The organism is Streptococcus sp. 2579 (assembly GCF_013277195.1).
Lineage (GTDB): Bacteria > Bacillota > Bacilli > Lactobacillales > Streptococcaceae > Streptococcus.
In genome coordinates, this window is record NZ_VMMM01000001.1 from 1 (window position 1) to 57,671 (window position 57,671).

The 57,671-nt window shown below is 39.6% G+C and carries 51 protein-coding genes and 4 pseudogenes (1 of these 55 running past the window's edge); 19 read left to right on the forward strand and 36 right to left on the reverse strand.

From position 1 onward, the window contains the following. Positions 1 to 126: 126 nt before the first annotated feature. From HT725_RS00005 to HT725_RS00025, 5 genes are all read left to right on the forward strand, one after another. Positions 127 to 5,712, forward strand: a complete 5,586-nt coding sequence (locus HT725_RS00005; protein WP_240149598.1) for a ZmpA/ZmpB/ZmpC family metallo-endopeptidase — start codon at positions 127 to 129, stop codon at positions 5,710 to 5,712. A 144-nt stretch (positions 5,713 to 5,856) separates the two neighbouring features. Further along, on the forward strand, positions 5,857 to 6,549 hold the full coding sequence (locus HT725_RS00010; RefSeq protein WP_000240129.1) for a phosphoglycerate mutase: 693 nt from the start codon (positions 5,857 to 5,859) through the stop codon (positions 6,547 to 6,549). A gap of 52 nt (positions 6,550 to 6,601) precedes the next feature. After that, a complete protein-coding gene (locus tag HT725_RS00015) occupies positions 6,602 to 9,013 on the forward strand; it encodes a glycoside hydrolase family 95 protein (protein ID WP_173252836.1) in 2,412 nt (803 codons plus the stop codon). A gap of 216 nt (positions 9,014 to 9,229) precedes the next feature. Beyond that, positions 9,230 to 9,931 carry an ABC transporter ATP-binding protein gene (locus HT725_RS00020; protein WP_049494632.1) on the forward strand — a complete coding sequence of 234 codons (702 nt, stop codon included), beginning with the start codon at positions 9,230 to 9,232 and terminating at the stop codon, positions 9,929 to 9,931. 1 nt (position 9,932) lies between these two features. Further along, positions 9,933 to 12,641 (forward strand): ABC transporter permease, encoded by a 2,709-nt coding sequence (locus HT725_RS00025; protein ID WP_173219867.1) that lies wholly within the window; start codon positions 9,933 to 9,935, stop codon positions 12,639 to 12,641. Between the two features lie 209 nt (positions 12,642 to 12,850). On the opposite strand, the gene tpx is transcribed toward HT725_RS00025, so the two are convergent. From tpx to HT725_RS00045, 4 genes are all read right to left on the reverse strand, one after another. Further along, positions 12,851 to 13,342 (reverse strand): thiol peroxidase, encoded by a 492-nt coding sequence (tpx, locus tag HT725_RS00030; protein WP_000256026.1) that lies wholly within the window; start codon positions 13,340 to 13,342, stop codon positions 12,851 to 12,853. Between the two features lie 421 nt (positions 13,343 to 13,763). Next, positions 13,764 to 14,693, reverse strand: a complete 930-nt coding sequence (gene psaA, locus HT725_RS00035; RefSeq protein ID WP_023933209.1) for a metal ABC transporter substrate-binding lipoprotein/adhesin PsaA — start codon at positions 14,691 to 14,693, stop codon at positions 13,764 to 13,766. Positions 14,694 to 14,724: 31 nt separating this feature from the next. Beyond that, on the reverse strand, positions 14,725 to 15,573 hold the full coding sequence (locus HT725_RS00040) for a metal ABC transporter permease (RefSeq protein ID WP_101782552.1): 849 nt from the start codon (positions 15,571 to 15,573) through the stop codon (positions 14,725 to 14,727). Further along, positions 15,570 to 16,292 carry a metal ABC transporter ATP-binding protein gene (locus tag HT725_RS00045; RefSeq protein WP_101782551.1) on the reverse strand — a complete coding sequence of 241 codons (723 nt, stop codon included), beginning with the start codon at positions 16,290 to 16,292 and terminating at the stop codon, positions 15,570 to 15,572. Before HT725_RS00045 ends, HT725_RS00040 begins: the two co-directional genes overlap by 4 nt. 177 nt (positions 16,293 to 16,469) lie before the next feature. Here HT725_RS00045 and pepO point away from each other — a divergent pair, with 177 nt between their 5' ends. Beyond that, positions 16,470 to 18,362: an endopeptidase PepO gene (pepO, locus tag HT725_RS00050; protein WP_173252837.1), complete on the forward strand. Its 1,893-nt coding sequence runs from the start codon at positions 16,470 to 16,472 to the stop codon at positions 18,360 to 18,362. Between the two features lie 229 nt (positions 18,363 to 18,591). Here the strand turns inward: pepO and HT725_RS00055 are convergent, their stop codons facing one another. Both HT725_RS00055 and HT725_RS00060 read right to left on the reverse strand, forming a co-directional pair. Next, positions 18,592 to 19,221: an MBL fold metallo-hydrolase gene (locus HT725_RS00055; RefSeq protein WP_173252838.1), complete on the reverse strand. Its 630-nt coding sequence runs from the start codon at positions 19,219 to 19,221 to the stop codon at positions 18,592 to 18,594. 126 nt (positions 19,222 to 19,347) lie between these two features. Next, positions 19,348 to 19,572, reverse strand: coding sequence for a hypothetical protein (locus tag HT725_RS00060; RefSeq protein WP_345890538.1), 225 nt, complete (start codon positions 19,570 to 19,572; stop codon positions 19,348 to 19,350). Between the two features lie 379 nt (positions 19,573 to 19,951). Between HT725_RS00060 and HT725_RS00065 the strand changes: the two genes are divergently transcribed. Together HT725_RS00065 and dtd are read left to right on the forward strand one after the other, a co-directional pair. Next, positions 19,952 to 22,174 carry a bifunctional (p)ppGpp synthetase/guanosine-3',5'-bis(diphosphate) 3'-pyrophosphohydrolase gene (locus tag HT725_RS00065; protein WP_077804843.1) on the forward strand — a complete coding sequence of 741 codons (2,223 nt, stop codon included), beginning with the start codon at positions 19,952 to 19,954 and terminating at the stop codon, positions 22,172 to 22,174. A gap of 29 nt (positions 22,175 to 22,203) precedes the next feature. Continuing rightward, positions 22,204 to 22,647, forward strand: a complete 444-nt coding sequence (dtd, locus tag HT725_RS00070; protein WP_049512322.1) for a D-aminoacyl-tRNA deacylase — start codon at positions 22,204 to 22,206, stop codon at positions 22,645 to 22,647. A 37-nt stretch (positions 22,648 to 22,684) separates the two neighbouring features. Here the strand turns inward: dtd and HT725_RS00075 are convergent, their stop codons facing one another. The 3 genes from HT725_RS00075 to HT725_RS00085 form a co-directional block, all read right to left on the reverse strand. Next, entirely contained in the window at positions 22,685 to 23,098 is a 414-nt protein-coding gene (locus HT725_RS00075; protein ID WP_173252840.1) for a hypothetical protein, read from the reverse strand. Positions 23,099 to 23,374: 276 nt separating this feature from the next. Beyond that, positions 23,375 to 24,592 (reverse strand): tyrosine-type recombinase/integrase, encoded by a 1,218-nt coding sequence (locus HT725_RS00080; RefSeq protein WP_001291561.1) that lies wholly within the window; start codon positions 24,590 to 24,592, stop codon positions 23,375 to 23,377. An 81-nt stretch (positions 24,593 to 24,673) separates the two neighbouring features. After that, the gene (locus HT725_RS00085; RefSeq protein WP_000814511.1) at positions 24,674 to 24,877 is read right to left on the reverse strand and encodes an excisionase; all 204 of its coding nucleotides are present in this window, start codon (positions 24,875 to 24,877) and stop codon (positions 24,674 to 24,676) included. Here HT725_RS00085 and HT725_RS10125 point away from each other — a divergent pair. Then, on the forward strand, positions 24,861 to 25,112 hold the full coding sequence (locus tag HT725_RS10125) for a hypothetical protein (RefSeq protein WP_001845478.1): 252 nt from the start codon (positions 24,861 to 24,863) through the stop codon (positions 25,110 to 25,112). The genes HT725_RS00085 and HT725_RS10125 overlap by 17 nt on opposite strands. 225 nt (positions 25,113 to 25,337) lie before the next feature. Here the strand turns inward: HT725_RS10125 and HT725_RS00090 are convergent, their stop codons facing one another. Both HT725_RS00090 and HT725_RS00095 read right to left on the reverse strand, forming a co-directional pair. Continuing rightward, on the reverse strand, positions 25,338 to 25,568 hold the full coding sequence (locus HT725_RS00090; protein WP_000857133.1) for a helix-turn-helix domain-containing protein: 231 nt from the start codon (positions 25,566 to 25,568) through the stop codon (positions 25,338 to 25,340). Further along, complete coding sequence (locus tag HT725_RS00095) at positions 25,565 to 25,987, reverse strand: sigma-70 family RNA polymerase sigma factor (protein ID WP_000804885.1); 423 nt, start codon at positions 25,985 to 25,987, stop codon at positions 25,565 to 25,567. Before HT725_RS00095 ends, HT725_RS00090 begins: the two co-directional genes overlap by 4 nt. Before the next feature lie 504 nt (positions 25,988 to 26,491). Between HT725_RS00095 and HT725_RS00100 the strand changes: the two are divergent. Next, a pseudogene (locus tag HT725_RS00100) lies at positions 26,492 to 26,713 on the forward strand (helix-turn-helix transcriptional regulator); the annotation flags it as partial. Between the two features lie 73 nt (positions 26,714 to 26,786). Here the strand turns inward: HT725_RS00100 and HT725_RS00105 are convergent. The 5 genes and pseudogenes from HT725_RS00105 to HT725_RS10370 all read right to left on the reverse strand — a co-directional run. Then, positions 26,787 to 29,705, reverse strand: coding sequence for a Tn3 family transposase (locus tag HT725_RS00105; protein WP_001240982.1), 2,919 nt, complete (start codon positions 29,703 to 29,705; stop codon positions 26,787 to 26,789). A 3-nt stretch (positions 29,706 to 29,708) separates the two neighbouring features. Next, the gene (locus tag HT725_RS00110) at positions 29,709 to 30,263 is read right to left on the reverse strand and encodes a recombinase family protein (RefSeq protein ID WP_000576156.1); all 555 of its coding nucleotides are present in this window, start codon (positions 30,261 to 30,263) and stop codon (positions 29,709 to 29,711) included. Positions 30,264 to 30,617: 354 nt separating this feature from the next. Next, positions 30,618 to 31,355, reverse strand: coding sequence for a 23S rRNA (adenine(2058)-N(6))-methyltransferase Erm(B) (erm(B), locus tag HT725_RS00115; protein ID WP_001038790.1), 738 nt, complete (start codon positions 31,353 to 31,355; stop codon positions 30,618 to 30,620). Positions 31,356 to 31,479: 124 nt separating this feature from the next. Continuing rightward, on the reverse strand, positions 31,480 to 31,563 hold the full coding sequence (locus HT725_RS00120; protein ID WP_001814874.1) for a 23S rRNA methyltransferase attenuation leader peptide: 84 nt from the start codon (positions 31,561 to 31,563) through the stop codon (positions 31,480 to 31,482). A gap of 48 nt (positions 31,564 to 31,611) precedes the next feature. Beyond that, positions 31,612 to 31,695 (reverse strand): annotated as a pseudogene (locus HT725_RS10370) (MLS leader peptide); the annotation flags it as partial. 283 nt (positions 31,696 to 31,978) lie between these two features. On the opposite strand from HT725_RS10370, the pseudogene HT725_RS00125 reads away from it, so the two are divergent. Next, a pseudogene (locus tag HT725_RS00125) lies at positions 31,979 to 32,116 on the forward strand (XRE family transcriptional regulator); the annotation flags it as partial. A gap of 59 nt (positions 32,117 to 32,175) precedes the next feature. On the opposite strand, the gene HT725_RS00130 reads toward HT725_RS00125, so the two are convergent. From HT725_RS00130 to HT725_RS00205, 16 genes are all read right to left on the reverse strand, one after another. After that, positions 32,176 to 32,343, reverse strand: coding sequence for a cysteine-rich KTR domain-containing protein (locus HT725_RS00130; protein WP_000336323.1), 168 nt, complete (start codon positions 32,341 to 32,343; stop codon positions 32,176 to 32,178). A gap of 118 nt (positions 32,344 to 32,461) precedes the next feature. After that, positions 32,462 to 34,381, reverse strand: a complete 1,920-nt coding sequence (tet(M), locus tag HT725_RS00135) for a tetracycline resistance ribosomal protection protein Tet(M) (RefSeq protein ID WP_173252841.1) — start codon at positions 34,379 to 34,381, stop codon at positions 32,462 to 32,464. A 15-nt stretch (positions 34,382 to 34,396) separates the two neighbouring features. Next, positions 34,397 to 34,513 carry a tetracycline resistance determinant leader peptide gene (locus HT725_RS00140; protein ID WP_001814923.1) on the reverse strand — a complete coding sequence of 39 codons (117 nt, stop codon included), beginning with the start codon at positions 34,511 to 34,513 and terminating at the stop codon, positions 34,397 to 34,399. 244 nt (positions 34,514 to 34,757) lie between these two features. After that, positions 34,758 to 35,693 (reverse strand): conjugal transfer protein, encoded by a 936-nt coding sequence (locus HT725_RS00145; protein WP_001224320.1) that lies wholly within the window; start codon positions 35,691 to 35,693, stop codon positions 34,758 to 34,760. Beyond that, positions 35,690 to 36,691 carry a bifunctional lysozyme/C40 family peptidase gene (locus HT725_RS00150; RefSeq protein WP_000769868.1) on the reverse strand — a complete coding sequence of 334 codons (1,002 nt, stop codon included), beginning with the start codon at positions 36,689 to 36,691 and terminating at the stop codon, positions 35,690 to 35,692. Before HT725_RS00150 ends, HT725_RS00145 begins: the two co-directional genes overlap by 4 nt. Further along, a complete protein-coding gene (locus HT725_RS00155; protein WP_050199214.1) occupies positions 36,688 to 38,865 on the reverse strand; it encodes a hypothetical protein in 2,178 nt (725 codons plus the stop codon). The genes HT725_RS00150 and HT725_RS00155 overlap by 4 nt, the downstream gene beginning before the upstream one ends. A 2-nt stretch (positions 38,866 to 38,867) precedes the next feature. Continuing rightward, the gene (locus HT725_RS00160) at positions 38,868 to 41,315 is read right to left on the reverse strand and encodes an ATP-binding protein (RefSeq protein ID WP_000331160.1); all 2,448 of its coding nucleotides are present in this window, start codon (positions 41,313 to 41,315) and stop codon (positions 38,868 to 38,870) included. Further along, positions 41,299 to 41,691, reverse strand: a complete 393-nt coding sequence (locus HT725_RS00165) for a conjugal transfer protein (protein ID WP_000723888.1) — start codon at positions 41,689 to 41,691, stop codon at positions 41,299 to 41,301. Before HT725_RS00165 ends, HT725_RS00160 begins: the two co-directional genes overlap by 17 nt. 88 nt (positions 41,692 to 41,779) lie before the next feature. Further along, positions 41,780 to 42,277, reverse strand: coding sequence for an antirestriction protein ArdA (locus HT725_RS00170; RefSeq protein WP_000342539.1), 498 nt, complete (start codon positions 42,275 to 42,277; stop codon positions 41,780 to 41,782). A 116-nt stretch (positions 42,278 to 42,393) separates the two neighbouring features. Continuing rightward, a complete protein-coding gene (locus HT725_RS00175; protein ID WP_001009056.1) occupies positions 42,394 to 42,615 on the reverse strand; it encodes a hypothetical protein in 222 nt (73 codons plus the stop codon). Between the two features lie 42 nt (positions 42,616 to 42,657). Beyond that, complete coding sequence (gene mobT, locus HT725_RS00180) at positions 42,658 to 43,863, reverse strand: MobT family relaxase (RefSeq protein ID WP_000398284.1); 1,206 nt, start codon at positions 43,861 to 43,863, stop codon at positions 42,658 to 42,660. Between the two features lie 22 nt (positions 43,864 to 43,885). Then, positions 43,886 to 44,038: a conjugal transfer protein gene (locus tag HT725_RS00185; RefSeq protein WP_173252842.1), complete on the reverse strand. Its 153-nt coding sequence runs from the start codon at positions 44,036 to 44,038 to the stop codon at positions 43,886 to 43,888. Positions 44,039 to 44,040: 2 nt separating this feature from the next. Beyond that, positions 44,041 to 45,426: an FtsK/SpoIIIE domain-containing protein gene (locus tag HT725_RS00190; RefSeq protein WP_173252843.1), complete on the reverse strand. Its 1,386-nt coding sequence runs from the start codon at positions 45,424 to 45,426 to the stop codon at positions 44,041 to 44,043. Between the two features lie 28 nt (positions 45,427 to 45,454). Continuing rightward, a complete protein-coding gene (locus HT725_RS00195; RefSeq protein ID WP_000985015.1) occupies positions 45,455 to 45,841 on the reverse strand; it encodes a YdcP family protein in 387 nt (128 codons plus the stop codon). A gap of 15 nt (positions 45,842 to 45,856) precedes the next feature. Further along, a complete protein-coding gene (locus tag HT725_RS00200) occupies positions 45,857 to 46,171 on the reverse strand; it encodes a YdcP family protein (RefSeq protein WP_000420682.1) in 315 nt (104 codons plus the stop codon). A 402-nt stretch (positions 46,172 to 46,573) separates the two neighbouring features. Then, positions 46,574 to 47,224 (reverse strand): metal-dependent transcriptional regulator, encoded by a 651-nt coding sequence (locus HT725_RS00205; protein WP_054384446.1) that lies wholly within the window; start codon positions 47,222 to 47,224, stop codon positions 46,574 to 46,576. A 111-nt stretch (positions 47,225 to 47,335) separates the two neighbouring features. Between HT725_RS00205 and HT725_RS00210 the strand changes: the two genes are divergently transcribed. Further along, positions 47,336 to 48,178 carry a metallophosphoesterase family protein gene (locus HT725_RS00210; protein ID WP_164226489.1) on the forward strand — a complete coding sequence of 281 codons (843 nt, stop codon included), beginning with the start codon at positions 47,336 to 47,338 and terminating at the stop codon, positions 48,176 to 48,178. Positions 48,179 to 48,253: 75 nt separating this feature from the next. Continuing rightward, positions 48,254 to 48,691 carry an Rrf2 family transcriptional regulator gene (locus HT725_RS00215; protein ID WP_001166796.1) on the forward strand — a complete coding sequence of 146 codons (438 nt, stop codon included), beginning with the start codon at positions 48,254 to 48,256 and terminating at the stop codon, positions 48,689 to 48,691. 170 nt (positions 48,692 to 48,861) lie between these two features. Here the strand turns inward: HT725_RS00215 and HT725_RS00220 are convergent, their stop codons facing one another. Beyond that, positions 48,862 to 49,935, reverse strand: a complete 1,074-nt coding sequence (locus HT725_RS00220) for a DUF2974 domain-containing protein (RefSeq protein WP_001273811.1) — start codon at positions 49,933 to 49,935, stop codon at positions 48,862 to 48,864. A 154-nt stretch (positions 49,936 to 50,089) separates the two neighbouring features. On the opposite strand from HT725_RS00220, the gene HT725_RS00225 reads away from it, so the two are divergent. Next, entirely contained in the window at positions 50,090 to 50,767 is a 678-nt protein-coding gene (locus HT725_RS00225) for a response regulator transcription factor (protein ID WP_000548993.1), read from the forward strand. Then, the gene (locus HT725_RS00230) at positions 50,760 to 51,734 is read left to right on the forward strand and encodes a sensor histidine kinase (RefSeq protein WP_173252844.1); all 975 of its coding nucleotides are present in this window, start codon (positions 50,760 to 50,762) and stop codon (positions 51,732 to 51,734) included. Before HT725_RS00225 ends, HT725_RS00230 begins: the two co-directional genes overlap by 8 nt. Before the next feature lie 33 nt (positions 51,735 to 51,767). Here the strand turns inward: HT725_RS00230 and thrS are convergent, their stop codons facing one another. From thrS to HT725_RS00240, 3 genes and pseudogenes are all read right to left on the reverse strand, one after another. After that, positions 51,768 to 53,723: a threonine--tRNA ligase gene (gene thrS, locus HT725_RS00235; protein ID WP_173252845.1), complete on the reverse strand. Its 1,956-nt coding sequence runs from the start codon at positions 53,721 to 53,723 to the stop codon at positions 51,768 to 51,770. Positions 53,724 to 53,763: 40 nt separating this feature from the next. Further along, positions 53,764 to 53,972 (reverse strand): annotated as a pseudogene (locus HT725_RS10435) (hypothetical protein). A 73-nt stretch (positions 53,973 to 54,045) separates the two neighbouring features. Then, positions 54,046 to 54,420, reverse strand: coding sequence for a hypothetical protein (locus tag HT725_RS00240; protein ID WP_173252846.1), 375 nt, complete (start codon positions 54,418 to 54,420; stop codon positions 54,046 to 54,048). Between the two features lie 204 nt (positions 54,421 to 54,624). Between HT725_RS00240 and rpsO the strand changes: the two genes are divergently transcribed. From rpsO to HT725_RS00260, 4 genes are all read left to right on the forward strand, one after another. Beyond that, positions 54,625 to 54,894, forward strand: a complete 270-nt coding sequence (gene rpsO, locus HT725_RS00245; RefSeq protein WP_001018251.1) for a 30S ribosomal protein S15 — start codon at positions 54,625 to 54,627, stop codon at positions 54,892 to 54,894. A 786-nt stretch (positions 54,895 to 55,680) separates the two neighbouring features. Continuing rightward, positions 55,681 to 56,301 carry a CadD family cadmium resistance transporter gene (locus HT725_RS00250; protein WP_000531713.1) on the forward strand — a complete coding sequence of 207 codons (621 nt, stop codon included), beginning with the start codon at positions 55,681 to 55,683 and terminating at the stop codon, positions 56,299 to 56,301. A 235-nt stretch (positions 56,302 to 56,536) separates the two neighbouring features. After that, positions 56,537 to 57,583 (forward strand): iron ABC transporter permease, encoded by a 1,047-nt coding sequence (locus tag HT725_RS00255; RefSeq protein WP_173252847.1) that lies wholly within the window; start codon positions 56,537 to 56,539, stop codon positions 57,581 to 57,583. Position 57,584: 1 nt separating this feature from the next. After that, positions 57,585 to 57,671, forward strand: the 5' end (the start) of a protein-coding gene (locus HT725_RS00260) for an ABC transporter ATP-binding protein (RefSeq protein ID WP_173252848.1). Its footprint extends 669 nt past the window's final position; the window shows 87 of its 756 coding nt (coding positions 1-87); it begins with the start codon at positions 57,585 to 57,587; the stop codon falls past the right edge of the window.

The window sequence follows — 57,671 nt, forward strand, 5'->3', positions numbered from 1 at the left end:
AAGATTGTCATCAAAGAAAGTGGTGCAAGTGGCGAAGTTCGCACTTACGAAGTCTTGCTCAAGAAAGATCAGGAAACAAAAGCTGTTACCTTTGAATTAACAGATGTCACTGAGAAAGTTGAAAAAATGACTGTGAACTATAGCCTAGTTTATCAGCCTGTATCAGCACCAGTAGTGGAAAGAGCGGAAGAATCGGGTGAAGAACCTGCTTCAGAAGCACCAGCAGAGACAAGCCCAGAAGTTAAAGAAGAAACAGAAGCTCCAGTAGCACCAAAAGCAGAAGAGCCAACTGTAACAACGCCAAAAGCAGAAAAACCAGTGTCTCCAGCACCAACAGAATCAGCGCCAGAGGTAGAAAAACCAGCTGAGCCTAAAGAAGCAGAATCAACACCTGAAGGAACATTTACAGGAACAGCAGAATCAGCACCAGATTCAACAGAATTAGTGGCAAATGGAGCTTCAGGAAGAACAGAAGGGGCTTCAGAAGTAACTCCAGGAGTAACAGGAAAAGAAACTGAAGAATCAGGAACAGAAGCACCTACAACTCCAAAAGAAGATACACCTGAAGGAACAGTTTCAGAAGGAGAAACAGGAACAGAGTCAGCAGAATTGGCTGAACCAAAAACAGAAGCACCGGAACCAAAAGTAACAGAGTCCGAGGCAGCGAAACCAGCTCCAAAAGAAGCAGGAACAACAGCAGGAAATGAAGTAAAAGAAACTGAAGAAGCAGGAACAGGTTCAGAAGTAGCTACAACAGGTGCACCAGCAGCGGAAGGAAGTTCAGAAGCGACTCTAGGTTCAACAGAAGAAGCTTCAGGAACAACACCAAAAGCAGAAGTTTCAGAAGCACCAGTGGTAGAGGCTACAACTTCAGGAGAACAAAGCCAACCAGCAGAAGAAACTCCAGCACCATCAAAACCAGAAACCCCAGCTTCAACAGAAGCAGCTACAGAGGCTACAACTTCAAGTGAAGTAGGCAATGCAGAAGAAACCTCTGTTGAGGAGACAGGAAAACAAGATAGCGCAACAAATACACCGTCAGCTGAGTCTAAAGAAGAAGCGGTAACAACACCAGAAGCAACAGAAAAAGAAGCAAAAGCAGAAGAGTCAGCAGAACCAGGAACATCTGCAACTGTGGAATCAACACCAGCAGGAGAAGAAGGTAAAGCCGAAGCAACGGAAGAAGCTGAAGAACCAGGAATAATAGCAGAAGCAACCCCAGCACCAAAAGAATCAGGAGAAGAAGGTAAAGCGGAGGATTCAGTTTCTTCAACTGAATCTTCATCAACTGCTTCTGAAGGGGAGTCAACAGCTACGCAGCCAGCTGTAGAAGAAGAAACAGATTCAACATCGGAAGCTGAAGAACTTGCAACTACGGAAACAGCAACAGCACCAAAAGCGGAAGAGCCAGAGGCGGCAACCCCAGCTTCAGAAGTACCATCAGAATCAGAGTCGAAAGAAGAAGATTCATCTGCAGGGGATACAACAGTTACAGAAGAACAGCCGGCTTCAGAAACTGTCTCTGAAGGTGGGTTACCAGCTACACAACCAGCTGGAGAAGAAAATAAATCCGAACCAACGTCAGAAACTTCAACTATTCCATCTGTAGATGCTACAAATGATTCAGGTAATTCAGAGTCATCACCTTCAGTAACAGAAGGCAATAAAGAAGAAACAAATTCACAAAATACTGAAGCTTCGACTGTGAACGAAAACTCAGAATCATCTAATTCAGATTCAGAAAAACCACAGGGTGATGAACCAGCTGTACAAGTAGGATCAGACCCAACAGCGTCAACAGAAGGAACATCTACAGGAAAAGAAGAATCAGCACCAAAAGCAGAAGAAAAACAAGTCGACAAGAAACTAGAGCTTAGGAATATTTCAAATGTGGAATTATTTACAGTAGAAAATAATAAATATCGACATGTAACCTCATTTGATACGGTTCCAAATAATCCTAGTAACTACTTTATGAAAGTAAAATCAGAGAAGTTTAAAGATGTGATGTTACCTGTCTCAAGTATTACAAGTGTCAGAAGAGATAATCAAGAAGTATATAAAATTGTTGGTCGAGCAAATGATTTAATTCAACATGAAAATGATAGTACTGTAGAAAATTATACTTATTATTTACCAAAAACTATTAATAGTGAAAACGAAGTTTATACATCATTTAAAAATCTAGTAGAAGCAATGAATAGAAATTTACATGGTACGTTTCGTTTAGGAGCAACTATGGATGCTCGTGAAGTAGAACTTTCGGATGGTCAAGAAAGTTATATAAATCAAGAATTTAGTGGTACATTAATAGGTACAAACAATGATAAGAACTATGCTATATATAACTTGAAAAAACCGTTATTTAAAGTTTTAAATCATGCTGCTATTCAAGATCTTTCAATAAAAGAAGCTAATGTTTCTTTGAAAGAAGATGCTGCTACAATAGCGAAAGAGGCGAATAATGGTACTACAATTACAAATGTTCATTCATCAGGTGTAATTGCTGGTGAGCGTAGCATTGGTGGTTTGGTTTCAAAAGTAACTGACTCTACAATTTCTAATAGTAGTTTTACAGGTAGAATAACAAATACTTATAATACAAATGCTACTTATCAAATAGGTGGTTTAGTTGGCAAACTTTCAGGTGTTGGTGCTTTAATAGAAAACTCAATTTCATCTATCGATATGGCGACAAACGCTAATCAAGGGGACCAAACAGTTGGTGGTATAGCTGGGGTTGTTGATAGAAGTGCTAGAATTAGTAATAGTTACGTTGAAGGAAATCTTAACAATGTGAAGCCTTTTGGTAAAGTAGGAGGAGTTGTAGGTAATCTTTGGGATAATTCAGGTGAAGTTGAAAATTCAGGTCGACTATCTGATGTATTAAGCGATGTCAATGTTACTAACGGTAATGCTATTGCTGGTTATGATTTTAATGGTATAAAAGCAACTAACACTTATAGTAATAAAAATAATAAGGTGGTAAAAGTAGTTCAAGTAGATGACGAAGTACTTAGTAAAGATTCTGAAGAGCAAAGAGGAACTGTGCTAGAAGCGGATGAGATTAATGTGAAAAAAGCTCAACTTGTTCCTAAAAATAATATTAAAACTGAGGACTTTAATTTCTCTTCTAAATATGGAACGGATTATAGTAAATTAAAAGATGTTGATGTTTCTAGGTTAAGGGTATATAAAAATATAGAAAAATTACTGCCATTTTATAACAGAGAGACTATTGTTAAGTATGGTAATTTAGTGGATACTAATAATGCTTTATATACTAAGGATCTTGTGTCTGTAGTTTCAATGCATGACAAAGAAGTAATTTCTGATATTAATAAACATAAAGCTAGTATTAATAAGTTGTTACTACATTATTCAGATAATACTTCTCAAACATTAGATATAAAATATCTACAAGATTTCTCTAAAGTAGCAGAATACGAAATAACTAATACAAAATTAATATACACACCTAATACGTTATTACATAATTACAATAATATTGTAAAATCTGTTTTAAATGATCTGAAATCTGTTCAATATAATTCAGCTGATGTTAGAAAAGTATTAGATATTTCTAATGATATAAAATTAACAGAATTATATCTAGATGAACAGTTCGATAAAACAAAAGCAAATATTGAAGATACTTTATCAAAACTTCTTTCTGCAGATGCGGCAATAGCTGTAAATAATAATTCGATAATAGATAATTATGTAGTAGAAAAAATTAAGAATAATAAAGAGGCGTTGCTTTTAGGTTTAACATATCTTGAACGTTGGTATAATTTTAAATATGATAATGCAAGTGCAAAAGATTTAGTATTATATCATTTAGATTTCTTTGGTAAATCTAATAGTTCTGCATTAGATAATGTTATTGAGCTAGGTAAATCAGGATTTAACAATTTATTAGCTAAAAATAATGTAATTACTTATAATGTATTATTATCAAAAAATTATGGAACTAAGAGTTTATTTGAGGCATTGGAAAAATATAGAAAAGTTTTAGTGCCGAATAAAACAAATAACGAATGGTTTAAAGAACAATCTAAAGCTTATATAGTAGAAGAAAAATCTACAATTCCTGAAGTAAGCGAAAAACAATCTAAGGAAGGGACGAAGTATTCTATTGGAGTATATGATAGATTAACTAGCCCTTCTTGGAAATATCAAAGTATGGTGTTACCGTTATTAACACTACCTGAAAAATCAGTGTTTATGATAGCGAATATTTCAACTATAGGATTTGGAGCCTATGACAGATATAGAAGTTCAGAATATCCTAAGGGAGAAAAATTAAATAAATTTGTAGAAGATAATGCAAAAGAAGCGGCTAAACGCTTTAGAGATCATTATGATTATTGGTACAAAATACTAGATACGAAAAATAAAGACAAATTGTTTAGAAGTATTTTGGTATATGATTCTTTCAGATTTGGTAATGATAAAGATAAAAATACTAGTCAAGCAGATTTTGAAACTGATCATCCAGCAATAAAACATTTCTTCGGTCCTGCGGGGAATAATGTTGTTCATAATGGACACGGAGCATATGCTACGGGAGATGCGTTCTACTATATGGCTTATCGTATGCTTGATAAGGCTGGCGCAGTAACATATACTCATGAAATGACACATAACTCAGATAGAGAAATTTATCTTGGAGGATATGGAAGAAGAAATGGGCTTGGACCAGAGTTTTATGCAAAAGGATTATTACAAGCTCCCGATCATCCAGATGATGCAACAATCACGATAAACTCTGTATTGAAATATGATGAAGCGGAAAATGCTAATAGACTACAAGTGAAAAATCCAACTCAACGATTTAATAATGCAGAAGACTTGCGTAAATATATGCATAACTTATTCGATTTAGTTTATACACTTGAAAAATTAGAAGGAGAAGCAGTAGTTAACTTAGGTGCCAATGAGAAAGGTGAGCTATTAAGGAAAATAGAAAATGAGTATAAACCTGATCCTGATGGAAATGATGTTTATGCAACGAATGTAGTCCGTAGATTAAAACCTGATGAGCTTAATAAGTTAACCTCTTTCAATAGTTTAATAGAAAACGATATAATCACAAGAAGAGGGTATATTGATGAAGGTGAGTATAAACGAAATGGATACTACACAATCAATCTTTTCTCGCCAATATATTCTGCCTTAAGTAGTGATAAAGGGACTCCGGGTGATTTAATGGCTCGTCGTATGGCATTTGAACTATTAGCTGCAAAAGGATATAAAGAAGGTATGGTACCATATATTTCTAACCAATATGAAAATGAAGTGAAAGCTAATGGAAGTAAAATTAATTCATACGGTAAAGAAGTAGGATTGGTAACTGATAAATTAGTGCTTAATAAGATATTTAATAACCAGTATTCATCTTGGGCTGATTTTAAAAAAGCTATGTATAAAGAACGAGAAAATAAATTTAATAACTTAACAAATATTAGCTTTATAAATCCTAATAATTGGGGACGTCAAGAGACGATAACTATTGATAGTATTGCTAAGTTAAGAAATATAATTAAAGAAGCGGTTCAGGCGGATGCTACTAATTATGCTTCAATATTATATCCAAAAGAAAGTAGTAAAGTTTACAAACTTAAAAAAGCTATTTTCAAAGCTTATCTAGATAAAACTGATGATTTTAGAAGTTCAATTTTTGATGAGGAAAATAAATTTACTAATTAGGGTAGCACATGAAGATAGGTTTCGTTTCTTCATGTGTGAAACTCTTTCCTTTTTGGTTTTGACTAGCTTTTTTGTGAAAAATTGTGTAAAATAGAATAGATAAACGAGGGGAAACCTCGGAAAATTTAAAGGAGAATCCATCTAATGGTAAAATTGGTTTTTGCTCGCCACGGTGAGTCTGAATGGAACAAAGCTAACCTTTTCACTGGTTGGGCTGATGTTGATTTGTCTGAAAAAGGTACACAACAAGCGATTGACGCTGGTAAATTGATCAAAGAAGCTGGTATCGAATTTGACCAAGCTTACACTTCAGTATTGAAACGTGCGATCAAAACAACTAACTTGGCTCTTGAAGCTTCTGACCAATTGTGGGTTCCAGTTGAAAAATCATGGCGCTTGAACGAACGTCACTACGGTGGTTTGACTGGTAAAAACAAAGCTGAAGCTGCTGAACAATTTGGTGATGAGCAAGTTCACATCTGGCGTCGTTCATACGATGTATTGCCTCCAAACATGGACCGTGATGATGAGCACTCAGCTCACACTGACCGTCGTTACGCTTCACTTGACGACTCAGTTATCCCAGATGCTGAAAACTTGAAAGTGACTTTGGAACGTGCCCTTCCATTCTGGGAAGATAAAATCGCTCCAGCTCTTAAAGATGGTAAAAACGTATTCGTAGGAGCTCACGGTAACTCAATCCGTGCCCTTGTAAAACATATCAAAGGTTTGTCAGATGACGAAATCATGGACGTGGAAATCCCTAACTTCCCACCATTGGTATTCGAATTTGACGAAAAATTGAACGTAGTTTCTGAATACTACCTTGGAAAATAAAAAATTGTAAGTCTAGAATTGATTTCTAGGCTTTTTATGTTAGTATGGTAGTATGATAAGGAATAAAAAACAAGATTATGTACTGGCCTACAAGCAACCAGCGTCAACAACATATAAGGGCTGGGAAGAAGAGGCCTTACCGATAGGAAATGGTTCTTTAGGGGCAAAAGTATTTGGGCTTATAGGGGCTGAGCGGATTCAATTCAATGAAAAAAGTCTCTGGTCTGGATGTCCACTTCCTGATAGTTCAGATTATCAGGGTGGAAATCTTCAAGAACAGCATAACTTTTTAGCTGAGATTCGGCAGGCTTTGGAAAAGAGAGATTACAATCGGGCTAAGGAACTGGCTGAACAGCACCTGGTCGGGCCCAAAACGAGTCAATATGGGACCTATCTGTCCTTTGGGGATATTTTCATTGAGTTCAGCCAGCAAGGTACGACTTTGTCTCAGGTGACGAACTATCAGAGACAGCTGAATATTAGTAAGGCACTTGCGACGACTTCTTATGTCTATAAGGGAACGAAATTTGAACGTGAAGCCTTTGCCAGTTTTCCAGATGATCTCTTGGTTCAGCGCTTTACTCAGGAAGGGTTGGAAACTCTAGATTTTACTATAGAACTATCCTTGACCCGTGATTTGGCTTCTGATGGAAAGTATGAACAGGAAAAATCTGATTACAAGGAATGCAAGTTGGATATTACTGATTCTCATATTTTGATGAAGGGGAGGGTTAAGGACAATGACCTGCGGTTTGCTAGCTGTTTAGCTTGGGAAACGGATGGAGACATTAGAGTCTGGTCAGATAAGATTCAGATATCAGGAGCCAGTTATGCCAATCTCTTCTTGGCGGCTAAGACAGATTTTGCCCAAAATCCTGCTAGTAATTATCGCAAGAAACTAGATTTAGAGCAACAGGTGATAGACTTGGTGGACACAGCTAAAGAAAAGGGCTATGCCCAATTGAAATCAAGGCATATTGAGGACTACCAAGCATTATTCCAGCGTGTTCAATTGGATTTGGGAGCTGATGTAGACACATCCACTACAGATGATTTGTTAAAAAATTATAAGCCACAAGAGGGGCAGGCTTTGGAGGAGTTGTTCTTCCAGTATGGACGGTATTTATTGATTAGTTCTTCTAGAGACTGTCCGGATGCTCTACCAGCTAACCTACAGGGAGTCTGGAATGCGGTCGATAATCCTCCTTGGAATTCGGACTATCACCTGAATATCAACCTGCAGATGAATTATTGGCCAGCCTATGTTACCAATCTCCTAGAGACGGCCTTTCCGGTTATCAACTATATCGATGTTTTGCGTGTCTATGGTCGCATAGCGGCTGCAAGGTATGCAGGAATCGTCTCTCGGGAAGGAGAGGAGAATGGTTGGTTGGTTCATACTCAAGCGACTCCTTTTGGCTGGACGGCACCTGGTTGGGATTACTATTGGGGTTGGTCACCAGCTGCCAATGCGTGGATGATGCAAACTGTTTATGAAGCCTATTCATTTTATAGGGACCAAGACTATCTCAGGGAGAAAATTTATCCCATGTTGAGGGAAACGGTTCGTTTTTGGAATGCCTTTTTACATAAGGATCAGCAGGCGCAGCGTTGGGTGTCTTCTCCGTCTTATTCGCCAGAACATGGGCCGATTTCGATTGGCAATACCTATGACCAATCTCTGATTTGGCAGTTATTTCATGATTTTATTCAGGCTGCTCAAGAATTGGGACTGGATGGGGCTTTGTTGACTGAGGTCAAGCAGAAGTTTGACTTGCTTAATCCTCTTCAAATCAATCAATCTAGTCGAATCAGGGAGTGGTATGAGGAGGAAGAGCAGTATTTTCAAAATGAGAAAGTGGAGGCCCAACATCGGCATGCTTCCCATCTGGTGGGACTCTATCCTGGCAATCTCTTTAGCTATAAGGGGCAGGAGTATCTTGAAGCCGCGCGTGCTAGTCTCAATGATCGTGGAGATGGGGGCACAGGTTGGTCCAAGGCTAATAAGATCAATCTCTGGGCGCGTTTGGGAGATGGCAATCGAGCCCATAAATTATTAGCAGAGCAGTTAAAGTCATCCACCTTGCCAAATCTTTGGTGTAGCCATCCTCCTTTTCAGATAGATGGTAATTTTGGTGCTACTAGTGGCATGGCAGAAATGTTGCTCCAGTCTCATACAGCTTATCTGGTACCTCTAGCTGCCCTACCTGATGCATGGTCAACAGGTTCCGTTTCAGGCTTAATGGCACGTGGACATTTTGAAGTGAGCATGAGGTGGGAGGATAAAAAACTCTTACAGATGACCATTTTATCAAGAAGTGGAGGAGAATTGAGAGTCTCTTATCCAGGTATTGAGAAGAGTGTGATTAAATTGGATAAAGAAACAATAAAAGCGAAATGCATAGAGAAAGATTGTATTTCGGTAGCAACAGCAGAAGGCAATCTGGTTCAATTTTATTTTTAAGAAGATGTTAGAAGGCAGTGGTTTGAGACTGCCTTTTAATAAGGATTTGAGAATGTAAGCAGTTTCCAACTAGTTGAAAAAGCGTTATAATGGTAATAGGAAGTAATACTCAATGAAAATCAAAGAGCAAACTAGAAAGCTAACCGCAGGTTGCTCAAAACAGTGTTTTGAAGAGATTTTCGAGGAGTATAATTTGTTTAAGAGAGGGTGGGTCTGATGGCTTATATTGAGATGAAACACTGTTACAAGCGTTATCAGGTTGGGGACACGGAGATTGTGGCCAATCGTGATGTGAATTTTGAGATTGAGAAGGGTGAATTGGTTATTATCCTTGGTGCATCTGGTGCAGGTAAGTCAACAGTTCTCAATCTCCTAGGGGGAATGGATACCAATGATGAGGGGGAAATCTGGATTGATGGTGCCAATATTGCAGACTATAGTTCCCACCAGCGAACCAATTACCGCCGCAATGATGTCGGTTTTGTTTTTCAGTTTTATAACCTAGTTTCCAATTTGACTGCTAAGGAAAATGTGGAACTGGCTTCTGAAATCGTGACGGATGCCTTGGATCCTGAACAGGTCTTGACAGATGTAGGTCTGGCTCATCGTCTCAATAACTTTCCAGCTCAGCTTTCTGGAGGGGAGCAACAGCGAGTCTCCATTGCACGCGCGGTAGCCAAAAATCCTAAAATTCTCCTTTGTGACGAACCGACAGGTGCCTTGGATTATCAGACGGGCAAGCAGGTTTTGAAAATCCTCCAAGATATGTCTCGTCAAAAGGGAGCGACGGTGATTATCGTGACTCACAATGGAGCTTTGGCGCCCATTGCTGATCGCGTGATTCATATGCACGATGCCAGTGTCAAGGATGTGGTGATCAACCAGCATCCTCAGGATATCGATAGTTTGGAGTACTAGCATGATCAAGCGAAAAACCTATTGGAAGGACTTAATTCAGTCCTTCACAGGCTCCAAGGGGCGTTTTTTATCCATCTTGACCTTGATGATGTTGGGTTCTTTAGCCCTAGTAGGCCTCAAAGTGACTAGCCCCAACATGGAGGCGACAGCTAATGCTTATTTAAGAGCTGCTCAAACCTTGGATTTGGCAGTTATGTCTAATTATGGTTTGGATCAAGAAGATCAAGAAGAACTAAAACAGACGCAGGGCGCAGAGGTTGAGTTTGGCTATTTGACAGATGTGACTATGGATAATGGGCAGGATGCCATTCGGCTGTACTCCAAACCAGATCGAATTTCAACCTTTCAGCTAAGAAAGGGACGACTTCCGCAGTCAGATAAGGAAATCGCCTTGGCAAGTCATTTGCAAGGTCAATATCGTGTGGGACAGGAGATTAGCTTTAAAGAAAAAGAAGGTGGTCATTCCTCTTTAAAAAATCATACATATACCATTACTGGTTTTGTGGATTCAGCTGAAATCCTCTCCCAGCGAGATATGGGCTACGCAGCAAGTGGAAGTGGGACTCTGACAGCCTATGGAGTGATTTTACCTAGTCAGTTTGATCAGAAAGTTTACAATATAGCTCGTTTGAAATATCAAGATTTGGCAGGTTTAAATGTTTTTTCAGAAGCTTATGAAGAGAAATCCAAGCAACATCAGGAAGAGCTTGAACAAGCTTTGTCAGATAATGGCAAGGCACGTCTGCAAGTGTTGAAAAAAGAAGGGCAAGAGTCTCTCGATAAGGGGCAAGAGACCCTTGACAAGGCTGAGACTAATTTGCAGGAAGGCAAGCGTCGTTTAGCAGCTACTCAAGCTCGTATACAGGCTCAAGAAAGTCAACTAGCCTTGCTTCCTCAAGCCCAGAGAGAGCAGGCCAGTGCTCAACTTACCCAAGCCAAGCAGGAATTGAGCAAGGAAGAGGATAGGCTAAAGCAGGCTGAACAAAATCTAGACCAAGAAAAGGAAAAATTAGAAAAACATCAGCAAGTCTTGGATGATTTGGTGGAGCCAAGGTATCAGGTCTATAATCGTCAGACCATGCCAGGTGGTCAGGGCTATCTCATGTATAGCAATGCTTCATCCAGTATTCGAGCAGTGGGCAATATCTTTCCTGTGGTGCTTTATGCCGTAGCAGCCATGGTGACCTTTACGACCATGACTCGCTTTGTGGATGAAGAGCGAACACATGCTGGGATTTTTAAGGCCTTGGGTTATCGTAGCAAGGATATTATCGCCAAGTTTCTCCTCTACGGCCTAGTAGCTGGGACTGTCGGAACAGCTCTAGGTAGTATACTTGGCCATTATTTACTAGCCAGTGTGATTTCAAGTGTCATTACAAAAGGCATGGTGGTGGGAGAAACCCAGATTCAGTTCTATTGGACCTATAGCTTACTGGCTCTTGTCTTAAGTTGGTTGGCGAGTGTGTTACCAGCCTACTTGGTAGCTCGGAGGGAACTTCATGACGAAGCAGCCCAGCTTTTACTGCCTAAACCTCCTGTTAAAGGAGCTAAAATCTTACTGGAGCGCATCGGTTTTATCTGGCGCCGTCTCAGTTTTACTCATAAGGTAACAGCCCGCAATATCTTCCGTTATAAGCAGCGGATGTTGATGACGATCTTTGGTGTGGCAGGTTCTGTAGCCCTTCTCTTTGCAGGTTTGGGAATCCAATCCTCTGTGGCAGGAGTTCCGTCCAGACAGTTTCAACAAATCCAACAGTATCAGATGATTGTTTCTGAAAATCCTAGTGCGACCAATCAGGACAAGAAAGAGCTAGAAGGAGTGTTGAAAGGGCAGGACATCAAAGCCTATCAGAAAATCTATTCTAAAACGCTAGACAAGGATTTCAAAGGTAAGGCTGGTCTTCAAACCATTACGCTTATGATGACAGAGAAGGAGGATTTGACTCCCTTTATTCATCTGCAAGACCATCAGCAAGAGTTGACATTAAAAGATGGAGTTGTCATCACAGCTAAACTCGCCCAGTTGGCAGGTGTCAAGCTTGGACAAACTTTAGAAATTGAAGGTAAGGGGCTAAAGGTCGCTGCTATTACTGAGAACTACGTTGGTCACTTTATTTATATGAGTCAGGCTAGCTATGAGCAACTTTACGGACAGCTACCCCAAGCCAACACTTATTTGGTCTCGCTAAGGGATACCAGTGCTACTAGTATCGAAAGGCAGGCAGGCTTGCTTATGAATCAATCTGCGGTGTCCAGCGTTGTCCAAAATGCTTCAGCCATTCGACTCTTTGACTCGGTCGCAAGTTCACTCAATCAGACCATGACCATCTTGGTCATCGTATCGGTTCTGTTGGCTATTGTTATCCTCTACAATCTGACTAACATCAACGTAGCTGAGAGAATCCGTGAACTCTCTACTATCAAGGTTCTCGGTTTTCATAATAAAGAAGTCACTCTCTACATTTACCGTGAGACGATTGTGCTGTCCCTTGTGGGAATCGTACTTGGTCTGGTAGCTGGTTTCTATTTACACCAATTTTTGATTCAAATGATTTCGCCTGCGACTATTCTCTTTTATCCGCAGGTAGGTTGGGAAGTCTATGTAATTCCAGTGGCAGCAGTAAGCACCATTCTGACCTTGCTTGGTTTCTTTGTCAATCGCCATCTGAGAAAGATTGATATGCTTGAAGCCTTGAAATCTGTAGAGTAATACTCAATGAAAATCAAAGAGCAAACTAGGAAGCAAGCCGTAGGTTGCTCAAAGCACCGCTTTGAGGTTGCAGATAAAGCTGACATGGTTTGAAGAGATTTTCGAAGAGTATAAGGTAGTTGTTTTTAGCTGATTGATCTTGTATTTACTTGTAAACAAAAATCCTCCGCTTCAAAGAGCAGAAAACTCTTTGTGACAGAGGATTTTTTCTATAGGGCTTTAGCAGCTGCAATTGCGGCTTCGAAGTTTGGTTCAGAGTTGATATTGTCCACGTATTCAACGTAGCGAATTGTATTGTCAGTATCGAGGACAAAAACTGCGCGTGCCAATAGATGCCACTCATTGATTAAGAGGGCATAATCACGTCCAAAGGAATGGTCGAAATAGTCTGAGAGCATGATGGCATTTTCAATACCTTCAGCACCGCACCAACGTTTTTGGGCAAAAGGGAGGTCCATGGAAACAGTCAAGACAACCGTATTATCCAGTCCAGCCAGTTCTTCATTAAAACGACGTGTTTGAGTTGAGCAGATACCTGTATCGATAGAAGGCACGACACTCAAGACTTTTTTCTTGCCATCAAAATCAGCCAGAGATTTTTTAGAAAGGTCTGTTGTAGTGAGTGAAAAATCAAGCGCCTTGTCGCCGACTTGTAGTTGTTTACCTGTAAAGCTCACAGGATTTCCGAGAAAAGTTACCATAGGATACTCCAATCTTTTTTCTTCCATTGTAGCTGAAACAGTCGAAATTTTCCAATGATTTGACCGGAAATGTGGGCATAGAAAAAACGCCAGCTCATGTGAGAATGACGTTTTTCAGATTTTTTATCTATTTGATATTTCTCGAAGGTAGTGCGGACGGGAGCAACTTCCTTCGGAATTTCATCCCTAATTTTTGAGCCCTAGGTCTCAAAAATTCCGTCCTAGATAAGATCAAAGTTCTTATCTAGGATACCACTACAGTGAGAAATATCTGGTAAAAACTCACTTCGTTCGTACTGATTTAAGAAATCTTTATTCTTATAAACGCTGTTTTGTAGCTAGAGATAGAACTAACAAAGCTAATATTAGAAGTAATGTAAAGAGAGACAAGAACCTAGTAATAGATAAACTAATATCTAGATTATTTAGCCAATCCTTCAGCAATCTTGTCAAGGTTGTATTTCATCATGCTGTAGTAGCTGTCGCCTTCTTTACCTTGTTCTGCGATAGAGTCAGTAAAGATTTGTGCGTAGATTGGGATGTTTGTGTCTTGAGAAACAGTTTTCATTGGACGGTCATCCACACTTGATTCTACAAAGAGTGATGGAACTTTTGTTTGGCGAAGTTTTTCAACCAAGGTCTTGATTTGTTCAGGTGTTCCTTCTTCTTCAGTGTTGATTTCCCAGATGTAAGCACTTGGGACACCATAGGCTTTAGAGAAGTATTTGAATGCTCCTTCGCTGGTTACAATGAGTTTCTTTTCAGCAGGGATATTATTAAATTTATCCTTACTTTCTTTATCAAGTTTGTCTAACTTATCAGTATATTCTTTGAGATTTTTTTCATAGAATTCCTTGTTGTTAGGATCTTTAGCGCTCAATTGTTTGGCGATATTTTTAGCAAAGATAATTCCATTTTCAAGGTTAAGCCAAGCGTGTGGGTCTTCTTTACCTTTTTCATTTTTTCCTTCAAGGTAGATAACTTCAACACCTTCACTGACTGCAAAGTAGTCTTTGTTTTCAGTTTTCTTAGCATTTTCTACCAATTTGGTGAACCAAGCATTACCACCTGTTTCAAGGTTGATACCGTTATAGAAAATGAGGTCTGCCTCAGAAGTTTTCTTAACATCTTCAGGAAGTGGTTCGTATTCGTGTGGGTCTTGTCCAATCGGAACGATACTGTGAAGATCAATCTTGTCACCAGCAATATTTTTAGTAATATCAGCGATGATTGAGTTTGTAGCAACAACTTTTAGTTTTTGACCAGAAGCTGCATCTTTTTTTCCGCTAGCACATGCTACAAGAGCAATAACGGAAAGAAAGAGAACGAGTAATGTACCTAATTTTTTCATTAGATCCTCCAATTTATTAGGGCTTTGCCCCTTATTTTAACAAATGTTTATTTTTTAGTTTCAAATATCGTTGTTTTGGAGCGATAAAGAAGCTAATGAGAAAGAAACTAGCAGCTGTAAGCACGATACTAGAACCTGCCGCAACGTTAAAGCTATAACCGATAAAGAGTCCCAAAACTGAAGCTATCGCTCCAAAGGTTGAGGAAAGGAAAATCATACTTTTCAGGCTATTAGCATAAAGATAAGCAGTTGCAGCTGGGGTAATCAGCATGGCTACAATCAGGATAGTTCCGACACTTTGCATGGCTGTCACAGACACGAGAGTCAGGAGTACCATGAGAAGGTAGTGATAGAAATTGACAGGCATTCCCATGGCTTTAGCCAAGAGTTCATCAAAGGATGTTATCAAGAGTTGCTTGAAGAAAATCCAGATTAACAAGAGAATGGCTGCCCCTACCCCTATGGTAATAAACATATCCGTATCTTGGACGGCCAGGATATTACCAAAAAGGATATGGAAAAGGTCAGTTGAACTTTTAGCGACACTAATCAAGATGATACCGAGGGCTAAGAAAGAAGAAAAGGTAATGCCGATGGCGGTATCGCTTTTGATAATCGAGTTCCCCTTGATGTAGGTAATGATGATAGCAGCTAGCAATCCAAAGACAATGGCTCCGATAAAGAAGTCAACGCCCAAGATGAAGGAGAGGGCTACACCTGGCAAGACAGCATGTGAAATGGCATCTCCCATGAGTGACATCCCGCGTAGAATGATGAAACATCCTACAGCTCCAGCTACGACCCCGACGACAATGGCTGTTATCAAGGCATTTTGTAAGAAATGGAATTTTTGCAATCCATCGATAAATTCTGCAATCATAGGTCACCTCCATTGAAAAAGAGTCGATTACCGTAAGCTTCTTTGAGATTGGCTTCGGTAAAGGTTTCTTTGGTTGGACCAAAGGCAATCACTTCTCGATTGACAAGCAAGACTTGATCGAAGTAGTGGGGAACCTTGCTGAGGTCGTGGTGGACGATGAGAACCGTCTTCCCAGCTTTTTTCAGATCTCTCAGCGTATTCATGATGATTTCCTCACTGACAGAGTCAATCCCAACAAAGGGTTCATCCAAGAGGATATAGTCGGCTTCCTGTACCAAACATCTGGCAATCAAGACCCGCTGGAATTGACCTCCAGACAGTTGACTGATTTGCCGTTCAGCATAGTCAGCTAGACCGACGATTTCAAGGGCTTCTTGCACTTTCTTCCAATGTTTAGCCTTTAAACTTCGAAAGAGAGGGATAGAGGGAAAGAGTCCTAACGAGACACATTCCTTGACCTTGATGGGAAAGTTGTAGTCGATATTGATTTTTTGTTCGACATAGGCGATTCGGTGTAAGGATTTTTTAACTTCCTTGTCATCGAGAAATGCCTGACCTTGATGTGGGATAATTCCCAGCATCCCTTTTACTAGTGTTGATTTCCCAGCGCCGTTTGGGCCAATGATACCGGTAATTGTTGGTCCGTGGAGCACTAGTGAAATATCCTTAAGTGCCAACGTTTCTTTGTAGGAGACACTGAGGTTTTCGATACGTATCATAAACTTATATTCCTCCTGCCTCTTAATATACATTAAAAAAAAAATTAAGTCAAGTTAATTTTTAAAAAAATTAAAATAATAACTGAAAAATGATGGAAAGAGAAAGTTCATTTTTAATTGCATTCCCAGTTAATTTTTGTTAAGCTAAAAACAAGTACAAATGAAAGCGAGAACAAGATGACACGTTATCAAGATGATTTTTATGATGCAATCAATGGAGAATGGCAACAGACAGCTGAAATCCCAGCAGATAAGTCTCAAACGGGAGGTTTTGTTGATTTAGACCAGGAAATTGAAGACTTGATGTTGGCGACAACAGACAAGTGGTTGGCAGGAGAAGAGGTGCCTGAGGATGCTATCTTGGCGAACTTTGTCAAATACCACCGCCTAGTTCGTGATTTTGACAAGAGAGAAGCCGACGGTATCACACCTGTCTTACCACTTCTTAAAGAGTTCCAAGAATTGGAGACTTTTGCGGATTTTACAGCTAGACTAGCAGAGTTTGAACTTGCAGGAAAACCTAACTTCCTACCTTTTGGTGTATCGCCAGACTTTATGGATGCCAGAATCAACGTTTTATGGGCTAGCGCTCCAAGCACGATCCTGCCAGATACGACCTACTATGCAGAAGACCATCCTCAGCGCGAAGAGCTCTTGACTCTTTGGAAAGAAAGCAGCGTAAATCTTCTCAAGGCTTATGATTTTTCTGATGCAGAAATTGAAGACTTGCTTGAGAAAAGATTAGAATTGGATCGCCGAGTTGCGGCAGTAGTGCTTTCTAATGAAGAAAGTTCAGAATATGCCAAACTCTACCATCCATATGCTTATGAAGATTTCAAGAAATTTGCGCCTGCCCTACCTTTGGATGACTTCTTCCAAGCTGTTCTTGGACAAGTGCCAGACAAGGTTATCGTAGACGAGGAACGTTTCTGGCAAGCAGCAGACCAATTCTATAGTGAAGAAGCTTGGCCTCTCCTCAAGTCAACCTTAATTTTAAGTGTTGTCAATCTTTCAACCAGCTATTTAACAGAAGAAATCCGTGTCTTGTCTGGTGCCTATAGCCGTGCGCTTTCAGGAGTTCCAGAAGCCAAAGACAAGGTCAAGGCAGCCTATCAGCTAGCACAAGGTCCTTTCAAACAAGCCTTGGGTTTCTGGTATGCCCATGAAAAATTCTCTCCAGAGGCTAAGGCGGACGTGGAGAAAAAAGTGGCAACTATGATTGATGTCTATAAGGAACGCTTGGCCAAAAATGACTGGCTGACTCCAGAAACTCGTGACAAGGCCATCGTCAAACTCAATGTCATCAAGCCTTATATTGGTTACCCAGAAGAATTGCCAGAACGCTACAAGGACAAGGTAGTGGATGAAAATGCTAGTCTTTTTGACAATGCTTTAGCCTTTGCGTGTGTGGAAATCAAGCATAGTTGGAGCAAGTGGAACCAGCCTGTAGACTACAAGGAGTGGGGCATGCCTGCTCATATGGTTAATGCCTACTACAATCCTCAGAAGAACCTGATTGTCTTCCCAGCAGCTATCTTACAAGCGCCTTTCTATGACTTGCATCAGTCATCTTCTGCTAATTACGGTGGGATTGGGGCGGTTATTGCCCATGAAATTTCCCACGCTTTTGATACCAACGGGGCTTCCTTTGATGAAAATGGTAGTCTCAAGGATTGGTGGACAGAGAGCGACTACGCTGCCTTCAAGGAGAAAACACAAAAAGTTATCGACCAGTTTGATGGACAGGATTCTTATGGTGCAACCATCAACGGTAAATTGACGGTGTCAGAAAACGTAGCTGACTTGGGAGGAATCGCTGCAGCGCTAGAAGCAGCTAAGCGAGAACCAGACTTTTCGGCAGAAGAATTCTTCTACAACTTTGGTCGTATCTGGCGTATGAAAGGTCGCCCAGAATTTATGAAACTCTTGGCTAGCGTGGATGTGCACGCGCCAGCAAAACTCCGTGTCAATGTGCAAGTGCCAAACTTCGATGATTTCTTTACAACCTATGATGTCAAAGAAGGTGACGGCATGTGGCGTTCACCAGAAGAGCGCGTGATTATTTGGTAATGCAAAAAATCTAGTCATTAGAAAAAGGCATCCAATCAGGTGTGAAAACCTTGATAGGATGCCTTTTAGAATGGAAAGACTTGTCGAATAGTTTACTTAAATTGTGATATATAGTGGATTGAAATAAGATGTGAACAAACTGACTAGGAAAGTTAAATTAATTTCTAGAAATGTTTTAGCAACCATGGCGTACTATTCCAGTTTCAATCCACTATACATCATCATCTTGTTAGAAAAAGGGATTGAAGGTCTTTTCATGAGCAATAGTAGTAGCTGGACCATGCCCTGGATAGACATCGTAGTTTGGCAGGGTGAAGAGTTGGTTCTGGATACTGTGAAGGAGTTGCTCCATACTACCAGTTGGAAGGTCGGTCCGTCCGATTGTTTCACGGAATAGGGCATCACCTGTCAAGACTAGGTGAGCCTCAGGAAAGACGATAGAAACACCACCGATAGAGTGCCCTGGTGTTGGTAAGACTGTGAAACGAAATTCCTCCAGTTGATATTCCTTATGAAAGACAAAAGTGTGTTCTGCAGGTTTTGCGACCACATCTGCCATATCATCATGACGAGGGAGGCCAGAGAGATTATCGACAGGAGTGTAGAGCCAGCTAGCTTCGCTCTCTGCGATATAGACAGGAGGATTGCCAAAAGTTTCGCGAACCAAGTCCAGACTCATGATATGGTCATAATGGGCGTGGGTCAGGAGAATAGCGCAGATCGGTTTGTTGATGTTCTCTATTGTCTGACGAATAGCTTCCCAATGGCTGCCAGGATCGACAACGATGAGGTGCTTTTCGCCTTCTAGGTAATAGGTGTTTTCATAGGCAACAGGATTCACGGTTTTATGGATTTTCATATTAGCTCCAATCTCAAAGAATGTACTAAGATAAGTATAGCACAGTTAGGGAGAATAGGTAAGGATTTAGAATGAACTTAAAAACCAGCATGACTAGATGAAGACAGGCTGGTTATCAATTTATCACTATTGGAGAGGTATCAATTGCCCTTCATAGGTTGCATAAACTCCGTCATTAGCTTGTTTGATAGATGTGATGTTTAGAGTGCCACCGTAGTTGGCTTCTCGTTTATCGCTATATTCACTATAAGTTATCCTATTGGGCAGGTTCTGGTCCTTAGCATAGTATTGAACGACTGTTTTTTTATAGCTTTGCTGGCTGAATAGGAACAGGCAGCTAACTCCTAACACTAGGAGAGCAAAGATAGAAATAGCAGTTTTTTTCATAGGTGTTCTCCTTATAAACTAAAGGATAAAAGAAAGTATCTTGAGGATTTTAATTCTAAAATCCAGTCAAGATACCAGTGTATGTGACACGAGTTCCACCGTTTATCTTTCGTATCTTCAATGGAATTGGGGAAGTCAGAAAGTCTTTCGGTTACAATATGGTTTCCGTTCTTCTATCTCTCCTTCTATCACCTAAGTTTAAAATCTAACTTCGTAATATATTATAGACTAATAATTCAGAATTATCAAGCAATTCTGAATTATTTTTTTCTTATTCTGTTCCAATCTAGTTTTCATATTCTTAAAAAAGTGATAAAATGGTAGGAAGAATTGGAGAGTAGAGATGCCAAAAGAAGTGAATTTAACAGGCGAAGAAGTTGTCGCTTTAACCAAAGAATATTTAACAGAAGAGGATGTCCATTTTGTCCATAAGGCCTTGGTCTATGCGGTGGAATGCCATAGTGGTCAATACCGCAAATCAGGCGAGCCTTATATCATTCATCCTATCCAAGTGGCAGGTATTTTAGCCAAACTCAAGCTGGATGCTGTAACGGTAGCTTGTGGTTTCTTGCATGATGTGGTGGAAGATACAGACGCGACCTTGGACGATTTGGAAAGAGAGTTTGGTCCTGATGTGCGGGTAATCGTAGATGGGGTTACCAAGCTTGGTAAGGTCAAATACAAGTCTCACGAAGAGCAGTTGGCTGAAAATCATCGCAAGATGCTCATGGCCATGTCTGAGGACATTCGTGTTATCTTGGTCAAACTGTCTGACCGCTTGCACAATATGAGGACCCTGAAACACCTTAGAAAAGACAAGCAGGAGCGCATTTCCAAAGAAACTATGGAAATCTATGCCCCGCTTGCCCATCGTTTGGGGATTTCCAGTGTCAAATGGGAATTGGAAGACCTGTCTTTCCGTTATCTCAATCCTACGGAGTTTTATAAGATTACCCATATGATGAAGGAAAAGCGCAGAGAGCGTGAAGCCTTGGTGGATGAGGTAGTCACAAAATTAGAGGAATATACGACAGATCGTCACTTAAAAGGGAAGATTTACGGTCGTCCCAAGCATATTTACTCGATTTTCCGCAAAATGCAGGATAAGAGAAAACGGTTTGAGGAAATCTATGACCTGATTGCTATTCGCTGTATTTTAGATACCCAAAGTGATGTTTATGCCATGTTGGGTTATGTGCATGAACTTTGGAAACCGATGCCTGGTCGTTTCAAAGACTATATCGCTAACCGCAAGGCCAATGGTTACCAGTCTATCCATACGACTGTTTATGGGCCAAAAGGACCGATTGAGTTCCAGATTCGAACTAAAGCCATGCACGAGGTGGCTGAGTACGGGGTTGCGGCTCACTGGGCTTATAAGAAAGGCGTTAAGGGGCAGGTTAACAGCAAGGAATCTGCTATTGGGATGAACTGGATCAAGGAGATGATGGAGCTCCAAGATCAGGCTGATGATGCTAAGGAATTTGTCGATTCAGTTAAGGAAAACTATCTGGCTGAGGAGATTTACGTCTTTACTCCAGATGGTGCTGTCCGTTCTCTTCCCAAAGATTCAGGACCGATTGACTTTGCCTACGAAATCCATACAAAAGTCGGAGAAAAAGCGACTGGTGCCAAGGTCAATGGCCGTATGGTTCCACTGACAACCAAGCTAAAGACAGGGGATCAGGTTGAAATTGTCACCAACCCTAACTCCTTTGGGCCGAGCCGTGACTGGCTCAATATGGTCAAGACCAGCAAGGCGCGCAACAAGATTCGCCAGTTCTTTAAAAACCAAGACAAGGAATTATCCGTTAACAAGGGTCGTGAAATGCTGATGGCCCAGTTTCAAGAAAATGGCTATGTGGCCAATAAATTCATGGACAAGCGTCACATGGACCAAGTTTTGCAAAAGACTAGCTATAAGACAGAAGAATCCCTCTTTGCGGCTATTGGTTTTGGAGAAATCGGTGCGATTACTGTCTTTAACCGTCTGACTGAAAAGGAACGCCGTGAAGAAGAACGTGCCAAGGCCAAGGCGGAGGCAGAAGAACTTGTCAAAGGTGGCGAGGTCAAGGTTGAAAATAAAGAAACCATCAAGGTCAAGCATGAGGGTGGTGTGGTCATTGAAGGTGCTTCTGGTCTCCTAGTGCGGATTGCTAAGTGTTGTAATCCTGTTCCGGGTGACGATATTGTCGGCTATATTACCAAGGGCCGTGGTGTGGCTATTCACCGTGTGGACTGTATGAACCTGCGCGCCCAAGAAAACTACGAGCAACGTCTTCTTGATGTGGAATGGGAAGACCAGTACTCTAGCTCAAATAAAGAGTATATGGCCCATATCGATATTTATGGCCTCAACCGTACAGGACTGTTGAACGATGTACTGCAAGTTCTCTCAAACACAACCAAGAATATCTCGACAGTCAATGCCCAACCAACCAAGGATATGAAATTTGCTAATATCCATGTGTCCTTCGGTATTGCCAACCTCTCGACGCTAACCACGGTCGTGGACAAGATTAAGAGTGTGCCAGAAGTTTATTCTGTCAAACGGACCAACGGCTAATTGTCCTAGTTATTACTAGAAAGGCTATTATGAAAATCATTATCCAACGGGTTACAAAAGCCCAAGTGAGTATCGAAGGTCAGGTTCAGGGAAAAATTAATCAAGGGCTCTTATTGCTGGTTGGTGTTGGACCAGAGGACCAAGAGGAAGATTTGGACTATGCTGTGAGAAAGCTCGTCAACATGCGGATTTTTTCAGACGCAGAAGGCAAGATGAACCTGTCTGTCAAAGATATTGAAGGAGAAATCCTTTCTATTTCTCAGTTTACCCTTTTTGCGGATACTAAGAAAGGCAATCGTCCAGCCTTTACAGGCGCAGCCAAGCCTGATATGGCATCAGACTTCTATGATGCATTCAATCAAAAATTAGAGCAAGAAGTGCCCGTTCAGACAGGTATCTTTGGAGCGGATATGCAGGTTGAGCTGGTCAATGACGGACCAGTCACCATTATTCTTGATACGAAAAATAGATAAGAAAGACCAAGCCAGCCGGCTTGGTTTTTCTCATCTATCATAAAATATTCCAAAATGAAATCGGTTCTTGATAGGCTTGGGGGAAGTCTCTTTTCAGGATTTGGCAGGTGCGATAGGAAGGGATGAGATGTCCTAGGATGAGGAGAGTTCCCTGAAGGAAAAGTGGGACACCACTCAAACATATCAAGGAGAGAATGATCAGGCTATCCCATAGAAGGATTTGTAAGGCAAAATGCCAGAATTTTGGTCTAATCTGGGAATAGAGGTGACTAAAGTGGTCACAAAGCTGGTTTGAAAGATAGGCCAATAGCACAGGGTGAAAGAAAATGAGCCAACCACTATAAATTAAAATCCAATCCCAAGTGAGCCCCTCTTTAAATGTCAAAAATGCCAGCATAATTCCATCGATGGCAAGGAGCTCAATGGTTTTGATGAAGATGATTTTTTTCATGCTAAAACCTCCTTTTTTCATCTGTTAGTGACGTAATATTGAATATAATTATTATACAATATTTAGTTGGAGCGTGAAAGCGTTTACTATCTTTTTTCTTTGAAACAAAGTATAAATTTCTAATTATCTTTTTATATTTTCTTAAATGCTCGTAAAGCCTTATTCTATGTGCTTTCGAGTATTTTTACTGTAGGAAGATACTTCACGTTTCTTTGCATATTTCCTCATGTCTTAGCTGTCAGAAGTGGTAAATAAGTAGTAAATTCATTTGTACTACTAAGCAACAAGACGCTCCTGTTGCTTCTCTTTATTCAAGCGTTTCATTTCTGCCATTGCAGAATCGAATGTTGCATGTGCGTAATAGTTCAGCGTCATGGCTATATTAGCATGTCCCATAATGTACTGTAATGCCTTTGGATTCATTCCTGCATTTGCATAGTTGGTACAGAATGTATGTCGCAAACTATGTGGAGTGATGTGTGGCAATTTATCCTCGTTATACTTATTGTATTTCTTAACAAGACCTTTCATCATGCCGTTGTAATCACTTGCCACTTTTGGATAGTTCTTTCTATTAAGAAAGAGGAAATCACTATATCCATCAATCTCAACACGCTTATCATTCTTTCGATTCGCTAACACTCGCTTAAATGCTTGATAGGCTTCTTCAACCATAGGAACTTGACGTTCGCCACTTTTGGTCTTTGGTGTTTCAATGTAGTACCCAATTTCAGTATCTCTCAATAGCTGATGGTCTATATTGACAAGACGATTCTCAAAATCTAAATCTGGAAGTGTCAAACCACCAAACTCTGAAATACGAAGACCTGTTTTTAAGAGTATCAGAATTTCATCATAATTTTTGCTGTAGGTTTTATCAGCTTTTGCAAAGGCTAACAGTTTTTCTTCCTGTTCTTCTGTTAGTACGGTCTTAGGGACAGTATCATCATCAAGAACTGCTTTCAGTTGAAAGTCAAATGGATTCTTCCGAACACAATCATCTTGTATAGCAATATAGAATGAAGCCTTTAAAGAACGTTTGTAGTTATTGATGGTTTGATAAGCATAACCATTTTCACTCATTCTAATAGCCCATTCTTTAGCGTCTGATGGCTTAATACTGTCAATACTTCTTACACCTAACTTGTCTTTCTTCAAAATATCCATAAGATATTTGCGTCCAGTTTCAGTGTTTTTTCTAACCTTTGGTCTTTGAGCGTTCTGTTTTGCGTAAAGCTGGCAGAGTGTCATTTTCTTTCCTACAACATCAATACCATCATGAATGTCTTTCTGTAACTCTGCGATTTTCTCTCTAAGTGAGATACAATCACGCTTTCCTGCTGGTACTCGGTCTGTAGCCACAAGTTTCCACGAGTAAACAAATTGCGGTTCTCCAAATGAATCTATATATTTGTATAAGTATCTTCCGTCTTTTCGTTGGCTCTCTCCAGTCTTTAAGATTCGACCTTTATTGTCACGTCTTTTTTCTGACATGGCATTTGCTCCTTTCCTTTATGGAAAGAGCCTTGATACGACTTAATACTATTTTATCATATACAAGACCCTTTGGCGACGCTAGATTGCGTCCAATGTATCTATAATTTTTTCAAATTGTTTTCGTTTAATCTGAATACGATTGCCATTCATAATCAGCCAATTTGCATTTTTATTTTCCTCTGCCAAGCGTCGTAGCTTGTTTTCGCCAATACGAAAATATTTTGACGCTTCTTCAATGGTTAGGGTATAACGTTCCCAAATAGGAATGTCAGTCTGCTTCATAAAATCCTCCTTTCCAAATCACTTATTTGGATTTCATAAAAGTTGTTTTACCAGCAATCGAACAGCTTTAGCAAAGCTCACGGGAGTTCCACCCCTGCATGGTTCTCATGTAGCCATACTCATTGCCTGCGACGGTTTTATCACGCTCGGACTATTGACTGTATGGGAGTATCATTATCACGATAAGAATGTCGTTGCAGGCAATCCTGCTAAAGATTGCTTCTCGGATCACTAACATGAATCGCTCGCTATCTTTATAAGATAGGTCATGGCGGTTAGTTCCGTTGGCTCTTTTCTTATCGAAACGTATTCGATTACTTTTATTCAGTTTTCAAAGAACAATGGCTCGTTAGCCTATCAAAACACATTGAAAGCTCAATATGCTTTGGTGGAATAACAAACCTCCCTGTTCGGGAAGCGTGGAATGGTTTAGCACGCTTCCACGAAAGGAGAGAGGATATTACTTAATTTCAAATGACAAAATCTTTGTAATCAGTCTGGTTTCCATTCTTCCACGTAAGACTTCATCAACGACCATACTTTGATTGCCATATTCATCTTTCATAAGTCGTAGGGAACGCTTCGTTATGTACCCTCTGTAATGATGTAGAATCTGGTTAATCGCTTCGGTATCGCCATCTGTTGCCTTTACAATGAGAGGAAAGGGAATCATAGGATATTGTGTTTTCATTCTTCAAATTCCTCCATAAACTTTTTAATTAAGGCTAGTCCACTGGTTCTATGCCGATAGACAGTAGAACGGTTCAATTTCAACAGGTCTGCAATTTCTGAATCGCTCATGTCCATAAAGTAAAACAGCAGTAGAATTTCACGTTTCTTGTCTGGCAACTCACGTAATGCTTCACTCAACAAATCATTTTCAACGCCTACTGATAACCCATTGAGTGTAAAAATCTGAAAGTCAGTTGAATAGTTATCTGTTGTCGCAAACTGGCTAACAAGATAATCGCCAACATCCGAAAAGGACACCTCACGCTTTGCAATCCTTGAAAGATAAAGCATATAATTCTTTCGCTCGTCTTCCATAGCACGTTTACAGATATAGTCAAACTGATTTTCTATTGTGGTCTGAAAAGAAGATGGTTTCATGTTTCTCACCCCCTTTCTGTCTAGGAAAGGAAGTGAGCCTTGCTCGTTTATCTCCTTTCACTCTTAGTCCCAATGTGAAAGGGGGATTTGTTGCATTACTGATAAATAAACTTTGTAAAAAAGTTCTGAATAGCCAAAAAAGCATATAAACAGATTTATTTCTCTGTTTACATGCTTCTGTTATTCTATCTATATGATTTATAAAACCACATTGGTGGACGTACTTATCTATTGCAGATAGACGACTTTTTTTGACAAGAACCCAATGTAAGGAAATTTATTGTATATGATGTACTTCATGGCGACGTTGACCTCCAACAAACCGCCATTTGGAAGTAATATACAATATTTTAACAGCGTAAATAGCACTACCATATAACGGTTTTTTTTATTGGCGTTTAGTAGTGCTTTTTATTAAATATAAACCTATAAACCATATAACACGTTTTTCTATACCTGTTTTTAATTCAGTAGGAACAATAAAATGTATAGAGGTGGTCTACTATGCGTAAAAAAGAAGATAAATATGATTTTAGAGCCTTTGGTTTAGCCATTAAAGAAGCTCGATTGAAACGAGGTTTAACTCGTGAACAAGTGGGAGCATTGATTGAAATTGACCCACGGTACTTAACTAATATTGAAAATAAAGGGCAACACCCCAGCATACAAGTTCTTTATGACCTTGTATCGTTACTTCATGTTTCCGTTGATGAATTTTTCTTACCTGGGGTCCCGAGCGCTTAGTGGGAATTTGTATCGATAAGGGGTACAAATTCCCACTAAACCAATGTTTCAAGGCCTATTTATTTTTTATATTCAATTCTCTTAAGTGTTTAGGAATAGATAACAAGTCAAATTTATACTCTCCAAGAAAAGTGATATGCTCCCAATTAATAGGAGATACATGCTTCATATACTTAGTTACTTCGGGATCTATTTTGACGAGATAATTATAAGCTGCTTGTAAGTAGACGGCGTTCCATATACTTATTGCATTTATTAACACATTAAGCGCACTAGCACTTTGAAGTTGTCGGCGAATATCGCGCTCCATAAATTTTCCGCGTCGCCCAAAAAATAGTTCTCTAGCTAAAGCATTAATCGCTTCTGTCTTATTTAGTCCATGAGTGATCCTTCGCCGTAGCTCACTATCTGTAATATAATCTATCATAAAAATGCTCTTTTCAATGCGACCTAGTTCTCTCAGTGCAAGAGCTACTCTATTCTTACGTGCGTATGAGCCTAGCTTTCCTAATAGTAAAGAACTAGATACTTTTCCTGTTTGAATCGAATAGGCGATTCGTTTAATTTCATCATAGTTTTCTTCAATAATTTTTACATTGATTTTTCCGCTTATATCTTCTGATAAGTTAGGGTAGTAGGAAGGTGATTTGATAGAAAATAATTGTGATTTTTTTATATTTCTGATGCGAGGTTCAAAATCAAAGCCTAGTAATGCGGTCATTCCAAACACCTGATCAGAATACCCATTTGTATCAGTAAAATGTTCCTCAATATCTAGATCTGTTTCATGATAAAGTAGGCCATCAAGGGTATGAGTAGCTTCCCTTGTATTAGTTGAAGCAACCTCGATATGATGAGTCGTATGCCTATCATTTATTGATCGAATCATTGTAGCTCCTTTTTCCATACTTTTGTAATGTGGATTAACATCGGATTTTAGAGCTGAGACGCCCACTGGGACGCGCATTCCGTCTGAAGCAGTGGTTTTTCCTTCACCCCAAAAGTCTGCAACAGGAAGCTTTAACTGATAATTAACCAAAACAGATTGAGCACGAGTCAGAGCTTCTTTATAAAAGCGCCATTGTTTGGCATTGGCTAACTGAGAATAAGAAATTCCAGGAGTTGATTGGGCCATTTTTTCAAGACCAATATTCATCCCTAAACCCAGCAAAGCAGCAAAAATAATTTTTCTTTCTTGTTCACTCGGCGGTTTCCCTGTAGAATCATGACTAAATTCTTGTGAAAAGTTGGTCCAACTGTCCACCTCAATTAAAAGATCACTAAGCCTTATCTTAGGAATTATTGAATAAAGTTTTTTTCTATATATTTCTGCTTCGCTAGGTGTAACTTTTTCCAACTTTTTAAGGTTTGCTCTTGAAATTCTCTTATCAACTGTCGAATAAAATTGAAGCTGTAAATCTAAAATTATTTCCCGATCCTTTAAATAGTCCTCAAACGTGTCTGGAATAGTTTCTGAATCAATACAAGCAGATAAATCAACTAAGTAATCATCAATATTTCGATGGATCATACTTCCTTCAACTGAAATATCTCCTGATCGAATATTGTTCTTTAGCTCGGTGAAAGCTACTAACTCATAGTAAGACCGATCTATTTTCCCCTCTTCTGGCCGAACAAGGCTTTTCCATTTTTTACTCACAAAATCAGTAGAAGTATCTGCCGGTATTTTTCTTTTACCACTATTGTGTAAATCAGTTAGTTGAGTTAGGGCCATGAGGACTGGATTTGCTGCCGGAGTTGCTTTGAACGAAAGGGTCCTCAATAACATTGGCGTGTATCTTCGGAGGTAATTAGCTTTATTTCGAACCATTTCTAAATAGCCATGATTTTTATTACCTGTAATTTTTTTAGCTTCTTCTCCATCTTGTACTAAATCTTCCCAAGGCATGATTCGTTCAATTTCGTCAAAAGGATTACTATCATTATCTTTTGCAAAGTGAAGAGCATCAATTAAAGAAGCATAATGTTCCAATTTTTTAGTAGCCAATTTTCCTTTTTCTTTTAACTGTTCTTGTGAATCACGTGTCCCTTTGCGTTTAATACTTGCTAAAATGCGGTCATTAATCTCAATCAGTTGATCGATCAGATATTGATGATGATTGACTAAAAAAGCAATAAGTAAAGAGTATCTTTTTTCAAGCTCAAAACGGGAGAAGTCATATGCATCATAATTTTCCCCTAGTCTAGCTAGCTGAAGAAACCTGTTCCGATTAATATGGGAGACATTAATTGTCCCGAGTCCCATGGAAGCAATCACTTCCACTTTTTTACAAATACTCATAAAGCTTTCTGGATTTGCCTTACCTGGAATGTCTTTTAGCCAAGCGAGTTTAGTTATTTTCGTCTCTTCATAAATTTGAAACAAACTCTCTAGTTTTTCAATTTGTATATCTGTTAATGAACAGAGTAATATTGAAAATAAGTTGTTTTCTGCTTTATCTCGACAGCGGCTTATAATGTCTTCAAGTGTAGCTATAGATGGAAAAATAATTCTTTTTCGAGTTAAGAAATCAATTGTTTTTTTCATTAGATAGATAGAGTCATCATTTTCTAAAGCTAGTTCAATTAAATATTCTATTAACTGTTTTTGTGTATTAGCACTACCGAATCGATGATAGTTGAATACTTCTAAGATCTCGTTGAAGTGATTTGCACGTGTATTTCTATGATCATATGAATTTAAATCAATTGCATCAAGATGGAGCTGTCGACTCACATAAGAAGTTAGTCTGGTTGATTTAATCGGCCAATTACTTAAAGAACACCCAGGATACCGGGCCAAACAAAGTTGTATCGCAAATCCTAGTTTATTGACCTTTCCACGGTGTTGATTAATAACCTCCAGATCATAATCAGAAAAACTAAAATACGCTTTAAAATCCTCTTCTGATAAGTGGTCTACAGAAAGAAGTTGTTCACGCTGTGAAGTAGTTAAAATTCTTTTCATAGCCATATCTTAAGCATTCCTTTTATTGAGGTAACGGTAAAAGGTTGTTTTGCTTAATTTAGAGGCATCAAGAATTTGACGAATAGAATACTCTTTGCTGTCATACATTTTTAAAGCTAAATCAATTGATAGCTTACCTTTACTTGGACGGCCCCCTTTTTTTCCTCGGACTCTGGCTGCCTTAAGACCAGAGTTAGTTCGTTCAATAATAATATCCCGTTCCAGTTCTGCTAAACTAGCCATAACTCGGAAAAAGAATCTTCCCATAGACGTTGAAGTATCTACGTTATCTTGAATAGATATAAAATTGACACTAAGTTCTTCAAATAATTCAGAAAGTTCAATCAAATGTTTAGTTGATCGTGAAATTCGATCTAACTTGTAAATGACAACAGAATCTCCTTCACGTAGTAGGTTGATCATTTCTTCTAATTGCGGTCGGTCTTTTTTCGCACCAGTTACTTTTTCTTGAAATAATTTATCAATTCCATAATGAGTAAGTGCATCAATTTGTAAACTAAGATTTTGATCATCCGTACTCACTCGAGCATAGCCAAAAATCATAAAAAAACCTCCTTAATTTTATAATTTAAATGTACCATAACTCATTAAGTATAACTATATAGGAACTATGAAAAAGGAACGGATTTTGGTACTTGATTTACTTAAAAAACATTTAGAAAAAGCAGGAAAATGAAAAGGTACCATAAACGGTCGTTTATGGTACCATTCAAATTTATCCTTATTGTACAAAATAACAGCGAAATTTTTAAATCTATTCCTTATCGATACAAATTCCCCGTAGGCGCTAGGGACCTCTTTAGCTCCTTGGAAGCTGTCAGTAGTATACCTAATAATTTATCTACATTCCCTTTAGTAACGTGTAACTTTCCAAATTTACAAAAGCGACTCATAGAATTATTTCCTCCCGTTAAATAATAGATAACTATTAAAAATAGACAATACTTGCTCATAAGTAACGGTACTTAAATTGTTTACTTTGGCGTGTTTCATTGCTTGATGAAACTGATTTTTAGTAAACAGTTGACGATATTCTCGATTGACCCATTTTGAAACAAAGTACGTATATAGCTTCCAATATTTATCTGGAACATCTGTGGTATGGCGGGTAAGTTTTATTAAGACACTGTTTACTTTTGGTTTAGGATGAAAGCATTCCGCTGGCAGCTTAAGCAATTGCTGAATCGAGACTTGAGTGTGCAAGAGCAACCCTAGTGTTCGGTGAATATCCAAGGTACGCTTGTAGAATCCTTCTTCAACAATCAGATAGATGTCAGACGCATGGCTTTCAAAAACCACTTTTTTAATAATTTGTGTGCTTAAATGGTAAGGAATATTCCCAACAATTTTATACCTCTGTTTGTTAGGGAATTGAAACTGTAGAATATCTTGGTGAATTAAAGTGACACGAATGTTCAGTTTTAATTTTTCTGACGATAAGTTGAATAGATGACTGTCTAATTCAATAGACGTTACCTGTTTACTTATTTTAGCCAGTTTCGTCGTTAAATGCCCTTTACCTGTTCCAATTTCGTAAACGGTATCGGTTTCTTTTAAATTCAATTGTTTTATTATTTGGTTGAGTACTTTTTCACTCGTTAAAAAGTTTTGAGAATATTTTATATTTTTGTTCATGTAATCACTCCTGAAGTGATTACATCTATAAATAAATACAGAAGTTAAACGATTTGTTTGTAATTTTAGTTATCTGTTTAAAAAGTCATAAGATTAGTCACTGGTAGGAATTAATCTAACGTATTTATTTATCTGCGTAATCACTGTTTTTAGTCTGTTTCAAAACAGTAGATGTTTTATCTACATTACGCATTTGGAATACCAACATGACGAATCCCTCCTTCTTAATTACAAATTTTTAGCATCTAATTTAACTTCAATTCCTATTATACAAAATTTTAAGATAATGCACAATCAACACACTCTTAAGTTTGCTTCTAAGTCTTATTTCCATAACTTTAGGGTTAACCATACGCAAGACCAATCACTCTCGGACAATACTCATGATTTTAATGATAAAATCCATGTTAAACCCATAGATAAGAAATACACCTGCAATAACCGTTACCTGTTTGTGCCAATTTAAAAATGCACCACTTTTTTATAATTAAAACGGTTGAAAACTGTACCACTAATAACTCACAATAGAGAGATGTCACCGTCAAGTTAAATGTACAAAATAACAGCGAAATTTTTAAATCTATTTCTTATCGATACAAATTCCTCGTAGGCGCTCGGGACCCCTACCTGCTAATAACTTGGTAAAAAGCACCCGACGATTACAGATAGAGAAATACATGGATAGCTTTACAGACAAAGAACTATCCTTAATGGAATCTTTAGCCAGCGGTATCAACGAAGCAAGAAACATCGAAGACTAATTAAAAGAATCCATACATAACGGAAAGAGCCGATAAAATGAGATTGTATTAATCTCATTTTATCGGCTCTGCGTCTTTGCGTCTGGCTCTGTAATCACAGTTACTTTGAACTGCTTTATTTCAATTAAATTTTCTTGTCTGCATTTCGGACAATAGAGGGGGAATTTTTTTAATTCAGTATCTTCCCTTATCTTTAATCGTGTTTTATTTCCACATACAGGACACAATATCCACTTGTAGTTTATAATAACTATCTCCTCCTTTACACTTTAATTCAAATCTTTATTAAAAAATATTTCATCTTATTTAACAAGAAACCATATTTATATAACAACATAAAATACACTAAGTTATTTTATTGAACATATATCGTACTTTATCTATCCGACTATTTGGACGACGGGGCTGGCAAACAGGTTCACCGGTAGTAACATGGTACCCTTTTAACTCTGTTAAACAAACACTACGTCCATTTGTAAAGAAAGTTAAATCACTACGATATTCTTGAATACACCGAGCAGGGATTTCTCCACTAAGAATGACCTCATTATTTTTCAATTGAGTGTCTACGATGTTCGCACAATATTTAGGAGCATCGTTGTATGCTCGTGAAAGATATTCCTGTGGCGCATAAATTTTAAAACTAAGATATGGCTCTAACAATTCTGTTCCAGCTTTTTTTAAGACTTGTTCCAATACAATAGGAGCAAGCATCCGAAAATCTGCTGGAGTACTAACAGGGCTATAGTATAAACCGTACTTAAAACAGATTTTACAATCCGTCACATTCCAACCATATAATCCTTGTTCGCAACCATAGCGTATCCCTTCCATAACTGCATTTTGAAATGATTGATTTAAGTATCCAAGAGAAACCGAGCTCTCATACTGCATTCCACTTCCCAACGGAAGCGGTGATACAGATAAACCAATGGAAGCCCAGAAAGGATTTGGCGGCACTTCGATGTGAATGGTATATTCTGCATTTTTTAACGGTCTCTCCATATAAATGACTGTAGGCTCTTTTAGTTCTATCTCCACATGATACTTTTCTTGCAACAGTGCACTAATCACTTCCATTTGTACTTTCCCTAAGAAAGAAAGTATAATTTCATGTGTCGTAGAATCCACGTAATATCGTAGAAGCGGATCACTATCTGAGATTTCCAAAAGGGCATCAAGCAACATTTCTCTCTGTTCAGGTTTACTCGGTTCAACAGTTGTTTGTAGTAGAGGGTGCGGATTTTCAATCTTTTTTCTCTGTGGCAATAGTTTTGTATCTCCAAGAACACTATTTAACTTCAAAAACTCATTCTGCAAAATAACAATTTCCCCGGAATAAGCCTTATCAATTTTACATAATTCACCATTTATTGAAGTATACATTTCTGTAATTTTTATTTTTTCCTTTTCCGATATTCTAACCGAATCTCGCAAATGCAGTACGCCACTATAAAGACGTATATATGCAAGACGCTGTCTTTTTTCCGAATACTCAATTTTGAAAACTTTTCCGCAAAGTTCAGACTGACCTCGATGTGTTGATGAATAAAATTTATTCGTAATCACTTCTATAAGGTTATCAATCCCTATATTGTTTTTTGCACTTCCGTGATAAACAGGGAACAGAGAACAATTCTGAAATCTTATGCTTTCCTCTTGTTCGAGTTCCAATGCTTCTAATGATTTACCGGACATATATTTCTCTAAAAGGTCATCGTTTCCCTCTATTACCGTATCCCATTGTTCAGATTCGGTAAAGTTCGTCACACACATATTAGGATACAGTTCTACCTTCTGTTTGATTACAATTTCGGCAGAAAGTTTCTCTTTAATATCCTGATAAACCGTTGATAAATCAATTCCATTTTGGTCAATCTTATTGATAAAAAAGATTGTGGAAATCCCCATTTTCCTAAGTGCATGAAATAATATACGAGTTTGTGCTTGTACGCCATCTTTTGCAGAAATCAGTAGAATTGCCCCATCTAAAACTGATAATGAACGATATACTTCTGCTAAGAAATCCATATGTCCTGGCGTGTCTATGATGTTCACCTTCGTATTTTCCCACTGAAAAGAGGTTATTCCTGTCTGAATTGTAATTCCTCTCTGACGTTCTAAAAGCGTATTATCCGTCCTCGTTGTACCTTTGTCCACGCTTCCTAATTCTGTAATCGCTCCACTGTTATATAATAAGCTTTCTGTTAAGGTAGTTTTTCCTGCATCAACATGAGCTAAAACTCCAATATTAATAATTTTCATGTGATTTTCCTCCATTCAAAAACCCAAAAGGGCATAAAAATCCCAGTGATAAATACTTTTATCACTGGGATTTTTATGCATAACCATAGGCATACAAAGCATACAGATATTCTCCGGATACTTTAGAATCACATGATAAAGGTATTCTTAAACTGGGTACAAAAAACTAAGCCCTCCTAAAAAAGGACATCCAATTATTTGTTCCCACTATCAAATTGACAGTTTATTTAAGAATACCTTGCCGCATATTTATTAACTCCTTTTAAATAGATACTTAAATAATAGCACGTAAGAGCATATTTGTCAAGGAATCTCCAATTTTTTATCAAAGAGAGTACGTGATTACAAAATAGCTGTAATAATGTACCAATATTTGTTATTCTATAATCTTCCAATTACTCCCGTTCTTTTCAAGTACCAAATCAAATTGAGATACCTGCGTTGCTTTGGTCTGCTGGTCGATATACTCCACTGTCAGCGATACCGTGACTTGATTATCCTTACGATTGTGAATAGGATTTACCAGTTCTTGAAAGATGTACTCTTTTCCGATTGGTTTTAATATCCCGTCATTCACATAGTAGGAAAGTTCACTGGCTGTCGCTGTAGGATAGAGCTTGAAGAACGTCGTTAAAAACTCATTGATTTCATTGGTTGTAATGGAATCAACCGTCCCCTCACTTTCAATGGCTTTTGGTTTATAACTTGATTTCTTAGGTATGTTGGTAATGGTCGGATTCTTAACCAGTACCATATTTCCAGAACCATCTACATAGACACTCACTATATAAGCAGAGTGGACGGTCTTTGTATTTTCTCCCTCTGTAATGAGCTGGTCTACACTGTAGGTTACATTAAACTCATTGTCGCCAGTTGGCTCTACCGTCCATATCTGAAATCCTCTTACAGAAGACGATACAGGAATATCTTTGCGTACTGTATCAACATTGAGAGCTTGAAGTTCATCTGTCAGATAGCCTTTTAGACTTTCCATTCGATTATCAATGGACTTATCGGATTGCTCCCATGAATAGTAGACTTTCGCAAAGTTCTCTACAAAATTTTCTACATGATGAGTATCAACGTATTCCTTTTCTATGATAGTTGTTTCGTGAATAGTATGAGTATCTATAGCTGTAAAGTGCTTGAATATCGCAAAGCTGAAACTAAGCCCTAAAAGTACCCACAAGGCAATCACAACCTTTTTATGAGGATTGACCTTATAGTAGACACGAGGTTTCTTTTCCTTTGGTATCTGTTTTTCTTTATTCTGATTTTTTCTAAATTTCATCATTAAATCTTCCTTTCTCATTGTTTGATTCGTCCTGCTCCCACTAAATGCTGTTGCCAGTAGGGGCTTGTTAAGTCGGCATAACCGATTGGGTCGCCTGCATGAAACATACGGTTATTGCCAAGGTATATCCCAACATGAGTAATATAAGAGCCAGCGTTATAGGTAGAATGAAAGAAAACCAAATCGCCAGCTTGTGCTTCCGATAGTGGGATATGCTGGGTCACATCATATTGCTGTTGTGCGGTTCGTGGTAAGTTAATTCCAGCTTTTCCATACGTCCATTGTGTCAGTCCGCTACAATCAAAAGAAGTAGTCGGGGAAGCTCCACCGTAAACGTATCGCCAGCCCTCATATTTCAGTGCTTCGTCCATGATGGCTTGTACCGTATCATCATCAAACTCTGTTGTGACAAGATACTGCGTTACCAGTTGCACATAAAACATATTGCCATAGTTGTATCGCCAGCCCCCATTGATAGGTATGGCTATGGGATTGGGGTAAGACACTTTTTCGCCACCTGAATACTCTTTTGAGAAACTTTGAGCCAGTTCAAAGGTATATTTATTTCCACGATTAGCCACATACCCTAAGAAACCACCACCATAATTGTAGGACTGGATAACCGATTCTAAATCTACACTGAGCCTTTCGCTACTGGCTAATAATTCACTGAAATACTTCACACCTTGCTTAATGGATTCTTCTGTACTCAATGAATTAGGTGGAAGACCGAGGGATTCCGAGGACTGCATAACATCTTCCGCAGTACCGCCCGATTCCACCTGTATAATCGCAAGAAGTATGTTGACATATTCTTCAACGCCATATTCTTTGGCATATTTTTCTACCATAGGCTTATGAGCCAGCACTTCTGCGGAAACATTCACACCTCCATAATGAATATTGGAAATTCCGCTGTCCTGTTCATCTGAAAATAAAATGGCAACAAACAGAAGCAGTGAGAAGACCATCAAGAATAATCCAGAACCACCAATCACTAAAGTTTTCAACTTCATGGTTTCTTACCGACTTTCTTAATGGTGGCGGTTTTGATTGGTGGTCTACTTCTTGTATTTTGTAGTGGTACTCTTTGAACAGTAGACGGACGTTCTTTTGTGATTGGACGTTGTGAAGTTCTATCTGCTGTAGTGGTTGAAGTTGCTGGCTTTTGAACGATTTTTTCTTGAACGGTATTGCCTTGGCGTTCCACTTTTGGACTTGAAAAATCGGACTTAACTGCTGGACGCTCTTGTTTGGCTTGTTGAGATTCCTTATATGAAGTCTGAATATTAGACTGTTTTGAGGTCTGTTCATCATGATATTGTTCTTGTCTTGTAGTCGGTCTTTCATGAACAGAAGAAGCAGGCTGTTTTTTCTGTTTGACCTGTTCCATTTCAGAGCGACGCTTCGCAATGGTTTTTCGCCTTTGTTCCTGCTGTTCCTTGCGTCCACTGGCTCTGTCCGCTTTGGTTTGAGAAATACTACTGGTTAAATCACGGACATTCTCTTTTACTTTGGATTTTCCTTGATATACTGCATATCTTGCATTGGTCGGCAAATCTTTAACCTGTTCTTTCAAACCACTAGCAGTGTCTACCATTCTGTCTTTGGTATCAGCTACTGTACCGATGGTTTGACCGATACGTTTTCCAAGTGTTGATTTTTCCTTTCCGTCTGGTCGGGAGTGATCTGCTTGTGTCCTTGCAGAACTCCCCGAACCCGACTGTCCTTTTTTACCTGTAACAATGGCAGACCCAGCCCCTAGAGTAGTCATGGAACGTCCAAGTTTCCGCTGTAGACGGTGCATGTGAGCGTGCATAAGCATACGAGGTTTTCTCATCACACGACTTCCCACACTTTGAGAATCGTTACTCTGTAGAGAAAACATACTCATTAAATCGCCCAGCTTGAAGTAGATTCCTGCAAAGGTCACAATCTGTAGAAAAGCAATCAAAAAGAACGGATAACCAGCCGATAAGGTATAGAGCATGGTTGAAATACTAAATGCTGTCGTAATAATCAATGTGATTCCAGCTCGTGTCAAAATGGTATTAAAGAGCTTTGTTATGGCTCGTTTTGACATACCATCAAATGATGGAATCATGCTTAAAATAAAGCTCACAGGCAGAAACATAGCATAGATGATAAAAAGTACCTGCGAGAAAATCATGATTCCTGTTAATAGGAATACAAATATGGAAATCCCAATATTGAAGACAAATAGGAAGAAGACTGTACCTAAACGGTTAATGGTCTTTGTAATGGTTAGATTGGTATTGCTTCTGTCTTCAATTTCTTCCGCAACAATTTTTTCTCTGTCTTCGCCATTGTTGGAATCTGGGCTGGTGGAGAGCAGGCTTTCCACACGGTCAATACCGATACTTTCAATGTCTGAACTGTTGTATTGAAGCAGTAGCCACGGTTGCTGAACCTGTATGGAAAACAGGCTATCTCTGATTAAGTCCACGCTGTCCTTGCCTTGACTATCGGAATGGGGCATGACAATCTTCGTGCCAAGTGATAAACTGGCATTACTGATGTCTGATGAAAAGTCATTGATTTTTTTAATGTAGTCGGGAGCGTAGGCAATAAAGGAAGCCGATAGGATAAACACCAGCACAAAATTCATAATGGCATGAATTGCCTTTGTGGTTTCTCTCTTTATCAGTCCCGTATAGGCAACATAAACCCCAAGAACCAAAATCAAGAGTAAGAGGAATCCAACATAGAAACCCTCTGTTGAAAATCCGTTTGCACTCACACCAGCTAAGGTCTGCATATTCTTACCAATGGAATCTGCTGTAGCGGAAATGAAGTCTAAGGAATAGGCTTCCTGTACTAAGTAACCTGTCGCATTGGAAACATACAAACTGATTGTCCAAATAAAATTGGTAATGGCATATAGTCCATACATGACCTGTTTTCCAATCCCGTCCGACCAGTTCCACGGAAGCCAGCCCCAGCTATTATCCACATAAAAATCCAGTTGATAGTTTTCAAGTGGGTATCGGCTGTATTCATTTGCCACATTGACCGTATCATCTACCAAGCCCGCAGCTTGAACCACCGTTCCCAGCATGGCTAAAAGAAAAATGGCAATCACAAGTGTGAAAGCCACTGTCATTGCCACTTTACCTAGACGTTTCAGCGTCCAGTTTGATTTTATTCTGTTTACTATTGATGGTTTCACATTTACACCTCTTTTCGCACAGGTGGTCTGGTATCAAAGGCATGGAGCAGTTCTTCAAATACAGGGTGGAACTGTATCACACCGACACGACCATATAAATCACTGATAAGGCATTGCCCGTTTTCCAAATCACGCAATCGCTTCTGATTGTTTTCGTCCTCTGGGTCTACACCAAAAAAGGCTAAGGTCTTTTTAATCTCGTTAAGGTCAGTGGAACGAAATGCAAATTTTAAGCCGAGGTTATTTTTCAGTTTTTCATCTAAGAGGTCGTCTGTATTTTGGGTCACGAAATATACCCCAGCGTTCATAGCACGACCAGCCCGAACCAGCTTCATAGATAGTGTTTTTCCTTGTGCTACCTGTAAAAAGCTCCATGCTTCGTCTAAATCTACAATCTTGAAAATGCTTCGGTCTGTATGGATAAAGTCTAAAGCAAAGGTACTAATGACAATCAGCATAGCAACGGATAAAAGCTCCATAGTGGTATATTCCTCAAAGGAAGTTTCCTTGTCGGGAAGTACCAAGTCCGCAACCTGTATAATGTTCAGTTGTTTTTCTAAGCTGATAGACTGCTCCACATAACCATTACTGAATAATAAATGTGCAAAGTCATAGTCTGTAAAACTTTCGATATGGTCGGCTATACTGGTACTTAGTGGCGTATTCTCAACCCGTAATTCCTCAATCACTTTCATCAACCCTCGTACTTCACTATTGGTTACTGCACGAATGGCTTTTCTAAGGATTGGGAAGCGTTCCCCATCACGAGAGGAAATCCCCGTAAGGAATGTCAGAATATCAATAGCCAGTGATTCAGAATCTTTGGGATTTTTCATAATCACATAAGGGTCAAGTAAGCCTTTGTTTTTCTCATCAGAAGTCAGAGTGACGATATTGATTTCATGGGAAATCTCTGGCAAGGTTTCTTTCCATCTGCCACGTTCTGCTTTTGGGTCTACAATCACTGCTTGTGCCCCATAAAGCACCGCATAATAGACGATAAGGTTATTCGCAAAGGATTTACCACCACCCAGCGAACCAACAAAAGCCGACGCTAACGCATTGGTTACTGAACCCTTAACCCCTTGACTGGCAAGAGCAGGTTTCAGATAGACATTGCGTCCAGTATCTAAGCTGTAGCCAACATAAATCCCCTCATTTTCCCCCAGCATTTGAGTAGCACCAAAACCTAAACCAGCGAGGAAATCAGAGGTCACGTATTGAATATAATCATTCATATAACGCTTGCTGGCAGGTAAAAATTCTTCATGTAAGCCGAGCATATCCCCAAATGGTCGTACCAGTTTTACGCTTAAATCGTCATAAAAATCTTTCACTTCATTACAACGACGTTTGAGTTCGTCAAGATCATTTGCTGATACCCTTACCACATAAGACAGCTTGTACATAGATTCCTTGCTTTGGTCTAAATTGGTTTCCAGCTCATTCACACTTTCCAGAGCTTCCGCCACATTGGAGCTGGTTTCATTATCACTTTGCCAAGCGTGGTTATCCAAGTCTTTCAGTTCTTTCTTTTTATTGCGGACAGTAGATAGGGCTTTACGATTCGCTACAATTTCCACATTCATTGACGTATCAATCGGGAATGTAAATTGCTGTTGCTGGTAGTAGAAGATTTCAGAGGACGGGAAGTCCAGTTCTCCGACAATGCTGTTAATGGTAAAGTAAGCTACATAGACGGTTTCATCTTCCTGCTGGATTTTCAAATATCGCTGTTTTTCTTCCACCAAACAGCGAGTAGGCTTAATCAAGTCATAGTATTTAATCAGCGTTTCATTATCCAGCTTTTTCTTTGATAGATGGTACTCATACTCTTCATAGGCAGTGCCTGTCTGTCCGTAAAGGTGTTCAATCAGATAGCCGAAGTCGTCCTTATCTAACCTGCGGATTTTGAAACGACGAGAGATTTTATTTTCTAAGAGCTTTTCCATCTTCTGAAAACGCAGGATTTCATCATTACTCATACTAACAAAATCGCCCATCAGCTTATGGTTCACATCATAGACAAAATCAGACAAAGCATTTTTTGCTTCAACGGTAAGACTTTTCATAGAAAACTCCTGATCGTTGAGAAGCAACTTAAAGCCGATAAAGAAACGGTAGTTCACTTGATTTTCGCCAATCATGGATATTAAAGCGTCTGTCTGTTGGTCGATTTTGTCATAGGCAACCGCTTTGAGCTTGCCAGTGACTTCATTTTTGGAACGCTCTTGTGCAGAACGTATGCTGGATTCTGTACTGATTTGTAAAGCATGAATTTTGCCATCACGATTTTGTGCGATAAGCTGTCTGAAAGAATCATGCACTTGTATTTTCTGTTCTGGACTTAGAAATGAGTAATTGTAAGGAACAAGCTCATAGTAAGCATAACATTCCCCGTCTTTATTCCAGACGAGATTGTTTTCAATGTATTTAATTGGATATGCCATAAAATTCACTCCTAACTGCTGTAATGGCTTCTTGTGGCTGGTTTCTGCCAAGCGTTACTTTTTTTCCTGCATAGGTCAGCTTTGGTCGCAGTGCATAAGCAATGACAGACTTCAAAAATCCATAAGGCTTTTTACCATCAAAAGTTTTTGTAGACATAAACCATGTGAAAGCCACAGGAATCCCAAAGTATTTGAGAAATGCTCCCTCTATCATGGAAAGAGGGGGCAAGTTGCCAAGTATCATCACTGCAAAGAGTGACACGACAAACCATGTCATTTGCGTAAAGGTTATGGGAAACGGAAGTCTAAAATCATTGATAGAATACAGTACCTTTTCCACAGACCAGATACTGGTATAGCTTCGTATTTTCTTCATGTAATCAATCCTTTCATAAAAAATAGGGGTAGCTGATTGAGCCACCCCGTAAAATAGAAAATCTGCCAGTAGTAATGTACCGACAGATTTAATAGACGATTTCAAAAATCCCATGATTGGTTGAGATAAACGTTCCTGAAAGGTCTAAATCCCGACCATAGGCTTGATAATCAATATAGTTTTGAAGACTAGCTGGTACTTCGCCTAAAGCACCCGTTTCTTCAATGTAGTAGCGTGCCACGTCATACATATCATCACAATCGGAATGAATGATAATATCCTCTTGATGTTCGCTTAGTTCTTCAATGCTTGAAAAATGAGTGAGCAGAGCAGATAGCTCCGATTGTAATTCTTCGGGTAATTCCGATACCATTTCCCATAGTCGATTGAGTTCGCCAATGGAAGTGTATTCGTCAACCGTAAAGGGTAACTCGTAGTCATGAATGGCGTATTCCTCATATTCATCATTCAAGCCGATTTTCTCTTTGACTTCCTCAAAGTCAATGGGAAAGGTAAACCACGCACCGACCAATTCGCCCTCATTGTATTTGCCTAAATTCGCAATATAGACTTGCATATCGTCCATATATTCACGTCCTTTCTTTGTAGAGATTCAAAAATCCCTACCGCACTTCGTTTGGTGTACCATTCCTTTGCGGAACATAAGAAAACCACTTATATTCCACAAAAGAACGGTTTTATTTAAGCACCAATAATGCGATTGAATAGCTCTAGTAAAATGTCTTTTACTCCAGCAGCGTTGAAGACTAAGCCAACCGCAATAATCGCAATAATTAAAAAGCCAATCAGTTTGCTAAACTCACGCTTGAAGCCAAGATACAAGCCAATCACAACGATTGCTAAAAGCACCAGTGATTGAGCGTTTGATAGAAACCAGTTATAAAGGTTTTGTCCAAAATTCATAAAAATGTTCTCCTCTCTATATTCAATGAATTTGTATTTGAGTTATTTTTTTGTTGTTATCACGTCCTGTTCTTTTACTGACTGTTGCTTCAAAATCTGCTTGTGTCGGTCTGTCAGTTTCGCATGGTCGAGAATGTCTTTTACAACCTGCGTCTGGTTGATTTCATCAAGTTTAATCGCAACCTTTAAGGTCGGGGCAACTTGATGAGATAGCCAGTTCAGCGTCCTTTGGAAGGAGTAAGGCTCTGGTTTTGTGGTTAGTTTTAATCGTTCACGATTGTTCCCAATAAACCAAGCCCATTCTTCATTCAGTTTCCAATCAGAACGAGGTTTGGAATCGTCTTTATCTACAAAACGGATATACCGATTGATAATTTTAAAGGCGGTATGCTCTGGATTGTCATAGACGAGTAAATCACGGACTGCATAATAGGCACGCTCATTTTTCAATCGAATCTCAAAACGGTTTTTTACTTCTGCGTCTTCAATGGGAATATCATTTTTCTTGTACTGCTCGTAGTCCTTTTCATAGATACAGAAATAAACTTCACTTTGTAATGAACCGATATAGAGGGTGTTTCCCATACATTCCTTTTCCTCTTTGCGTACCAGTTCGCCACTGCGATAGCTTTTAAAACTGCGGAAGACGGAGATACATTCTTCCTGTTGGCACTTTTCAGTGAGTACAGGGATATTCAAAATCCCTGTCTTATCGTTAATGGCAAGGTCAAGGCGTTTCATCACACCGCCAGCCACCAAAACGTCCATAAAGAACTCATACCAGCTTCTTTGTTGTGCCAGAAGATAGCTTTCAAATTGTCTGCACCCACGACCTTTCAATTCCACCAGAACTCCTTTGTCCAGTTCATGGGAGCAAAGGACGAATATGTCGCCTAAAGCATAATGCTCTGAATAAGAATAGAAACCATAGTCCTCATGAAGAAAATAGGACAGTTTCAGTTGTAAGATGTTTTCGACCACCTGCTGTACGTCTGTTGTCGGAAAGCGAATCCTTACATAATCAAACAGCATTTCAAGGGGAGCGTCGGGATTGAAGCGTTCCAGAGCTTCCCAAAGGGACTGCTGTAAATCCTCTGATGGCTTGACTTTTCCTGTTTCAATATCGCTTAGATACTGCCTTGTAATACCAGTCGCAACAGCTAAACGGTTTTGAGATAGTCCATAAGCCAAGCGTTTTTCTTTTAAATGCTGTAACCAAGTTTGTTCATTCAGTAAAAATCCCTCCAATCAAAAAGGCGTATGTCAACTTTTAAAGCCCATTTGACATACGCTGAAATTTTGTAAATCCCTTGTAACCAAAGGATTTTCTAATGTTTTTTTGACTGTTTCCTGTCGATTTGTACCCCCCTGTTAGATACGGGGGGTTAAGTGCTGGCGTGGCTATTGCCACACTAGCCAGCAAGATCAGTCCACACCTGCGACTTCCGCTTCGCACGTCGCCTGCGTGGACTGTCTGCTGTTGGATAACTTTTTAATTTCCTCCAAGAAATCATATCCTTTTGGTACAAGGGGAGTATAAAACTCTGATATGACACTTGTTCCTACATCAACATAGCCACGACCTTTGATTCGCTTTAAGAAGAAATCCTTTTGTACGTCACTGCCAAACATCATGCCATAGCCCATTTCAGACATACGACCTAAAGCCACTCTGAAATTAAACTGATCACGGATTCCGTCGCCTAAATATTTTGCGTCTGGACGTTGACAAGCCAGTATTAGAAAGAAGCCAGCTTGACGACCTAACATGACAATCTGTTTCAGCTTATTCATAACTGCGGTGTTTTCTTTTGTTCCCAGCATTTCCATGAAAGCGACGTATTCATCAAAGATTAAGAAGTGTGCCGGGAGACCTAAGTAAGCATAATTTTTGCCAGTCTTATAGTTCTTCATCTGCTTCATTTCCTCACTACGTTTCATCATTTCTTCATAGAATGTTTCAATGCAAGAAAGCAAGTCTTCTTTTCTATAGTAGACATTTGCCATCACAGAACCTAAGTCCGCAAGGTCAGCATTTTTCGGGTCAAGAATATACAGTTTTGAATCTGTATGAAGCAAGGCTTCAATCAGTGTCAGTATAAAGTAAGTTTTACCGCCACCTGTACCACCAGCAATCAACATATGAGGGAGCTTATCATATTCCCACCATACGTTTTTCATTAAGCGAAGTTTACCATCTTTAGCTTCTACTTCATCAATAGAAATACGACTGGCTATGGTGTCATAGAGCAAAGTATATTCCACATAGGAATCCTTTAACTCTTTATCCGTCAGCTCACAGTACAAGCCACTCTCTAATTTCTTTTCCAAGTGTAAGAGTTGGTCTTGATATTTTCCCAGCGTGATTTCCACCCGTATCTGTATCAAGCCATTTTTAAGTCGATAATACATTTTAGGGAAGTAGGTTATCTTTTCCTTTGTACGACCAGCACTATCTTTAAAGAAACCCTCTGTTTTGACCTGTTCAGATTCATACCACTTGTTTTCAAGTATCATCTTTGCCAGTTTTTGACGGTGGTAAAGTTGTTTAACCGTATCATAGCGAACCCATTTGAATACAAACGCTACCAGCAAGCAGATAAGAATTGCGACACTGAAACTGATAATTAAATAGGGAATGTCAATCTTATCTGCTTGTGATAGGTTAAAATCCTGCCAGTTGATCTGCTGGATTGTCTTCACATGAAACAGTCCGACAACCAGCAGGAAAACAGGCAGGAGTGACGCTATCGTAAAATGAAAGACTAAATCTTTACCAGATGGGCGAATCCTTTTACCACGCTGTTTCATGCGAAAAAGTCTCCTTTCTACCTAGCGACTATTTGTCTTGTGTCGGTTCTTTCTTTGCTTGTGGTTGAGCTTTGAATGAACTAGAATCCTTTGTCAGCACAATATCGTCTGCCTTGATATACCAGTCAACATCTGCTCCTTGATAGGTGGCAGTAGCAACGGTGTCCGCAATGGGATTGATAAGTTCCACCCGTGCGTTATAATCAAACTCTTTCAAAGGCACGCTGGCAGGAATACTTACTTGAATCATGCGTCCTTGTCCTTTGGATTTTAAGTCATAGGTACGTTCCTTGATTTCATCTGAAACCGACCCGTCTTCATTTTGGATTCTCACTTCACGACGTAGAGCAGAGAATTTCAATTCTCCAAAAGTCGTGTCTTTATCTAATACAATGCCATTTGCTAATCTCATCATTTTTCCTCTCTTTCTTTATTCTTTTATCATGTCGTCAGCATGTAAAAGGTAATTTGTAAAACCACGAGTGCCGATTTTGTAGCCCTCTGCGGTAATACGTGGATTGACTAACTTCACACGTTCCTCAAAGCCGAAATGTTTTTCGCCAGCTTCAGCAGGAAGCACCACCACAATATCATCTGCTCTTTGAACATCAGAATAGAGATTATAGCTTCTTGATAAGACAGTTAGCCGTCCGTTGATTCTTCGCTGAACGACTTTATCCTCGCCAGCAAATTCTAAATTGCCGAATGTTTTTTCCATGTTGGGAATCACAAATTTAAGTTCCATATTTTTACCTATCCTTTCTTTTTTATTGGCTGAATGAATGTTTGATGGTCTTAAAGAGTGGGGAACGACCTTTTGATTCTTGATTTTTTGTTTTCATAAGTTCACTTCCTTTCAAAATCGGGTAAAAAAATAGACACCTCATTTTTTGAAGTGTCTACCTATTAAATATTCAAATTTTATTGGAAGTATCTTTATATCTTCACTTTTCAAGGATAAATCGTCGTATCAAAGCTCATTCATAAGTAGTAAATTAGTAGTAAATTGAGTGGTTTTGACCTTGATAAAGTGTGATAAGTCCAGTTTTTATGCGGATAACTAGATTTTTATGCTATTTTTGATATAAAAAATAGATAAGAAAACCCTGAAAATCAAACTTTCAGGGTTGGTAGGGGATTGGAGAAATTAGTTGATTTTCTCGACATAGAGTTGTTTTGCAATGTCCATACTTACTTGTAAGTCCTCGTCTTTACTAAGGATAGTGAAGGTGTTGCTGAAGCCATCAAACTGCTTGACTTGGAGCTGATCACCGATGTGAAGTGAGTGCTTGTCCAGATAATGGAGAATGTCAAAACTATCATGCACCCGAGTCAGGCGGTAGGAGCCAGCTTCCTTGATGTCAGCTAGTGGGAGGTTATTGATTTCAACTAGGAGTTCTCCCTTGGCAGGAATGGTTCCTCCGTGAGGGCAGGTCTTGGGAAATCCAAGCAATTTATCCAGTCTTTCCACGAAGAGGTCAGAGACAGTATGTTCCAATACCTCAGCTTCCTCGTGAATCTGGTCACTCGTATAGTTTAAATGATGAACCAGAAAAACTTCAATCAAGCGGTGTTTACGATAGAGCTCAGAGACCAATTTGAGGCCGAGGTCAGTCAGTAGATAGCCACATTCCTTGTCCTTGAGGATGAGATTTTCGCTCTTCATCCGTTTAATCATTTCAGTTACGGCAGGGGGAGAGACTTGCATGCGGGCAGCAATTTCCTTGTTGGTAATCTTATGCAAATCTATGCTAATTTCATAAATACATTTTAGATAGTCTTCTTTATTCGGGGTCATTCGCTTCCTCTTGTCTAATATCTTTATCTAGTATATCAAAAAAAGCTAGATTTCTCTAGCTGTGACTTTTTATGTTATACTTATTGCAAGAGAAAAAACGAGGAGATGGATATGACGAAAATAGCTCTTCTTTCAGATATTCATGGAAATACCACCGCCTTGGAGGCTGTTTTGGCAGATGCTCGGCAGCGAGGAGTGGATGAATACTGGCTTTTGGGAGATATTCTCATGCCAGGGACAGGGCGTAGAAGGATTTTGGACTTGTTGGCTCAACTACCGATTACAGCTAGAGTTTTGGGAAATTGGGAAGATAGTCTGTGGCATGGTATCCGTAAGGAATTGGATAGTACTCGTCCCAGCCAACGCTATCTCTTGCGCCAGTGCCAGTATGTTCTAGAGGAGATTTCCCTAGAAGAAATTGAACTGCTCCATAATCAACCACTCCAGATCCATCGTCAGTTTGGGGATTTGACGGTAGGAATTAGCCACCATCTTCCTGATAAGAATTGGGGACGAGAGTTGATTCATACTGGAGCGCAAGAGGATTTTGATCGCTTGGTGACCAATCCGCCTTGCGATATTGCTGTTTATGGTCATATTCACCAGCAGTTGCTTCGTTACGGGACTGGTGGACAATTGATTGTCAATCCTGGTTCGATTGGGCAACCTTTCTTTTTAGACGCTCAGCTACGGAAGGACTTGCGGGCCCAGTATATGATTTTGGAGTTTGATGACAAGGGCTTGGTAGATATGGACTTCCGACGGGTAGACTACGATGTGGCAGCTGAATTGCAGTTGGCTAAAGACCTCAAACTTCCCTATTTTGAGGTTTATTATGAAAGTCTGGTCAATGGGATCCACCATACTCATCATCAGGAATTTTTGAGAGAATTGGCCCAGAAAGAGGGTTATGATAGGGAATTAGATGCTTGGTTGAAAAGTGGTAACGATTGACATTACAACTGAAAAGGGTATAATAATAGAAAAAGAAGAGTAGAGGCAGGCTAGCCTCATAAAAAGGAGAAGAGGATGCAAATTCCAAGTAGATTTACCATTGCGACTCATATGCTGATTATTATTGCCCTCAAGGGGAAGGAAAGCAAGGTGACCAGTGATTTTCTGGCTGCTAGTGTCGGGGTCAATCCTGTCATTATCAGAAAAACCTTGTCCCAGTTGAAGAAGGCAGAGCTGATTTCAGTAGCGCGTGGAACGGGCGGAACAGAGATTGTCAAGGATCTCAAGGACATTAGTCTTTTAGATGTTTATCAAGCGGTTGAGTGTCTTGGTAAGACCGGTCAACTCTTTAGTTTCCATGACAATCCAAATCCAAATTGCCCAGTTGGAGCTCATATTCATGATGTTTTGGATCAAAAATTGGAGAGAATTCAGCTGGCTATGGAGGCTGAACTTGGTCAGACCAGTTTAGAGCAAGTCGTGGCTGATGCAGAGAGTCAGATGAAGGAGTGATTTTTTCTTTAAAACAAAAAAGCTTATGAAAAGGTTTTTATACTCAATGAAAATCAAAAAGCAAACTAGGAAGCTAGCCGCAGGTTGCTCAAAGCACAGCTTTGAGGTTGCAGATAAAGCTGACGTGGTTTGAAGAGATTTTCGAAGAGTATTACCTTTTCATAAGCTTTTTATCTATTTTTCCAGGCTTGGTAACGGGTATCAATCAATAACTGGGTGAGGCGTCCCATGGTTTCTCTTTTTTTTGGAGTGAGGGATTGAGCTTGGACGAAGAGATGACGAATGTGTTCGATAGCCTTGAAGGAAGACAGGTCATTGATGGATCTAATCCCAGCATCTAGAATGGTGCCAAAGAAGAGGTCGAAGTAGAGCTGGAGTTCTTCATCAGGGACTGTGGCCACCCACTCCTTGAAGGTTGTGTCGACTTGTTGACTATCACTATTAGTCTTATCTAGTTGAACGAAGTGTTTGTCCTCAATTTGCCAACTAAAGGTATCGTGCTGGGCAATACCACCCAAGGCAGTACTGTGAACGATGATTTGGTGGGCAGGGATTTCCAACATCATACCGATAATGGAACCTTGTGGAATAAAGACCTTGGTTCTATCCATTATCCTTTGATAGCCCTCGGTTTGTGTCAATTCTTTGTGGAGACCAGGCGCATCAAAGGTATAAACTGCTGTGATTTGATTTTGCAAGCTTTGCTCAATTTGACTAGCAGCATAGATGGCTAGATTTCCTCCCTTGGAATGCCCAGCCAGAATGACCTTTTGCTTAGGATGTTGGGCAAAAAAGTTCTTTAAATAGCGAATGGCGTGCTTTTGAGCAGGAATTTCCTTCATATAGGTCAGGTGGAAATCTTCCTTCCAACCAATAATACTATCATCTGTACCTCGAAAAACAATCAGATAGGTATCGAGAGTGAGGCGGTATGTCATAGCAGCAAATTGCTTTTGCAGCTCAGGGTCGATGTCGTTGATAAAATGGGAGAGTTTGCAATTTTTGAAGCGTTTGTGTTGAGCTAGTTCATCTAATAGCTGGAGGCGATTTTTGCTGGTCAACATGTTAGGTTCTCTTGGAACCTGAGGTGCCAGTTCTAAAAGTCGCTGAGGAGCTGTGGAGACCAGATTATCAAAGGAGAGGTAGGTGATTTCTGTTAAGGCTAGAATGTCTAACTCATTCAAAGGAAGGTCGTAAAAGGAATCGTATGCGACATCTTTCAGATAGTCAAAAATATTGGCCATAAGAGCTCCTTTCTTTTCTTTATCTTATCAAATTTCCCTCAAATTAGCTAGTCGGCTTGCCTATATCTGCTGGTTAAAAACAAGCTCTTTCAAATTCAGTTTCAGACCTTCGAGCATGGAAAAATCTGTTATAATAATAGAAAAGGAGGAGCGCATGCACAAGATTTTATTAGTAGAAGATGATCAGGTCATTCGTCAACAGGTCGGGAAAATGCTCTCTGAATGGGGATTTGAAGTGGTCCTGGTAGAAGACTTTATGGAAGTTTTGAGTCTATTTGTTCAGTCGGAACCTCATCTGGTCCTAATGGATATTGGACTGCCTTTGTTTAATGGCTATCACTGGTGTCAGGAGATTCGCAAGATTTCCAAGGTACCCATCATGTTTCTGTCTTCGAGAGACCAGGCTATGGATATCGTCATGGCAATCAATATGGGGGCGGATGACTTTGTGACCAAGCCTTTTGATCAGCAGGTTCTTTTAGCCAAGGTTCAGGGCTTGTTGCGTCGTTCCTATGAGTTTGGGCGTGACGAGAGTTTACTGGAATATGCTGGTGTTATCCTCAATACCAAATCCATGGATGTGCATTATCAAGGCCAAGTCTTGAATTTGACCAAGAACGAATTCCAGATTTTACGCGTTTTGTTTGAGCATGCGGGCAATATCGTAGCGCGTGACGACCTCATGCGAGAACTTTGGAATAGTGACTTTTTCATTGATGATAATACTCTCTCTGTCAATGTGGCTCGTTTGCGTAAAAAATTGGAAGAGCAGGGCTTGGTAGGATTTATCGAGACCAAGAAAGGAATAGGGTACGGATTGAAGCATGCTTGATTGGAAACAATTTTTTCTAGCCTATCTGCGTTCCCGTAGTCGTCTGTTTGTCTATCTACTTGCTTTAGCATTTCTGGTTTTGCTCTTTCAGTTTTTATTTGCCAGTTTAGGAACTTACTTTCTCTACTTTTTTCTTTTGTGTTGCTTTGTAACCATCTTATTTTTCGCTTGGGACATATTGGTGGAAATGCAGGTCTATCGCCAGGAAATTCTCTATGGAGAGAGAGAAGCCCAGTCTCCTTTGGAAATAGCTTTAGCAGAAAAATTAGAAGCGCGTGAGATGGAACTCTATCAGCAAAGGTCAGATTCAGAAAGAAAATTGACGGATTTACTGGATTACTATACCTTGTGGGTCCATCAGATAAAGACTCCCATTGCAGCCAGTCAACTCTTAGTTGCAGAAGTAGCCGACCGCCAACTGAAGCAGCAATTAGAACAGGAAATTTTTAAGATTGACTCCTATACCAATCTAGTTTTACAGTACCTGCGTTTAGAAAGTTTTCATGATGATTTGGTCTTAAAGAAGGTTCAAATTGAGAACTTGGTCAAGGAAATGATTCGTAAATATGCTCTTTTCTTTATTCAAAAAGGCTTAAATGTCAATCTACATGACCTTGATAAAGAAATCGTGACAGATAAGAAATGGCTGCTAGTGGTCATTGAGCAAATCATCTCAAATAGTCTCAAGTACACTAAGGAAGGTGGTCTGGAGATTTATATGGACGGTCAAGAGCTCTGTATCAAGGATACAGGAATCGGAATAAAAAACAGTGATGTTCTCCGAGTCTTTGAACGTGGATTTTCAGGATACAATGGGCGCCTAACCCAGCAGTCATCTGGACTTGGTCTTTACCTATCCAAGAAAATTTCTGAAGAACTGGGGCACCAGATTCGTATCGAGTCTGAGGTTGGTACAGGAACGATAGTGCGGATTCAGTTTGCTCAAGTGAACTTAGTCCTTGAGTGAGAATAGACGAAAAAGCCTCCGGATTGGAGGCTTTTATGCTAGATTCTTAGACTCAACTCGTGATTTGTTGGCGATATCAGCTAGGATAGCTTGAACAAAATCATCTACTGAGACAGTTTGTGTTTCTTTTTGGCCGTAGCGACGAACGTTGACTGTTCCGTCTTCCATTTCCTTGTCCCCAACGATCAATTGGTAAGGAATCTTGCTGGTTTGTGACGCACGGATTTTAAACTGCATTTTTTCATTGCGTTCATCTACGTCTGCACGGACACCACGGTCACGGAGTTTTTTAGCTACTTCCCAAGCGTAGTCCACGTGTTTTTCGTTAGATACTGGGATGAGGGTTACTTGGTGTGGTGCAAGCCATGTTGGGAAGGCACCCTTGTAGTTCTCAATCAAGATAGCTGTGAAGCGTTCCATAGTTGAGATAACTCCACGGTGGATCATAACTGGACGGTGCTCTTCGCCATCAGCTCCGATGTATTTAAGGTCGAAACGTTCTGGAAGCAAGAAGTCAAGCTGGATAGTAGAAAGAGTTTCTTCTTTTCCAAGAGCGGTCTTAACTTGGATATCCAATTTTGGTCCATAAAAGGCTGCTTCACCTTCGGCTTCAAAGTAGTCCACGCCCATTTCATCAAGGGCTGCGCGAAGCATGGTTTGGGCATTTTCCCACATCTCATCGTTGTCAAAGTACTTGTGAGTATCTTGAGGGTCACGAAGAGAGAGGCGGAAGCGGTATTCAGTCAAGTTGAAATCTTCATAAACATCGATAATCAACTGAAGGGCACGTTGGAATTCTTCTTGGATTTGTTCTGGAGTAACGAAGAGGTGACCGTCGTTGAGTGACATTTCACGCACACGTTGAAGACCAGTGAGGGCACCAGATTTTTCATAACGGTGCATCATACCGATTTCAGCGATACGGATTGGCAACTCACGGTATGAGTGAACATGGTGTTTGAAGACTTGAATGTGGTGCGGACAGTTCATTGGACGAAGGACAAATTCTTCCCCGTCACCCATGTCCATAGTTGGGAACATGTCTTCTTGGTAATGATCCCAGTGACCAGAAGTCTTGTAGAGTTCAACAGAAGCAAGTGGTGGAGTGTAGACGTGTTGGTAGCCAGAAGCTAGCTCTTTGTCTACGATGTAGCGTTCCAACTCACGACGAATAGTCGCACCATTTGGCAACCAGAATGGCAAACCTTGTCCCACTTCTTGTGAAATCATAAAGAGGTCAAGCTCTTTACCAAGTTTACGGTGGTCACGTTCCTTAGCTTCTTCACGCATTTGAAGGTAGTTTTTCAAGTCTTTCTTGTCAAACCAAGCTGTACCGTAGATACGTTGCATCATAGCGTTGTCGCTATTTCCACGCCAGTAAGCACCTGCTACATGGAGAAGGTGGAAAATTTGGATGCGGCCTGTTGATGGGACGTGAGGGCCACGGCAAAGGTCTACATATTCACCCTGACGGTAGATGGTCAAACCACCTTCGTCTTCTGAGTGTTCTTCAATCAATTCTAATTTGTAAGGGTCATTTTTGAAGATTTCACGTGCCTCGTCTTTAGTAACTTCTTCACGGATTGATGGGAAGTTTTCTTTGACGATTTTTTGCATTTCTTCTTCGATACGAGGAAGGTCTTCGTTAGAGATTTGACCAGCTGTGTTGTCAGTATCGTAGTAGAAGCCGTCTTCGATGGCTGGACCAACTCCCAAGTGAATGTCTGGGAAAAGACGACGAGCTGCTTGGGCGAACAAGTGAGCAGCTGAGTGACGCAAGATTGGAAGAGCATCTTCGTGATCAGGTGTCACGATTTCAATGCTTCCATCTTCAGTGATAGCACGAGTAGTGTCGATGAGTTTGCCGTTGAATTTACCAGCCAAGGCTTTTTTAGCTAGGGAATTGCTGATAGATTGGGCAATTTCAAAAGTTGTAACGCCAGATTCGAATTCACGAATAGCGCCATCTGGGAAAGTAATGTTAATCATGATGTTCTCCTTACTTATATTATTGACGAATGTGTTAACCCTATTCTGAAAACAGGGACAGAGGACTGTGAAAGCTAGAAAAACAAAAAGCGACATCCTCGAAAGGACGTCGCAACGTGGTTCCACCTTCATTTATGTTCCTCAAAAAAGAGGGACACCTCTGATTGGCTCTAACGTGGCCACCGTTTTATGTTTTCATAAAAGTCAGTAGAGTAGTATCAGTTTAGGCTTTCTATGCGTTTCCAGCAACCACGCACTCTCTAGTAGAAAGGAACTAAGTGACTTGTCTCTATGGATTATTATAGCATGATTGTGAGATTTTTCAAGGATTTTGTGAAAGTTTTTTGTTTTTCATTTTTTGTAGAATATGCTTGATACCAATACCGGAAGCCATGCCCACCAGAGCCAAGGTTTCATAGGCTAAAAAGTAGAACCAGATAAATTCACCAAAGGTTATGATAGTAAAGCAAAAGAGCAGTCCGTTACCAATTAACCACCAAAGTGTGAAACGGAAACGGTAGCTATAGAGTAACGATACAATCAAGATTACCAGAGGTGTAAAGAAGAGAAGATTGTTTACGTAGAGACTCTTGAGCAAAAGGGGGTCAGAAATGATTAGTGATAACAACTCATAAAGTGGCCAGTAAAAGAAAAAGATGACCAAATAATAGGGGAGATGGGAATAGAATCTAGGCATGATAATCACCTCGTTTTAAAAAACAGACAACTTGGATTTCTTACTATGATTATTATAGAATATTTTAAACAAGAAAGTAAATCTGTTGACAAAGAAGTTAGTTATTGGTAGAATAGGGATTGTCGTAAAGACAAATAACTTCTTCTTGGTTACAGGCATGCCAACCTGTCACTCGGATGAAGCCAAATAAAAAGGAGAAACATCATGGCAATCTCAAAAGAGAAAAAAAATGAAATCATCGCACAATATGCACGTCACGAAGGTGATACAGGTTCAGTAGAGGTTCAAGTTGCTGTCCTTACTTGGGAAATCAACCACCTTAACGAACACATCAAACAACACAAAAAAGACCACGCTACTTACCGTGGATTGATGAAAAAAATCGGTCGCCGTCGTAACTTGCTTGCATACTTGCGTAAAAACGACGTTAACCGTTACCGTGAGTTAATCAACTCTCTAGGACTTCGTCGCTAATCTTGCGTCTAAACCGTTTCTATACTTCGTTGGCTTCGGCTCGATGTACCATTAGTACAACCTTCGCCTCGTCGCCTAGTCTATAAACGGTTTATCTAGCAAGACTGGAGCTCTCTGATTTTAAGAGGGCTTTTTTTGTTGTCACTTTACCTCGATATACTCAAGTATAATCTTCGGTTACGGTTCCTAGCACTGTAAGGTAAAATAAACCAGATATTCTCCCTTCGGGGAGATTTTTTGTTTCACTGAAAGTTTCGTACATTCTTCGCCTCGCCGTCTAGTCTATAAACGTTTTATCCAGCAAGAATCATGATGCTAAGGGCGTAAGAAATCCGTATGAAAATAGGGAAATGACACAGTGTTCGATGAACACAAGGAGTTTCATCTTTTTCACTAGGATTTTAGCCCGAGCTCAAATCAGCTCTCTGATTTTCAGAGGGCTTTTTTATTGAGGTTTTATCGGTCACAATTTTGGGACTACAAAAACCTCAAATGGTATCAGCTAATGACACCATAAAGATGCGTGGCTACTCGGCTTGAAAAGCCGAGTAGCTGTCTGCAAGCCCCTTCGGAGAGCCCACACTTTACGAAGTAAAGTATAGTATGTTATACTTTACATGGAAGTAGTCACCGAATTCCAGTTAGAAATTACTTTGTAACTACGTTTTGAGGAGGAGTAAAATGCTTTCCTATGTTCGAAATTACCCACTAGCGATAGCTAAATTAATGTGTCTGTGCTCTCCTAAAATCTGCTGATTTATTACTGACCAATACAGGAGGTTTTTTATGGGACAGACAATCATATCTGCTATTGGTGTTTATATTTCCACCAGTATCGATTATTTAATTATTTTATTTATTTTATTTGCACAGCTATCACAGAATAAACAAAAATGGCATATTTATGCGGGGCAATATCTAGGCACAGGCTTACTTGTAGGGGCGAGTTTAGTTGCTGCTTATGTCGTTAATTTCGTGCCTGAAGAATGGATGGTTGGATTGCTTGGTTTAATCCCTATCTATTTAGGGATTCGCTTTGCAATTGTTGGAGAAGGTGAGGAAGAAGAGGAAGAAGAGGAAGAAATTATTGAAAGATTAGAACAAAGCAAGGCAAATCAACTGTTTTGGACAGTTACATTGCTAACAATTGCGTCTGGCGGAGATAATTTAGGTATCTATATACCTTATTTTGCTTCGTTAGATTGGTCACAGACCCTCGTGGCCTTGCTTGTGTTTGTAATCGGCATAATTATCTTATGCGAGATTAGTCGGGTGTTATCCTCTATTCCGTTAATATTCGAGACAATTGAAAAATACGAGCGAATCATTGTGCCCTTAGTATTCATTCTACTTGGACTATATATCATGTATGAAAATGGCACGATAGAGACTTTTCTGACCGTGTAGATTTTTTTGTTTCACTAGGATTTTAGCCCGAGCTCAAATCAGCTCTCTGATTTTCAGAGGGCTTTTTGCGTTGGCACCTTACCTCGATATACTCAAGTATAATCTTCGGTTACGGTTCCTAGCACAATAAAATCAACTATATTCATTTGTTCTCATCTTGTTACACAGTTGAAAATATGGTATACTTTTCATGAGAATTTTCTAAATTTTTAAGATTCTATCAAAGGAGGTTTGCATGCTTTCCAAATTTTCTGGAAGCCGACAAGACCAGCAATTTGTGTTACTTTTAGTTATTTTGCTAGGTATTTTAGGGATTTCTCTCTTTCTAGCAGTTTCAATGGGATCTGTTGCAATTGATCTAGGAGATACCTATCGGATTATTTTGAGCAGGTTGGGGTTTCCTCTTGAGATAGGAGAGGTTTCCAAGTCTACTCTTGCCATTGTATGGAACATGAGATTCCCTCGAGTATTGTTAGGTTTAATAGTAGGGGCAGGCCTTTCTATGTGTGGTAGCGTGATGCAGTCTACAGTGAACAATCCCATCGCTGAGCCTTATGTCTTAGGAATATCTGCGGGTGCAACTCTAGGGGCAACTTTGAGCATCATTCTTGGTTTAAAAGTGATGATTAGCTTTGGAGCTTTTCTTGGAGCTATTTTGGCAACAATCGCTGTCCTCATCATTGCCTCTATGCAGGGAAGGATGACGACTTCCAGTCTAATCTTATCAGGAACGGTGGTCAACGCTCTCTTTCTGGCTTTTTCAAACTTTATTATCTCAGTCGGAGCTAATGCGGACAGTGTGATGACCATTAAGTTTTGGACCATGGGCTCGCTCGCTGGTACTTCCTGGGCAGACTTGGTCCTACCAACTATAGTAGTAGGAATGGCCTTTCTATTTTTCTCTACTCAGTATCGTGTTTTCAATGCGATGATGATGGGAGATGAGGCTGCTTTAACTTTGGGGATTCCCTTACGCTTTTATTGGTATCTTTATGTGACCATGGTGGCTGTGCTGACAGCAGTCTTAGTGGCAACCTGTGGGATTATTGGATTTGTCGGTCTGATTACTCCACATTTAGCTCGAGGGTTAGTAGGAACGAATTACAAGAGACTTTTTCCTGTTGCAACCTTGCTAGGTGCCCTCTTTGTCATCTGGGCAGACGTACTCTCTCGTATCATCATTCCAAACGCAGAGCTTCCTATTGGTATTTTCACAGCCTTAGTGGGTGCTCCCTTCTTTATCTACATTGTTGGAGGTAGGCGAAGGGAGGTGAGGGTCTGATATGGACTTGATTTGTCAGGATGTCCACTTTGGACTGGGAGAGAAAAAAATCCTCAAAGGAGTCTCTCTTAAGGTTGAAGGGAATCAA

Coding starts and splice junctions, on each gene's coding strand:
- HT725_RS00055 (WP_173252838.1), bottom strand. CDS start 19,221: ATGAAAATCCATAAAACCGTGAATCCTGTTGCCTATGAAAACACCTAT.
- HT725_RS00105 (WP_001240982.1), bottom strand. CDS start 29,705: ATGGCTATGAAAAGAATTTTAACTACTTCACAGCGTGAACAACTTCTT.
- HT725_RS00010 (WP_000240129.1), top strand. CDS start 5,857: ATGGTAAAATTGGTTTTTGCTCGCCACGGTGAGTCTGAATGGAACAAA.
- rpsO (WP_001018251.1), top strand. CDS start 54,625: ATGGCAATCTCAAAAGAGAAAAAAAATGAAATCATCGCACAATATGCA.
- HT725_RS00205 (WP_054384446.1), bottom strand. CDS start 47,224: ATGACCCCGAATAAAGAAGACTATCTAAAATGTATTTATGAAATTAGC.
- HT725_RS00220 (WP_001273811.1), bottom strand. CDS start 49,935: ATGGCCAATATTTTTGACTATCTGAAAGATGTCGCATACGATTCCTTT.
- HT725_RS00065 (WP_077804843.1), top strand. CDS start 19,952: ATGCCAAAAGAAGTGAATTTAACAGGCGAAGAAGTTGTCGCTTTAACC.
- HT725_RS00170 (WP_000342539.1), bottom strand. CDS start 42,277: ATGGACGATATGCAAGTCTATATTGCGAATTTAGGCAAATACAATGAG.
- HT725_RS00165 (WP_000723888.1), bottom strand. CDS start 41,691: ATGAAGAAAATACGAAGCTATACCAGTATCTGGTCTGTGGAAAAGGTA.
- tpx (WP_000256026.1), bottom strand. CDS start 13,342: ATGGTAACTTTTCTCGGAAATCCTGTGAGCTTTACAGGTAAACAACTA.
- psaA (WP_023933209.1), bottom strand. CDS start 14,693: ATGAAAAAATTAGGTACATTACTCGTTCTCTTTCTTTCCGTTATTGCT.
- HT725_RS00150 (WP_000769868.1), bottom strand. CDS start 36,691: ATGAAGTTGAAAACTTTAGTGATTGGTGGTTCTGGATTATTCTTGATG.
- HT725_RS00020 (WP_049494632.1), top strand. CDS start 9,230: ATGGCTTATATTGAGATGAAACACTGTTACAAGCGTTATCAGGTTGGG.
- HT725_RS00080 (WP_001291561.1), bottom strand. CDS start 24,592: ATGTCAGAAAAAAGACGTGACAATAAAGGTCGAATCTTAAAGACTGGA.
- HT725_RS00045 (WP_101782551.1), bottom strand. CDS start 16,292: ATGATACGTATCGAAAACCTCAGTGTCTCCTACAAAGAAACGTTGGCA.
- HT725_RS00085 (WP_000814511.1), bottom strand. CDS start 24,877: ATGAAGCAGACTGACATTCCTATTTGGGAACGTTATACCCTAACCATT.
- HT725_RS00230 (WP_173252844.1), top strand. CDS start 50,760: ATGCTTGATTGGAAACAATTTTTTCTAGCCTATCTGCGTTCCCGTAGT.
- HT725_RS00145 (WP_001224320.1), bottom strand. CDS start 35,693: ATGAGAAAGGAAGATTTAATGATGAAATTTAGAAAAAATCAGAATAAA.
- HT725_RS10125 (WP_001845478.1), top strand. CDS start 24,861: ATGTCAGTCTGCTTCATAAAATCCTCCTTTCCAAATCACTTATTTGGA.
- HT725_RS00240 (WP_173252846.1), bottom strand. CDS start 54,420: ATGCCTAGATTCTATTCCCATCTCCCCTATTATTTGGTCATCTTTTTC.
- HT725_RS00160 (WP_000331160.1), bottom strand. CDS start 41,315: ATGGCATATCCAATTAAATACATTGAAAACAATCTCGTCTGGAATAAA.
- HT725_RS00075 (WP_173252840.1), bottom strand. CDS start 23,098: ATGAAAAAAATCATCTTCATCAAAACCATTGAGCTCCTTGCCATCGAT.
- dtd (WP_049512322.1), top strand. CDS start 22,204: ATGAAAATCATTATCCAACGGGTTACAAAAGCCCAAGTGAGTATCGAA.
- HT725_RS00225 (WP_000548993.1), top strand. CDS start 50,090: ATGCACAAGATTTTATTAGTAGAAGATGATCAGGTCATTCGTCAACAG.
- HT725_RS00200 (WP_000420682.1), bottom strand. CDS start 46,171: ATGGAACTTAAATTTGTGATTCCCAACATGGAAAAAACATTCGGCAAT.
- HT725_RS00175 (WP_001009056.1), bottom strand. CDS start 42,615: ATGAATTTTGGACAAAACCTTTATAACTGGTTTCTATCAAACGCTCAA.
- HT725_RS00090 (WP_000857133.1), bottom strand. CDS start 25,568: ATGAAAACACAATATCCTATGATTCCCTTTCCTCTCATTGTAAAGGCA.
- HT725_RS00120 (WP_001814874.1), bottom strand. CDS start 31,563: ATGTTGGTATTCCAAATGCGTAATGTAGATAAAACATCTACTGTTTTG.
- HT725_RS00210 (WP_164226489.1), top strand. CDS start 47,336: ATGACGAAAATAGCTCTTCTTTCAGATATTCATGGAAATACCACCGCC.
- pepO (WP_173252837.1), top strand. CDS start 16,470: ATGACACGTTATCAAGATGATTTTTATGATGCAATCAATGGAGAATGG.
- thrS (WP_173252845.1), bottom strand. CDS start 53,723: ATGATTAACATTACTTTCCCAGATGGCGCTATTCGTGAATTCGAATCT.
- HT725_RS00215 (WP_001166796.1), top strand. CDS start 48,254: ATGCAAATTCCAAGTAGATTTACCATTGCGACTCATATGCTGATTATT.
- HT725_RS00190 (WP_173252843.1), bottom strand. CDS start 45,426: ATGAAACAGCGTGGTAAAAGGATTCGCCCATCTGGTAAAGATTTAGTC.
- HT725_RS00195 (WP_000985015.1), bottom strand. CDS start 45,841: ATGATGAGATTAGCAAATGGCATTGTATTAGATAAAGACACGACTTTT.
- HT725_RS00095 (WP_000804885.1), bottom strand. CDS start 25,987: ATGAAACCATCTTCTTTTCAGACCACAATAGAAAATCAGTTTGACTAT.
- HT725_RS00110 (WP_000576156.1), bottom strand. CDS start 30,263: ATGATTTTTGGCTATGCTCGAGTGAGTACGGATGATCAAAATCTTAGT.
- HT725_RS00015 (WP_173252836.1), top strand. CDS start 6,602: ATGATAAGGAATAAAAAACAAGATTATGTACTGGCCTACAAGCAACCA.
- HT725_RS00025 (WP_173219867.1), top strand. CDS start 9,933: ATGATCAAGCGAAAAACCTATTGGAAGGACTTAATTCAGTCCTTCACA.
- HT725_RS00005 (WP_240149598.1), top strand. CDS start 127: ATGACTGTGAACTATAGCCTAGTTTATCAGCCTGTATCAGCACCAGTA.
- HT725_RS00255 (WP_173252847.1), top strand. CDS start 56,537: ATGCTTTCCAAATTTTCTGGAAGCCGACAAGACCAGCAATTTGTGTTA.
- HT725_RS00250 (WP_000531713.1), top strand. CDS start 55,681: ATGGGACAGACAATCATATCTGCTATTGGTGTTTATATTTCCACCAGT.
- HT725_RS00040 (WP_101782552.1), bottom strand. CDS start 15,573: ATGATTGCAGAATTTATCGATGGATTGCAAAAATTCCATTTCTTACAA.